General features: G+C 37.1%; 50 protein-coding genes (1 of these 50 running past the window's edge). 18 read left to right on the top strand and 32 right to left on the bottom strand.

Going from position 1 to position 57671, the window contains the following annotated elements; translation table 11 throughout:
• The 3 genes from ACUTSE_RS13870 to ACUTSE_RS13860 form a co-directional block, all read left to right on the top strand.
• Nucleotides 1–534, top strand: the end of a protein-coding gene (locus tag ACUTSE_RS13870; protein WP_445640663.1) for a SulP family inorganic anion transporter. The gene continues 1008 nt to the left of window position 1, outside the view; only the last 534 of its 1542 coding nucleotides appear in the window; its start codon lies beyond the left edge, outside the window; it ends in the stop codon at nucleotides 532–534.
• 2 nt (nucleotides 535–536) lie between these two features.
• Entirely contained in the window at nucleotides 537–1160 is a 624-nt protein-coding gene (locus ACUTSE_RS13865) for a carbonic anhydrase (protein ID WP_445640662.1), read from the top strand.
• A 375-nt stretch (nucleotides 1161–1535) separates the two neighbouring features.
• The gene (locus ACUTSE_RS13860) at nucleotides 1536–2174 is read left to right on the top strand and encodes a helix-turn-helix domain-containing protein (protein WP_002991809.1); all 639 of its coding nucleotides are present in this window, start codon (nucleotides 1536–1538) and stop codon (nucleotides 2172–2174) included.
• A 67-nt stretch (nucleotides 2175–2241) separates the two neighbouring features.
• Here ACUTSE_RS13860 and ACUTSE_RS13855 read toward each other — a convergent pair whose 3' ends face one another.
• Nucleotides 2242–3225 (bottom strand): helix-turn-helix transcriptional regulator, encoded by a 984-nt coding sequence (locus tag ACUTSE_RS13855; protein WP_445640661.1) that lies wholly within the window; start codon nucleotides 3223–3225, stop codon nucleotides 2242–2244.
• Nucleotides 3226–3433: 208 nt separating this feature from the next.
• Here ACUTSE_RS13855 and ACUTSE_RS13850 point away from each other — a divergent pair, with 208 nt between their 5' ends.
• From ACUTSE_RS13850 to ACUTSE_RS13820, 7 genes are all read left to right on the top strand, one after another.
• Nucleotides 3434–4789 carry an MATE family efflux transporter gene (locus tag ACUTSE_RS13850; protein WP_445640660.1) on the top strand — a complete coding sequence of 452 codons (1356 nt, stop codon included), beginning with the start codon at nucleotides 3434–3436 and terminating at the stop codon, nucleotides 4787–4789.
• Between the two features lie 48 nt (nucleotides 4790–4837).
• The gene (locus ACUTSE_RS13845) at nucleotides 4838–5557 is read left to right on the top strand and encodes a DUF6796 family protein (protein WP_445640659.1); all 720 of its coding nucleotides are present in this window, start codon (nucleotides 4838–4840) and stop codon (nucleotides 5555–5557) included.
• A gap of 1471 nt (nucleotides 5558–7028) precedes the next feature.
• Nucleotides 7029–9389, top strand: a complete 2361-nt coding sequence (locus tag ACUTSE_RS13840) for a TonB-dependent receptor domain-containing protein (RefSeq protein ID WP_445640658.1) — start codon at nucleotides 7029–7031, stop codon at nucleotides 9387–9389.
• 12 nt (nucleotides 9390–9401) lie between these two features.
• Entirely contained in the window at nucleotides 9402–10679 is a 1278-nt protein-coding gene (locus tag ACUTSE_RS13835; protein WP_445640657.1) for a hypothetical protein, read from the top strand.
• A 4-nt stretch (nucleotides 10680–10683) separates the two neighbouring features.
• A complete protein-coding gene (locus tag ACUTSE_RS13830; protein WP_445640656.1) occupies nucleotides 10684–11877 on the top strand; it encodes an alpha/beta hydrolase in 1194 nt (397 codons plus the stop codon).
• A 2-nt stretch (nucleotides 11878–11879) separates the two neighbouring features.
• Nucleotides 11880–12905, top strand: coding sequence for a YncE family protein (locus tag ACUTSE_RS13825; RefSeq protein WP_445640655.1), 1026 nt, complete (start codon nucleotides 11880–11882; stop codon nucleotides 12903–12905).
• 199 nt (nucleotides 12906–13104) lie between these two features.
• Entirely contained in the window at nucleotides 13105–14319 is a 1215-nt protein-coding gene (locus ACUTSE_RS13820; protein WP_445640654.1) for a hypothetical protein, read from the top strand.
• Between the two features lie 157 nt (nucleotides 14320–14476).
• On the opposite strand, the gene ACUTSE_RS13815 is transcribed toward ACUTSE_RS13820, so the two are convergent.
• The 5 genes from ACUTSE_RS13815 to ACUTSE_RS13795 form a co-directional block, all read right to left on the bottom strand.
• Entirely contained in the window at nucleotides 14477–16372 is a 1896-nt protein-coding gene (locus ACUTSE_RS13815; RefSeq protein ID WP_445640653.1) for a DUF349 domain-containing protein, read from the bottom strand.
• 137 nt (nucleotides 16373–16509) lie between these two features.
• The gene (locus ACUTSE_RS13810; RefSeq protein WP_445640652.1) at nucleotides 16510–17265 is read right to left on the bottom strand and encodes a shikimate dehydrogenase family protein; all 756 of its coding nucleotides are present in this window, start codon (nucleotides 17263–17265) and stop codon (nucleotides 16510–16512) included.
• A 53-nt stretch (nucleotides 17266–17318) separates the two neighbouring features.
• Nucleotides 17319–18716, bottom strand: coding sequence for a tetratricopeptide repeat protein (locus ACUTSE_RS13805; protein WP_445640651.1), 1398 nt, complete (start codon nucleotides 18714–18716; stop codon nucleotides 17319–17321).
• A gap of 30 nt (nucleotides 18717–18746) precedes the next feature.
• The gene (locus tag ACUTSE_RS13800; protein ID WP_445640650.1) at nucleotides 18747–19940 is read right to left on the bottom strand and encodes an aspartate aminotransferase family protein; all 1194 of its coding nucleotides are present in this window, start codon (nucleotides 19938–19940) and stop codon (nucleotides 18747–18749) included.
• Between the two features lies 1 nt (nucleotide 19941).
• Entirely contained in the window at nucleotides 19942–21591 is a 1650-nt protein-coding gene (locus ACUTSE_RS13795; RefSeq protein ID WP_445640649.1) for an OstA-like protein, read from the bottom strand.
• A gap of 1404 nt (nucleotides 21592–22995) precedes the next feature.
• On the opposite strand from ACUTSE_RS13795, the gene ACUTSE_RS13790 reads away from it, so the two are divergent.
• A complete protein-coding gene (locus tag ACUTSE_RS13790; RefSeq protein ID WP_445640648.1) occupies nucleotides 22996–24306 on the top strand; it encodes a T6SS phospholipase effector Tle1-like catalytic domain-containing protein in 1311 nt (436 codons plus the stop codon).
• An 805-nt stretch (nucleotides 24307–25111) separates the two neighbouring features.
• The gene (locus tag ACUTSE_RS13785; RefSeq protein WP_445640647.1) at nucleotides 25112–26425 is read left to right on the top strand and encodes a phospholipase effector Tle1 domain-containing protein; all 1314 of its coding nucleotides are present in this window, start codon (nucleotides 25112–25114) and stop codon (nucleotides 26423–26425) included.
• A 103-nt stretch (nucleotides 26426–26528) separates the two neighbouring features.
• Here ACUTSE_RS13785 and ACUTSE_RS13780 read toward each other — a convergent pair whose 3' ends face one another.
• From ACUTSE_RS13780 to ACUTSE_RS13730, 11 genes are all read right to left on the bottom strand, one after another.
• Nucleotides 26529–27800, bottom strand: coding sequence for an adenylosuccinate synthase (locus tag ACUTSE_RS13780; RefSeq protein ID WP_002991825.1), 1272 nt, complete (start codon nucleotides 27798–27800; stop codon nucleotides 26529–26531).
• A 34-nt stretch (nucleotides 27801–27834) separates the two neighbouring features.
• The gene (locus ACUTSE_RS13775) at nucleotides 27835–28293 is read right to left on the bottom strand and encodes a Fur family transcriptional regulator (RefSeq protein WP_002991826.1); all 459 of its coding nucleotides are present in this window, start codon (nucleotides 28291–28293) and stop codon (nucleotides 27835–27837) included.
• Nucleotides 28294–28394: 101 nt separating this feature from the next.
• A complete protein-coding gene (locus ACUTSE_RS13770) occupies nucleotides 28395–30611 on the bottom strand; it encodes a RelA/SpoT family protein (RefSeq protein WP_445640646.1) in 2217 nt (738 codons plus the stop codon).
• A gap of 135 nt (nucleotides 30612–30746) precedes the next feature.
• On the bottom strand, nucleotides 30747–31391 hold the full coding sequence (locus ACUTSE_RS13765) for a hypothetical protein (RefSeq protein ID WP_002991829.1): 645 nt from the start codon (nucleotides 31389–31391) through the stop codon (nucleotides 30747–30749).
• Nucleotides 31392–31595: 204 nt separating this feature from the next.
• Complete coding sequence (locus ACUTSE_RS13760; protein ID WP_445640645.1) at nucleotides 31596–32393, bottom strand: TrmH family RNA methyltransferase; 798 nt, start codon at nucleotides 32391–32393, stop codon at nucleotides 31596–31598.
• Between the two features lie 3 nt (nucleotides 32394–32396).
• Nucleotides 32397–33716: a DUF58 domain-containing protein gene (locus ACUTSE_RS13755; protein ID WP_445640644.1), complete on the bottom strand. Its 1320-nt coding sequence runs from the start codon at nucleotides 33714–33716 to the stop codon at nucleotides 32397–32399.
• A gap of 12 nt (nucleotides 33717–33728) precedes the next feature.
• Nucleotides 33729–34739 (bottom strand): AAA family ATPase, encoded by a 1011-nt coding sequence (locus ACUTSE_RS13750; protein WP_445640643.1) that lies wholly within the window; start codon nucleotides 34737–34739, stop codon nucleotides 33729–33731.
• Nucleotides 34740–34745: 6 nt separating this feature from the next.
• Nucleotides 34746–35969 (bottom strand): DUF4350 domain-containing protein, encoded by a 1224-nt coding sequence (locus ACUTSE_RS13745; RefSeq protein WP_445640642.1) that lies wholly within the window; start codon nucleotides 35967–35969, stop codon nucleotides 34746–34748.
• Between the two features lie 2 nt (nucleotides 35970–35971).
• Complete coding sequence (locus ACUTSE_RS13740; protein WP_445640641.1) at nucleotides 35972–36799, bottom strand: DUF4129 domain-containing protein; 828 nt, start codon at nucleotides 36797–36799, stop codon at nucleotides 35972–35974.
• A complete protein-coding gene (locus ACUTSE_RS13735; protein WP_445640640.1) occupies nucleotides 36792–37745 on the bottom strand; it encodes a hypothetical protein in 954 nt (317 codons plus the stop codon). Before ACUTSE_RS13735 ends, ACUTSE_RS13740 begins: the two co-directional genes overlap by 8 nt.
• Before the next feature lie 9 nt (nucleotides 37746–37754).
• Nucleotides 37755–38720 (bottom strand): stage II sporulation protein M, encoded by a 966-nt coding sequence (locus ACUTSE_RS13730; RefSeq protein ID WP_353102257.1) that lies wholly within the window; start codon nucleotides 38718–38720, stop codon nucleotides 37755–37757.
• Nucleotides 38721–38745: 25 nt separating this feature from the next.
• Here ACUTSE_RS13730 and ACUTSE_RS13725 point away from each other — a divergent pair, with 25 nt between their 5' ends.
• Together ACUTSE_RS13725 and ACUTSE_RS13720 are read left to right on the top strand one after the other, a co-directional pair.
• On the top strand, nucleotides 38746–39489 hold the full coding sequence (locus ACUTSE_RS13725) for an RDD family protein (protein WP_002991842.1): 744 nt from the start codon (nucleotides 38746–38748) through the stop codon (nucleotides 39487–39489).
• Nucleotides 39490–39502: 13 nt separating this feature from the next.
• Entirely contained in the window at nucleotides 39503–40123 is a 621-nt protein-coding gene (locus tag ACUTSE_RS13720) for a trimeric intracellular cation channel family protein (RefSeq protein ID WP_002991844.1), read from the top strand.
• Nucleotides 40124–40234: 111 nt separating this feature from the next.
• Here ACUTSE_RS13720 and ACUTSE_RS13715 read toward each other — a convergent pair whose 3' ends face one another.
• The 4 genes from ACUTSE_RS13715 to ACUTSE_RS13700 are packed head-to-tail and all read right to left on the bottom strand — an operon-like array spanning nucleotide 40235 to nucleotide 42646.
• Nucleotides 40235–40771, bottom strand: coding sequence for a mechanosensitive ion channel domain-containing protein (locus tag ACUTSE_RS13715; RefSeq protein WP_445640639.1), 537 nt, complete (start codon nucleotides 40769–40771; stop codon nucleotides 40235–40237).
• Nucleotides 40772–40774: 3 nt separating this feature from the next.
• Nucleotides 40775–41362 (bottom strand): Maf family nucleotide pyrophosphatase, encoded by a 588-nt coding sequence (locus ACUTSE_RS13710; protein ID WP_445640638.1) that lies wholly within the window; start codon nucleotides 41360–41362, stop codon nucleotides 40775–40777.
• A gap of 10 nt (nucleotides 41363–41372) precedes the next feature.
• Nucleotides 41373–41900 carry a KdsC family phosphatase gene (locus ACUTSE_RS13705; protein WP_002991850.1) on the bottom strand — a complete coding sequence of 176 codons (528 nt, stop codon included), beginning with the start codon at nucleotides 41898–41900 and terminating at the stop codon, nucleotides 41373–41375.
• On the bottom strand, nucleotides 41900–42646 hold the full coding sequence (locus ACUTSE_RS13700; RefSeq protein ID WP_445640637.1) for a Rossmann-like and DUF2520 domain-containing protein: 747 nt from the start codon (nucleotides 42644–42646) through the stop codon (nucleotides 41900–41902). The genes ACUTSE_RS13705 and ACUTSE_RS13700 overlap by 1 nt, the downstream gene beginning before the upstream one ends.
• Before the next feature lie 57 nt (nucleotides 42647–42703).
• Here ACUTSE_RS13700 and ACUTSE_RS13695 point away from each other — a divergent pair, with 57 nt between their 5' ends.
• Nucleotides 42704–43075 carry a group III truncated hemoglobin gene (locus tag ACUTSE_RS13695; RefSeq protein ID WP_002991853.1) on the top strand — a complete coding sequence of 124 codons (372 nt, stop codon included), beginning with the start codon at nucleotides 42704–42706 and terminating at the stop codon, nucleotides 43073–43075.
• Nucleotides 43076–43573: 498 nt separating this feature from the next.
• Here ACUTSE_RS13695 and ACUTSE_RS13690 read toward each other — a convergent pair whose 3' ends face one another.
• The 5 genes from ACUTSE_RS13690 to ACUTSE_RS13670 form a co-directional block, all read right to left on the bottom strand.
• Nucleotides 43574–43996: a DUF1456 family protein gene (locus tag ACUTSE_RS13690; protein WP_445640636.1), complete on the bottom strand. Its 423-nt coding sequence runs from the start codon at nucleotides 43994–43996 to the stop codon at nucleotides 43574–43576.
• 9 nt (nucleotides 43997–44005) lie between these two features.
• Entirely contained in the window at nucleotides 44006–45991 is a 1986-nt protein-coding gene (gene uvrB / locus ACUTSE_RS13685) for an excinuclease ABC subunit UvrB (protein ID WP_002991855.1), read from the bottom strand.
• 88 nt (nucleotides 45992–46079) lie between these two features.
• Nucleotides 46080–47297, bottom strand: coding sequence for an OmpA family protein (locus tag ACUTSE_RS13680; protein WP_445640635.1), 1218 nt, complete (start codon nucleotides 47295–47297; stop codon nucleotides 46080–46082).
• 224 nt (nucleotides 47298–47521) lie between these two features.
• On the bottom strand, nucleotides 47522–47803 hold the full coding sequence (locus ACUTSE_RS13675) for a DUF3817 domain-containing protein (RefSeq protein ID WP_115090105.1): 282 nt from the start codon (nucleotides 47801–47803) through the stop codon (nucleotides 47522–47524).
• Between the two features lie 122 nt (nucleotides 47804–47925).
• Complete coding sequence (locus ACUTSE_RS13670; protein ID WP_445640634.1) at nucleotides 47926–48294, bottom strand: hypothetical protein; 369 nt, start codon at nucleotides 48292–48294, stop codon at nucleotides 47926–47928.
• Between the two features lie 840 nt (nucleotides 48295–49134).
• Between ACUTSE_RS13670 and ACUTSE_RS13665 the strand changes: the two genes are divergently transcribed.
• Complete coding sequence (locus ACUTSE_RS13665) at nucleotides 49135–50160, top strand: helix-turn-helix domain-containing protein (protein ID WP_445640633.1); 1026 nt, start codon at nucleotides 49135–49137, stop codon at nucleotides 50158–50160.
• A gap of 92 nt (nucleotides 50161–50252) precedes the next feature.
• Nucleotides 50253–51287: a helix-turn-helix transcriptional regulator gene (locus ACUTSE_RS13660; protein ID WP_445640632.1), complete on the top strand. Its 1035-nt coding sequence runs from the start codon at nucleotides 50253–50255 to the stop codon at nucleotides 51285–51287.
• 224 nt (nucleotides 51288–51511) lie between these two features.
• On the opposite strand, the gene ACUTSE_RS13655 is transcribed toward ACUTSE_RS13660, so the two are convergent.
• Nucleotides 51512–52390, bottom strand: coding sequence for a PepSY-like domain-containing protein (locus tag ACUTSE_RS13655; protein ID WP_445640631.1), 879 nt, complete (start codon nucleotides 52388–52390; stop codon nucleotides 51512–51514).
• Between the two features lie 14 nt (nucleotides 52391–52404).
• Nucleotides 52405–52854, bottom strand: a complete 450-nt coding sequence (locus tag ACUTSE_RS13650) for a PepSY-like domain-containing protein (RefSeq protein ID WP_445640630.1) — start codon at nucleotides 52852–52854, stop codon at nucleotides 52405–52407.
• A gap of 321 nt (nucleotides 52855–53175) precedes the next feature.
• On the opposite strand from ACUTSE_RS13650, the gene ACUTSE_RS13645 reads away from it, so the two are divergent.
• A complete protein-coding gene (locus ACUTSE_RS13645) occupies nucleotides 53176–53604 on the top strand; it encodes a hypothetical protein (protein ID WP_445640629.1) in 429 nt (142 codons plus the stop codon).
• A gap of 306 nt (nucleotides 53605–53910) precedes the next feature.
• Here the strand turns inward: ACUTSE_RS13645 and ACUTSE_RS13640 are convergent, their stop codons facing one another.
• The 4 genes from ACUTSE_RS13640 to ACUTSE_RS13625 all read right to left on the bottom strand — a co-directional run bounded on the left by ACUTSE_RS13640 (nucleotide 53911) and on the right by ACUTSE_RS13625 (nucleotide 57350).
• Nucleotides 53911–55218, bottom strand: a complete 1308-nt coding sequence (locus ACUTSE_RS13640) for a sensor histidine kinase (RefSeq protein WP_445640628.1) — start codon at nucleotides 55216–55218, stop codon at nucleotides 53911–53913.
• Nucleotides 55187–55864 (bottom strand): response regulator transcription factor, encoded by a 678-nt coding sequence (locus tag ACUTSE_RS13635; protein ID WP_002991865.1) that lies wholly within the window; start codon nucleotides 55862–55864, stop codon nucleotides 55187–55189. The genes ACUTSE_RS13640 and ACUTSE_RS13635 overlap by 32 nt, the downstream gene beginning before the upstream one ends.
• Nucleotides 55865–55994: 130 nt before the next feature.
• A complete protein-coding gene (locus ACUTSE_RS13630) occupies nucleotides 55995–56420 on the bottom strand; it encodes a hypothetical protein (protein WP_445640627.1) in 426 nt (141 codons plus the stop codon).
• Between the two features lie 75 nt (nucleotides 56421–56495).
• Entirely contained in the window at nucleotides 56496–57350 is an 855-nt protein-coding gene (locus tag ACUTSE_RS13625) for an aminoglycoside 6-adenylyltransferase (protein WP_445640626.1), read from the bottom strand.
• Nucleotides 57351–57671: the final 321 nt, after the last annotated feature.

Raw genomic sequence — 57671 nt, 5'->3', positions numbered from 1 at the left:
TTGAATATGATTCCGTTAGCTTCTTTAGCAGCGGTATTAATCTTAGTGGGATATAATTTAGCTAAACCCGCTGTATTGCTTCACTTTTGGCATAAAGGTTATACGCAATTTGCGCCATTTATTGTAACACTTGTTATGGTTGTTGCTACAGATTTACTGATGGGTGTATTAGCGGGAATGGTAGTGAGTATTGCCTTTTTATTATTGGGTAACGTGCGCAAAGCATTTTCAATGCAGCACACCGTGAAAGATGAACAACTTGTGTATACACTTACGTTAGCACAAGAAGTATCCTTCTTTAATAAAACAGCCATTAAAAACAAATTGCATCAACTACCTGATAACTGCCATTTGGCAATTCAAGCCAAACAAATGGGGTATATCCACATGGATGTTCTCGAAATGATTCAATCGTTTATTAACGAAAAAGCCAGAGAAAAGAACATCGCAATTACTACGACGGGTTTTCATAAATCCATTCAAATCAGCCAAGGGCAATCTAATCTTATTTTATCACATCGTAAAACGATATAACTATGAACTCATTTACAAAAGAAATATTAGCAAATACAACACCAGAGCAAAGTTTAAACCTATTATTAGAAGGAAATAATCGCTTTGTCAATAATTTAAAATTCAATAGAAACTTCTTGCATCAGCTTCAAGAAACGAAAGATGGTCAACATCCACATGCAGTGATTTTGAGCTGTATGGATAGCCGCGCTCCATTAGAACACGTGTTAGATCAGGGAATTGGAGATATCTTCAGCTTGAGAATCGCAGGAAATGTATTGACTGATGAGGTGATTGGTAGTATGGAATACGCTTGTCAGGTGGTTGGAAGTAAATTGATTCTCGTTTTGGGACATAGTCGATGTGGTGCGGTAACTGGTGCTTGTAACCATACAAGTTTAGGTAAACTAGATACTATTTTAGAGCGTATTCATCCGATTGTAGAAAAAGTACGTGAGAAAAACCAAGGAAAAGAATTAAGTCAAACGGAATTAGTAGAGTTAGTGACGATGGAAAATGTTCGTTCCATTGTAGAACAACTGCAACGAGTAAGTCCTTCTTTAACCCAATTAATTGAAGAAGGTCAAATCGGTGTCGTAGGCGGATACTACGATGTCGTAAGCGGAAAAGTAGAGCTGATTTGTTAGTATGAGGAATACTTTGTTAACGTTGAGAAGTCCCCAGCTCGGGGACTTTTTTTTACGCCTTATTGCCTTAGAAAGGAACTTGGAATAAGATCTTTCTAACTTAAATAAAAACACAATAATTCACATATTGTCATTTTTAATGTATTTTAAGTGGTTATATGCGAATATTTTGTATTTTTATAGAAAGGAATCAATTGTTAATTTATTGATGGAAGTGTAATTATTTAAAATATTTTCATCTCTTAGGGAATTGTGTGGTGCTTATTTGTGCGTTTTCCTTTATTCTATAAAGGTTTGAGGGACGTAAGGGTGAAAAAGTTAACAGTTGCTTGTGAAAGAGTCATTTTTAATTTTAATTATTAAATAGGTCAAACGATGTTAGACGCAAATGATGTTATCAGAAGATTAAAACAATTGCTGGGATTCAAAACGGATTTGGAACTAGCCAATTTATTGGGAATCAAGCCCAATACATTATCCTCATGGAAGATACGAGAGACGTTGCGTTATGATAAGATTATTGAGGTATGTAAGCAACATAAAATTGACCTGAATGAACTGTTTTTAACCCATCCCAATGCTGTGTATAAAGGAAATTTGGAGGATCGAGTAGTAAAAATGATTTCAGTTGATCATCAGATTGAGTATTTTATCAATCCAGAAAAGTGTTTAGCTACGTCGCCTACTTGTATTTTTCCAACGGAGGATGAAGTTAATATTGGATTTCAAATTGGAGTGGAGAACATGTATCCTACGATAAAAGTAAGTTCTTATGTATTGTCCATGCCCATTGAACCTGCAGAAATGAAACCGTGGCATATCTATGTCTTAGTCGTAGAAAATCGCGGGATTTTATGCTATCGCTTCAAACGCAAGATGGAAAATGGCGAACTTTTATTCGTGAGTGATAATCCCGTTTTTGACAGTATGACCTTGAGGATGGAAGAGATTCGAGCGGTATTTAGTATTCGAGGGATCTTTTTGCCAAGTGTCAAAAATTTGGTTGAGACTTAAAATCAAAATAGGATAATGAAACAAGAAACCTCGTAAGAGGTTTTTTTTATGGCCGAAATGCTGTGGTTTACTTGTAGAGTGCACTAGGGGATACACCGTATTTCTTTTTGAAAGCAGTCGAAAAATGACGTTGATTCTTGTATCCAATTCGATCGGAAATTTCGCTGATGTTAAGTGCCTGATCAGCGAGTAATGTTTTAGCATGTTCCATTTTTTCATGTGCCCAAAAAGAAATGACTGTCGTGCCGAAAAGTTCTTTAAACCCTTTCTTCAATACAAATTCATTTGTCCCTACGCGGTGAGCTAAATCTACCAATGAGTAGGTACTATCTAAATTTTGAAGCATGAAATCGCGCACCGCATATATCTTGTCGATTTCTTGCTTCTTTAAGGATCCTTGGTAGGGAGATTCACCGTAAAACTGTTCCAATTGTAGGAGTAAAAGCTCGATAACCTTGGCTTCTAAAAACAAGCGTTTAAAAATCCCTTGTTTATCGCAGTGAATAATTTGATTTAAAATCTCATACATCTGATGGTTAATGGTGTAGTGTTCCGGATGTAATAAACTCGATTTGCCTTTCTCGAGTGCATTGCGGAAACGGTCAAATAAGTGATGGTCATGAGGGAGAAATCGCTTGAAAAATTCAGGCCTTAAATTGATTTCGCAGAGTTGGAAATCTTCACTTTCCCATTGCATTTGGCCACCCAAGCCATTGGTGTACAAAATATTATGCGAATGAGCCTCAAAGCTGACTGGTTGATCAAATTGAGTGGTACGCGCTGTGCTTTTGCCTTTCATGGTGAAGTGCATCTCAATGGTCTCAAAATCACTCTCAAACCCCAAGAGTACTTTTTGTGCCAGCTTTACATTGCCAATCCCAATATGCACGCCATCAAAGTACAATTCTTTGTAGTAACCGCGTCCCATAAAGGAATCCAAATGGGTAACGCTCTCTTGTACAGTCCCCCCTTTGGGTTCAAAAAAGGTGGTTGGATACTCTTTTTCTACTATTGTATGCTTGTGTTTAATGTCATATAGTCGTAAAGTCATAAGCTAATTCTCCCTGTTTTTTTGGCGGACTTTTTTATCCGTATTTGAGACATGAGGCAAATATTCGCCCGTTATCTTTGCAAATATATCAATTGTTTAGAATGAATCTTAATAAGAAGGTGTTTTTTTCTAAAAAGGAAAAACATCAAGAACGAGAGGAGAAGCTAAGCAAGGGAAGAAAAGATACCTATCATTTAGATCAAAGAAGATGGACAAACAAAAAGAACTTATTTTAGAAGGGAAACTGCCCAAGGTGATGTGGCATTTGGCTTGGCCAGCAGTGGTCGCCATGGTTTTATATGGATTGAACAATTTTTTAGATGGCATTTTTGTAGGGCATCTAATTAGTAATACGGCACTGGCCGCTGTGGGAATTGCTTATCCTTTAGCGCAGTTTGCTCAAGGGTTTGGGACGTTGATTGGCACGGGAATTGGCTCTGCTATTAGTATTTGGATTGGAAGAAAGGATACCGTGAAATTAGAACAATCTATGGGAACGGTTAATTATCTTACGTTGCTTTTTTCTATTGTTTTAACGTTGCCATGTTATGTATTTGCTGAGGAATTGGTGTATATGATGGGAGGAAGAGGAGAGATCTTGACCTTGGGAGTGGAGTATTTCCGTGCGACAATTTTAGGTAGCTTTTTCTGGATTCACGGATTGGCCTTGAATATGATTATACGTGCAGAGGGAAGAATGAAAACCGCAGCTTGGATGATTGCTATAGGGCTCCTTGTCGATTTGGGGCTGAAGCCTATTTTTATTGATACGCTGGGTTGGGGGGTAGCAGGTGCTGCTTGGGCAACCAATATCTCCATGATGATTTATACGTTGCTAGGGGTGTGGTATTATGCTAGCGGAAAGGCTTCTTTTCGAACTAAATTCTGGTCCTTACAGCGCAAGACAGCTATCATCAAGGAAACCCTCTCTTTAGGAATGCCTGGTTTTATTATGATGGTGATGATTGTTATCCAAAACATTGTGGTATTCAATGCTTTGGCTAAGTATGGCAATGAGGCTGATATCACCTTTTTTACGGCAGTGAATCGATTTTATATTCTGTTGAATACTCCTTTATGGGGATTGATGCGTGCTTTACAACCGGTTACAGGTATGAACTATGGTGCCAAACAATACACGCGAAGTATCCAAGCCTATCGCTTGTTTTCGCTCGTCGGACTAGCCATCCTCTTGCCATTTTGGTTATTTGTGATGGTCTATCCTTCAGGGGTACTAGCCGTGATGATTCCACATACGGAATTCCTAGCACATCAGCTTTTCGATTTTCGAATTTATATGAGTGTACTACTCGTCTTGCCTTTTGTATTCCTGGCTATGGTTTGGTTTCCAGCCATTGAAGATGCAAACCCCGCCACGATTATTAGCTTGCTTCGTCAAGTGGTTTTCTATATTCCGATCATGTTACTTGTGCCTGGAATAATGGGAATCAGCAGTATTTACTGGGCTAGTGCAGCTATTGATTGGATCATTTTTGCACTTATTCTCTATGCGGTATCAAAAAGTGTAACGAAACTAAAATTAAAAAATACCTCTTCTAGGTAAGAGGGAATCTAGTATAAGAAGTATAACAAATTAATTATAATAATAAACATGAATTATTCAACTAAAATTAAGTGGTCTTTTGTTTCAGCTCTTCTAGCTTCTTTGCTTTGGGTTATTGGGGATATTCTAATCGTCGGGTTTTATGTCGATCCAGAGAAATACCCTTTATTTACAACTACGTATGCGAATGAGCTGGACTCAACATTGGCACTCTTGATGATTGAGGGCTCTACCCAACGCCTGATGTGGGGAGCGTTAATTGCTTCTATGTCTGCCTTTTTATTTCTTCCTGCCGTTTGGTTGGCTTACCAATTTTTTAAAGATAAATCGAAACCCTATGCGTGGATTACGTATTTTATCTTGGTGATTAGTGTGGTTTTAATGCCTTTAGGACATGCAGATTTTTTCTATAGCGGGGAACTGTTCAAAGCAATTTATCACACCGATGCGGTAGCACATCCGTACCTTATTGAAATGGCGTCTAGTTTTACTACAGTCCTATACATTGCTTGGGGAACGGCTATTGCCGTGTTGCTTTTGGGATGGTTGTTGTTTTCCATTTTTGTATTTGCAGGGAAAACAGTTCTACCTAAATGGGTTGGTTTTATCTCTCCAGTTTTTATGACGCTCTACCAACAACCGATTAAAATGATGCTACCTGATTCACTATTAAAATCGTGGATTAGCGCCGCTGGATTTAATATTGCTTACCTTATTTTCTTTGTTTTACTCTTTGTCTTTTTTAGAAGAACAAAGTTGGAAGAGTAGGTTTTTTTTGGGGGGTGAGGAGGTGTGAAGGTGAGGTTTGTGCTTTGTGAGTTTGTGAAATCGTGGGTTTTATCGATTAAAGAAGGAACTCTATTTTAATCGAAAATACTCTAATCAGTCACTCCGCTCTGTATGTCACCCCGACGCAGGAGGGGTCGCATCCTGCGCTCACGCCATACGGTGAGGAGGTGAGGTTCGTTCCTTGTGAGGTTTGCTCATCGCCTCACCTTCTCATCATCCATCCCTACCCGCAGTATGTCACCCCGACGCAGGAGGGGTCGCATTCCGCGCTCACGCCATACAGTGAGGCGATGTGAGGTTTACTCTTTGTGAGTTTGTGAAATCATAGGATTTATCGATTAAAGAAGGAACTCTATTTTAATCGAAAATACTCTAATCAGTGATTCCGCTCTGTATGTCACCCCGACGTAGGAGGGGTCGCATCCCGCGCTCACGCCATACAGTGAGGGTGGGGTGGTTTGTGCTTTGTAAGTTTGTGAAATCGTGGGTTTGATCGATTAAAGAGGATTGTTGCAAAAAATCCTTTTGCAAAAAAACAAAACCAATTTACTTAAAAGCCAAAACCTCTTTACAAAAGACAATTTACCTCCAACGTAAGTCAAATAAAGAGTGTCAAATGTTTGAAAAGGCTGTAAAAATAAAAGGTGTTTGAGCGTAGCGAGTTCTTTTATTTTCAGCCTTGAAAACTAATTTGACCTTTATTTGGGTTAGTTGAAGGGGTTTTTTGTTTCTTTTTTACCCTTTAAAAAAGAAAGGGGGGCTTTGTGAGGTTTGTGCTTTGTGAAGTTTTTGAAATCGTGGGTTTTATCGATTAAAGAAGGAACTCTATTTTAATCGAAAATACTCTAATCAGTCACTCCGCTCTGTATGTCACCCCGACGCAGGAGGGGTCGCATCTCGCGCTCACGCCATACGGTGAGGCGATGTGAGGTGTGTTTTTTCGTGAGGTTTGTGAAATCGTGGGTTTTATCGATTAAAGAGGATTGTTGCAAAAAGCTTTTTGCAAAAAGACAAAAAAACAAAACCAATTTACTTAAAAGCCAAAAACATCTTTACAAAAGACAATTTACCCCAACGTAAGTCAAATAAAGAGCGTCAAATGTTTGAAAAGGCTGTAAAAATAAAAGGTGTTTGTTCTTTGTGAGGTTTGTGCTTTGTGAAGTTTGTGAAATCGTAGGTTTTATCGATTAAAGAAGGAACTCTATTTTAATCGAAAATACTCTAATCAGTCACTCCGCTTTGTATGTCACCCCGACGTAGGAGGGGTCGCATTCCGCGCTCACGCCATACGGTGAGGCGATGTGAGGTTTACTCATTGCCACATCGTCCTACACCCTCTCACCACCTCACCCTCTCATCACCCCTTCAAATTATTATTTAGAATTATTCTTGTTAATAAACTTTTTTAGCATACTTTTGTCTTTATTTAAACTAAATATAAATAATAATAGTGTTACGCAAACTTTTTCTATACAGTTTATTAGTGCCTAGTAGTGCTTTATTTGCCCAGCATAAGGTGTCTTTGACGATTGAAAATCAAGAGCATCAACCTTTACAAGGTGCTGTATTGTACCTCAATCAAGTGACTTATACTTCGGATGCGTTGGGGCGTATTTTCCTGGAGGTTAAAGAAGAGCAAAAAGGCAATGCGATGGTGTATATAGAGGGATATGAACCCATGCAACAAACCCTAGACTTGTTTAATGGGAGTGCTCATACGTTGCGGCTAAGGAAGGAAGGAACTGTACTAGAGGATATTCAGATTGCGAAAGTAGCGGAACAGGAAGAAGTGAATCGCGACATTATGCGTGCTGTAGTGGTTGATACCAAGAGTCAAGTTTTGCGTTCTGCTTCTTTAAGTGAGTTAATGAATCGAACAACGGGCGTTCGCGTTAGAGAAAGTGGAGGTTTAGGAGGAGAAGCGAGTGTGAATCTTAATGGTTTTCAAGGACAGGCGATTCGCTATTTTAAAGATGGGATTCCCTTAAATTACCTCGGAAATGCTTATTCCCTTTCCAATATACCCCTCGATTTGTTGCAAAAAGTAGAAGTGTATAAAGGGGTAATTCCCGTTTATCTGGCTAGTGATGCATTAGGAGGTGCAATTAATTTGGTCTCTAATAGCAATCAAGCCAATACCTTACGAGCTTCTGTCGAGTACGGTTCTTTTAATACCGTGCGAACGGCAGTACGCGGTCATTACAACCTCAATGATCAATTTTATGTAGGAGGAGAGTTCTTCTCTAACTATTCCGATAACAACTATAAAATCGATACGCCAGATCCCGAATTGGCGAAAGAAACGGCGAAGGTTCGCTTATTTCACAACCGATACAGACAATATTACTCCAATGTATATCTTGGTGCAAAGCATTTAAAAATTGCAGATCTTTTGCAGTTTGATTTGAGTTATTACACCTTAGATAAACAAATTCAACATAGTCCGACAACCATGCTTACGCCTTTTGGAGGGATTGAGGATCGTCAACACAGCTGGGTGCCCACGTTGCGTTACAAGAAGAAATTCGCACAAGAAAAGCTTTCTGTCGATCAGTTTTTAGCCTATAATGTAGTAAAAAGTAGGGTAAATGATACGCTGCAAGGACGTTATACTTGGCTAGGGGAGTTTTCTCCTAGGGGATTTCGAGGGGAAGGAGACCACCCAACACAGGCTGAGATTGATATGACCTTTTTTACCAGTCGAACGTTGATTGGATTTCAATGGAGTAAAACCCAACAGTTGTGGTTTAATAATACCTATACCTATACAAAAAGAGTAGGTACAGATGAATACGGGAAGAAAATCGAAGATACTCAACAACCCATCATCGAAGTTCCTTCTTATTACAAAAAGAATGTTTGGGCTTTGGGCTTGACGAGTCAATGGTTTACCCAGCAATTGGAAACGACGTTTTTGTTGAAAAATTACAACTATACGAGCGAAGGACTCAATACTGCTTATCAAGTGGATTGGCGTACAAAAGATATACACGCTACAAGTAATACGGCTTGGGGATGGGCTATGGCAGCTAAATATCAAGTAAATGAAAAAATGAACGTGCGATTTTCTATTGAAAATGCACGTCGATTACCAGGTTACAGTGAACTTTTTGGTGATAATCTCTTTATTGCTTCAAATTTTGACTTAAAACCAGAACAGAGTTTAAACTTTAATCTAGGTATAGAAAAACAGTTTGGACGTTTGGATGCTAGCATACATGCCTTTTATCGTCAAACCAAAGATATCATCGTACTCACTGCGGGAAGTCCGCCTTTATCCCTTTTCGTGAATAAAGAACGTGCAGAAGGCTATGGATTTGAAGGAGATTTCTCTTTTGCTTTGACACCTGCTACAAAACTCTACAGCAATTTTACTTGGCAAAGTATTCGCTATGGCCGTTTCGATAATATAGCGGATCAATGGCTCAAAGGAAACCGTGTACCTAATATTCCCTATTTCTTTGCCAACCTTGGCGCCGAACATACGTTCAAGCAATTGTTTACCAAACAAGATGCTTTACTGTTGTATGCACACGTAAATTTTGTGCGTGAATTTTATATTCAACCCATAGATAAGTCAATGGAACCCAGTGGTTTTTTAGGTCTTTTCGGAAAGAGTAAAGGCGATGTGAAAAATGTGGTTCCCGATCAAACTTCTTTAACGGCTGGCTTGGTGTATGAATGGCCTGCTCAGGGCTGGTCATTGGGAGTAGAAGGAAGAAATCTATTGAATCAAGACTTATACGATTACTACAAAATCCAAAAAGCAGGTAGAAGTTTCTACCTGAAAATCAATTATAAACTTAATTAATCTATGCAAACAATGAAACGAATAGTATCCTTGGCTTTTATCTTGCCTTTCATTTTGACGGGATGTTCATCAGACGATACTACACCCAATAATCCTGAACCACCAGCAGGAAAAGAGGCACACTATTTCGTCATGACTTTGGCGGAAGGGAAAGGACCAATTAAAAATGGTTTTCTTAAAAGCTATCAAGATCTTCCGACTGGAAGTATCGATAATGCAACAGGCAATACTACCGCAGCTGGTGGAATGGGAGGATATCGCCAGTATGGTGAGCGTGTTTACCGTATGTTTGATGATAACAATGCCAGAAGTTTAGGGCAATTTATGTTTGATGATAAAGGATTTTATACAACAAAATCGATTGCTGTGGAACCTAAAATTGCAGGTTCTGGAAATTTCACTTTAACGAATGACAATCAAACGGGTTATTATTTTGAAGGAGCGAGCCCTACTGCAATTCAGATTTTTGACCCTATCACAATGGCTAAAAAAGGGCAATTGGGTGATTATGCGACTCAAATTCAAAAGCTAGAAACAGATTTACAATTGACAGGGGTGAATTTCCGTGCAATTGGACAACATTTCTTAGCTGTAAATGGCGATAAACTATATGCAGATATCACGTTTGGTAAAAATCAGGGGGCTCAAGGAGGTATGTTTGATGGAGTTGCTCCAGATGTACACCTTGCAGTGATTGATTTAAAATCAGGTGCTTGGATTGCTCATACAGCAGTGAAAAACACCGGTAATATCGCTTTTGTGGATGAAAATCCCCTATACTATTTTGATGAGAATAGAGACTTGTACTTGATTACACAGGGTGTTAAATCAGGTGGTTTAGGTGATCAATCGAAAATAGCGCGTATTAAAAATGGATCCAATCAAGTAGATGCTTCATGGGAATTAGACTTCAATACAATGTTTAACCAAGTAGCCTCAGGGAAATTCTCTACGATTTTTGTTGAAAAAGGGAAAATCATTACGCTAGTGAATGAGGTAACCTTAGCTGATCCTCAGTCTATCAACTTAACACCGATTTGGAAATACGTGGTGATTGACATTCAAACGAAAGCTGTTACACCTATTGCAATTGAAGGAGTAAACTTAGTAGAAACACCAGCTGCGGCATTGGGTGTTTCGAAAATTGACGCGAAACGCTTTATCCGTGTGGTGAGTGAATCCAAATTAGGGTTTTATGAGTTGTCGAGTGATTTCTTGACTGCAAAACCAGCAATTGCCATCGGAAAAGGAGGCAAACCTCAAGGATTATTTAAAGTGAATAGAAAGTAATAGAATGAAGATAAAGGTATTAGTATTAATACTTATAGGAATAATGACCATGAATGTACAGGCTCAAAAGGGATATACCATACAAATCGACCTTCAGGTTGATGTAAAGGCCCTTACCCAGGATGCAATTTATATTACGGGAAATTTCAATCGATGGAATCCCCAAGAAGAACGTTATATACTACAACCCAAACAAGGGAAAACAGGGGAGTATAGCATAACCTTACACGATATTCCAGCAGGTGTATTGGAATATAAATTTACCCGCGGTTCTTGGCAAACGTTGGAATGTTCTTCGCAAGGGCGATTGATTAATTTACACGATTATGTGATTGATCAAGATCAAACGCTTCAAGAAAAAATAGTGGCTTGGCGCGATCAATATCCAGCTTCTACGGCACCAGAGCAGCTCATTGTGTTGGAAAATTTTATTATGCCAGAGCTACACCGAACACGTGCGATTCGCATTTATCTGCCGAAGAATTATAAAACGGCACAACAGGCGTATCCCGTTTGGTATATGCACGACGGTCAAGATTTATTTGATGAAGCTAGTTCAGAAGGGCGATTAGGCCCTGTGGAATGGGGAATAGATGAAACGGTGGAACGTTTAGGAGATCAGTATATTATTGTGGGTATTGATCATGAATATGAGAAAAATAGAAGGGAAAAAGAATATGCTTTTTTCCCTACCATTCAAACGCCTATTGCCGAAGGAAAACAGTATTTGGCTTTTATCGTTCAGACCTTAAAACCTTATATCGATGCGAATTATCGCACCTTAAAAGATAAGGAACATACGGGTATTGCGGGTGGTTCTCTCGGTGGGTTAATCTCGCTTTATGGAGGATTGACCTATCCAACAGTATTCGGTAAAGTCGGTGTTTTTTCACCCTCACTTTGGCAAGATCAACAGCAAATACAAGCGTATATGGATGGCTTTACGGCAGAACATATTCAGCAGTTGCAAGAACAACACTATTTCTTTTATGCTGGTGGAAGAGAAAATCGAAAAATAGGGCAAGGCGAAGTGGTTCACATGGATCAAGATGTTCAAGCTTTTGTTCAACAAGTAGAAGCGCGTTTTCAATTGCGTAAAGAAGTTAAAATAGATCCTATGGGAAAACATGGCGCTTGGTATTGGCAACAAGCTTTCTCGTGGATGATAGAATTAAATAATCAATTAAATATCAAATAATTATGAAATGCAAAAAACAAATTACTTTGGCAGGTGCCTGCTTATTGGCGCTATCAACAACGGCATTTGCACAAACTATAGATAAAAGTCAGGCGGTTGGAAAAGGATTGTATGAATTGACTTACAACAGCGGTGATAACGGTGTTTATGTAGCTTCAGTTGTTGATTTCAAGAATAAAGAAGGAATCATTTACAAGTTGAATGGCAATACATTAGCCGTAGAAAAGGAAATTAATGTACAAGGAAATCCAGTGTTTGGTATCGCTGTGAATGAGAAAACACAAAAATTATACGGAACCAATACCATCACGAATGCAATTACCGTGGTAAACCTAAAAACGGGAGAGGTAAAAGTTATTCCAGGTACAAACGAAAAAGGGCACAACAGAGAAATTGCTATTGACGAAAGTACCAATACCATTTATGCTTCTGATACACAAGAAGAAGGAAAAATATGGGTAATTAACGGAAACAAAGATACCTTAGAAGGGTACATTGAAAATACGGGAATTTTCACTGCAGGTTTGGCTTTTGATCGTCAAACAAATAAGCTATACGTTACCAACATGGGAACGAATGAAGTTGCGATTATCGATCCAAAAACGAAAAAAGTAGTGAAGAAATTTGCTTCCGGAGGAGAGAGTCCAATCAATGTGGCTATTGATGAGGTTGGTCGAAGATTGTTTGTAACGAATTCTTCTACAGGACTTACCATTTTACATGCGGATTCAGGTGAGCTTTTAAAAGTAGTGAAGTTCAAAGGGGGGTCTTTAGGAGTAAAATATGCGCCAACAGCAAATAAGATTGTCCTAGCGAATAGAGAAAGCGGTAAAACAGCTATTGTAGATGGTAAATCATACGAGGTTGTAACAGAATTAGAAACAGGATCACATCCAAATACAGTAGCAGTTAATGTGAAAACAGGAACAGCGTATGTAACGAATAAAGCAAAACGTATGCCTAAAGAGGAAGGAAAAGAACTTCAAGTGGATACGAATGGAGATATTGTGAGTAAAATCCAATTGTAAGTTGAAACGTTAGATTTTAAATTGTAAAAGAGACTGCAGCTGCAGTCTCTTTTTATTTGTATCACAGAGACTGTATAGTACAAGTTTGCTTCGATTCAATAGGAGAAAGAGAAGAAAAGAACCAAGAAAAGAGCCCGAAAACTTTTACTTCCAACAGAAGAATCTTACCTTAGTAGAGGTTACTTTTTATGCCTAATTGATGAAGCCCATCCAGTATCGTATTTTGTTCGTTAATTTCTTAATAGCCGCTTTATTGGGGTTACTATTGAGGGGCGCTTTTGTTTTTCCAATCGAAGGAATGACTTTTTTATACGTCTTACACGGACATTCACACGTTGCGTTATTGGGATGGTTGTATCTCTTGGTTTATGTGCTGTTGGTTGATCAATTTGGCCTACAAAACCCCCGTGAAGAGCGCTTTTATCGCCGCTTATTTTGGGTAACACAGGTTGCTGTGCTGGGTATGGCCGTCACTTTTCCTTTTCAAGGCTATGCTGCGCCATCCATCTTCTTTTCCACCTTGCATATCATTTGCTCGTATTGCTTTGTCTATCGTTTATGGAGGTATCATCGCATAACAAATATACAACAAGCCATTTGGGTCAAAACGGCCTTGTTCTTTATGGTGTTTTCAACACTTGGAGTCTGGTTTTTAGGACCTGCGATTGGCATGATGGGAAAGGCAAGTGCCTTTTTTCAACTGTGCATTCAGTTTTTTCTGCATTTTCAGTTTGATGGCTGGTTCTTTACTGCTTTTATTGCGTTATTGCTTCCTCAATTCTTTCCTAAAGGAATGGAAAAGAAACCATTTCAGCGTTTTTATACGCTGTGGATTACTTCTGTTGTACTGACTTATGCTTTACCTGCCAGTTGGTATATAGCAGCACCTAGTCTGTATTATATCAATGGAGTAGGGGTTCTCTTGCAAACACTAGCGTTTGGCTATGGAATCAAACCGCTATACCAGCATTTGAAACGTGAAAAAATAAAGCAAGTCAAAGGCAATCAAGCGAATTATAACCTTGCTTTGGCTGTGTTTGTAGGAATCTGTCTAGTACTGCGTCTGCTTACGCAATTTGCCGTTTTAAATGAAGCCTTTGCTGGGGAGTTAAAGGGAATACGCAGCTGGATTGTTAGCTTTATTCACCTCAATATGCTTGGCCTTTTTACCGCTCTTGGTTTGCTCTTGCTGATTCAAAAAAGAAAACTAGCCCTTACAACTTGGACGAAGGTAGGAATATGCTGTTTGCTTTTGGGGTTTATTAGCACAGAAGGAATATTGGCTATACAAGGAGCACAGCAGTTCTTTCGATTTATGTGGATTGATGCAGCAACCATTTTTGCACTCTTATTTGGGTTTTCTATTTTCTTACCTGTTAGTGTTGTTTGTTTTTTAGTTCATCGCCCCAAATAGATTGTTTACTGTTCACGGTAAACCATTAACCATTAACTGTAAACTGTCCACCGTTAACCATCAACCATCGACTGTAAACTGTCCACCATAAACTGTCCACCGCCAACTGCAAACCATTAACCATAAAAAAAGCTGGTATAAAACCAGCTCCTTTTTATTATGCATCGAGATTTCTAATTTGTTGTAATTTATCTTGCCAGATTTTCAACTCATCTCTGTACTTCTCAATATTTTTATTTACTTCTTTTACCAGAGGATTGTCTTTCGTTGCATTAGAAACATACGCTAAGTTATTTTCTAATTGCAAGATTCCACTTGTAATTTCTTCAATTTTGCGCTGAATAAAGATAGCCTCTTGTTGTAATTTGCGCTTGTCATTTGATTCTAATAAATCATCCAATTTATTAGAGAATTTCATCGCTTCAGCTTCTCTTTTACTCAAACTCAACTTATCGAATAATACATCGAGGATTTTATTGAATTTCCCTTCAATAAAGCGCTTGTTATGTGGTACATTTCCAAGGCTTTTCCACGTATTAATCTTTTCTTTAATCGCTTCTAAATCTGCTTTGTGTTCACCAATCAAAGTGAAAGATTTCAACTCTTCTAAGAATTCCTTTTTCTTGTTGTAGTTTTCATTTCCTTCTTGGTTTTCGCTATTTCTAACGGTATGCAAACGATCAAAGTAATAATTACAAGCATCTTTGAAGTCTTTCCACAATTGGTCAGAGTATTTTCTTGGTACATGGCCAATTTTCTTCCAATCCTCTTGTATCTGCTTCATGATAGGAGTAACCTTATCGTATTCCTCACTATCCTTGTATTTTAAAGCCTTTTCAATTAGCGCAAGCTTCTCGTTGTAATTTCTCTGTTGAACTTTCTTTAAATCCTTGTAGAATTTATTCTTGTTTGCATTGAAGTTTCTCGTTGCCAATTTGAATAAGTTCCATACCTCTTCATTATTCTCTTGAGGTACTTTACCAATAGAGAAGAAGTGATTGCGAAGCTCTTCTACTTTTTTAATTTCTTTTTGCCATTGGCTATGAGACGTAATCTCTTGTCTGGATAAAAGGTCAATTTGACTAATAACATGAACTTTTAATCCCAAGTTTTCTTTCTCACCCTCGCGTAAGTTTTCGAATAATAGTTCGCGTTTATCGTGTAATTGCTTCGTTAAGTCACTGAATTTTTCCCAGATTTCCTCTCTGATTTCACGATCAACCGGACCAATTTCTTCTCTCCAAATACGGTGTAGGGTTTGAAGCTCTCTAAAAGCCTTGATCACATCATCTTCCTGAAGTAATTCTTCAGCACGTGTGATGATCTTTTGTTTTTGATCTAAATTGTATTTAAAATCTAAATCTCTTGATTCTCTATCTAGGTGTAATTGATCGTAGAAACGCTCAATGTGGAAGTGATAGTTATTCCAAACGTGATTGTATTTATCTTTTGGAATAGCCCCTGCATTTTTCCACTCGTCTCTTAGATCACCTAACAATTTAAGAGCATCGGCTTTATTTTCACTCGTATCAACAAGATCTTTGATTCGATCAATGATGTTGAGACGCTTGTTTAAATTTGTTGTTAAGTTGTTTTGCAATTCCTTATAATACGCATTTTTCTTCGTCTTAAAGTCATTGTAAAACGCATCAAAAGTAGCTTTTAAAGGGAGGTTATATTCAAAATCACTTGCATTTGCATCGGGATTCTTCTCCAAGAAGGCTTCTTTTTTCTCTTCTATTAAATCACTGTATTGTCTGTAGAATTCTTTCTTAATGTCTTCTACTAGATCTTTAATTGTTGTGATTTTATAGCCTTGAGTAAGCTTTTGCAACTCAGCAGTGAGTTGTTCCATATCAAGCTTTTCGTAGTCAAGGACGGTGATGTCATTTTTCTCATGTACATCATTGTCTTCCCCTTCTTCGGCATTTGATGCAGTAATGGAATCTAGAGCTTTCTCTCTTTCAGCAAGATGTGCAGAATTTGGCGTATTTGATTCCGGATTTTGTCCATCTGCTAGCTCGTGCAGGTTTTCATTCTTTTGTTCTAACATAGGTATAAAAATCTTATAATTAACAACAATAATCCTCGTTTAGGATATTTCTAATATTCTCAAATTTAATAAAAAATATCTAATGTAAGAGGAATTATTACGATTAATACGCAATAAATAATCTTGTTTTAGCGAATTTAATCTTGTTCAAATCGCTTAGACCATATTTTATACGCTTTTTCTGCCTGTAGAACTAACATTTCATGCCCATTTTTAGTGGTTGCTTGCTGTTCTGCCGCCAAACGCAAGAAAGTTGTTTGCGCCGGATTGTAAATCAAATCATAAACCAGATGCTGATTGGTCAAGTATTGGTACGGGATATTGGGCTTTGCCTCTACATCAGGGAAGGTCCCCAGTGGAGTTGTATTAATGATAACCGTATATTGCGTCAAGATGGCTTGTGTCAGTTCTTCATAGGTGAATTCCGTATCTTGCTTGGTACGGCTGACAAACTTATACGCAATCCCCAATTTAGCTAAAGCGTATTCGATAGCCTTACTAGCCCCACCTGTTCCTAGAATTAAGGCATGGGTATGTTGTTTTTTTAATAAGGGTTTTAGCGAATGATAAAAACCATACCAATCTGTATTATATCCCTTGAGCTTGTTTTTTCTCGTTATGCGAATCGTATTTACCGCACCAATGGCAGCCGCTTTTTTAGATAAGCTATCTAAATAGGGGATAATAGCCTGTTTATAGGGGATGGTGACATTCAGTCCCTTCAGGTTGTCAAAACGCTCTAAAATGTCGCTAAATTCACTGATTTTAGCAAGGTCAAAGTTGCTGTACTGACTATCTGTGAGCTGAAGTTGTTTGAATTTCTCAGTAAAATATTCTTGAGAAAATGAATAAGCAATGTCTTTCCCAATTAAACCGTATTGTTTCTTAATCATAGCGTATGGTATTAAAATGAAACAGCTATTCACGGAAATGAATAGCTATTTTCTTATGGGGTGTAATCTTTAATGGCTTGTTGTAAGAGGGGATTCTCCCATTGTGCAGGGAATAAAGTCTCAATGATAGATACTTTGTCAAAATCCGCAGTAAACCCTTTCGCTAACCAAGCTAGTGCTTCCTCATTTTGGTGTGTGGCGAAATAATAGACCGCTAAGCGATAGTAAATCTCCACAGCATGGGGATGGGTTTCTTCAATTTGCAACAGTTTATCAATGGCGCTTTCATACTCTTCTAAAAGATAGAGAATATCTGCCCAATCCATCCAGTAATCGAGGATGTATTCTCCAAGTTCAGTAGCCTTGCGGTACCCAACTTCTGCTTCTTTGAATTGCAGTAAATTGCGGTTTAATACCGCATAGCGAATCCAATAGCGCTCGTTTAATTCATCAATATTAATAGCCTTTTGTAAGGTTACCAATGCTTTGTCAAATTGATTCTCTTTGATATAAATATCCGTTAAAGCAATCCATCCTTTGTCTAACATCGGATCTTCATGCACGGTTTTCTTGTAATATTGAATCGCTAAAGGGAAGTTGTTTAAGGCTTCATAACAGATTCCAATACGCAATAATACATAAGACGAAGGAGCGTCTAGCTCTAGCGTAATCATATAGTTATCAATAGCCTCTTGGTATTGCTGTAGCTTTTCGAGCGATTTTCCCTTTTCTAAGTAAGCACCCAAGAATTGCTCGTCAATCAGCGTTGCATAGCTGAAAGCCCAAACGGCTTTGTCGTAATTCTTTTGTGCGTAGTATTGTCTTCCCAGTTGATGCCATGCAATCTCACTGTACGGATTCTTATCAATAAAAGAATTCAAATAGGTGATTGCTGCTTCGTTTTCATTTAAGAAATCAAAACAATAGATGATGTTATATAAGGTTGATTGATCCTCATCGTCATTTTCTAAACAAAGAATAAAACTTTGTTTGGCCTTTTCAATTTCGTCAATAAACAAATACTCCATACCCAAAAGGGAATAGATATCCGCTAAGTCTTCGGTAATGGTTAACGCTTTCTCTAGGGCTTTAATCGCTTCTAGGTGGTTTCCTTTTTTAGAGTATATACTCGCTCTGTGAATGTAAACCTCGTCGTTTTGAGGTTCTACTTGTTCTATTTCATCTAGCAGACGATCGGCTGCTTCTAATTTATTTTGAAAAATTAATATTTCGACTTCAACGAGTTTTAAACCGATTGAAGTAGGGTGTTGGTCCAAAGCTAATTTTAATGCTTTCTTGGCCAAGTTGATTTTACCTGAATCCAGGTAATGAAGTATGATATTCTCAAATTCTTCAGAATCAAAAAACAAAATCTTATTCGTTTTGAGCATTGACTCAAAACGAGCAAGTGATAAGTTGTTTTCTTCTTCTTCGTTTTTATTGAAATCCATTGCTTTTTATTAGTGCGTTAATGAAAAAGGTTATAAGCCTAACTCTTCTTGAACTTCATTTAAAGCCTCTATAATCATTGCACAACCCACTGTAATTTCCTCTTCGCTAACGGTTAACGGAGGGGTGATGCGAATTGCTTTTCCTTCGAATAGAAGCCAAAACAAAATTAAACCTTTTTCTTGACATTTTAAGATAACGCGGTTAGTAATATCACTACTAAGCGTCATAGGAGCAATCATTAATCCTCTTCCTCTGATTTCTGTAATCAAAGGGTGGACAAGTAATTGTCTGAATAGTTTTTCTTTTTCTAAGGCTTGTTCCATTAGATCTGTTTCTACTAGCTCTTTTAGCGTAGCTAAACTTGCAGCAGCAATAACGGGATGTCCTCCAAAGGTTGTAATATGCCCAAATTTTGGGTTGTCATATAATAAATCCATGTGAGCATCACTAGCAGTGAACGCACCACAAGGCATTCCACCTGCCATTCCTTTTCCCATTACGATAACATCTGGTACAACGTCGTAATTTTGGAAGCCAAATAAGGTTCCTGTACGCCCAAATCCAGGTTGAATCTCATCCACGATCATCAAAGCGCCAACTTCATCACAACGTTTTCTTACTTTCGTTAAGAAGCCATCAAAAGGCTCTACAAATCCAGCTCCTCCTTGAATGGTTTCTAAGATAATCCCCGCTGTACGTGTTGTGATTTTTTCTAAATCTTCTACACTGTTAAAGTGGATGAAATCTACATCTGGAAGTAGGGGACGAAAAGCGCGCTTGCGGTCTTCAAATCCCATGACACTCATGGAACCCATTGTATTTCCATGGTAAGCGTTGAAACACGAAATCAACTGACTTCTTCCTGTAACGCGTTTAGCTAATTTCAAAGCTCCTTCTGTTGCTTCAGTTCCTGAGTTTACTAAATAGGTTTTATTCAGCGGTGCAGGAATATTTTCGGCTAAAATCTTACAGAATTCTACAGCTGGATCTTGGATATACTCTCCATATACCATCACATGTGAATACTTGTCTAGCTGATCTTTAATAGCGTTGTTTACCTTCGGGTGTTGATGCCCTAGGGTACAAGCAGAAACTCCTGCTACGAAGTCTAAATATGCCTTTCCGTTTTTATCGTATATATAAGATCCTTTTGCGTGGGAAATCTCCATCGCTAGGGGATTGGGTGAAGTCTGTGCTTGGTATTTAAAAAAATCTTCTTTCATTTTATTTAGAGGTTTTTTTCTCTTTTGTCTGTTGAGGCTCAGCCTCTGGATTTAAAGTTTCCTTTTGAATCTCGATCGGTTCTTCTGCCTCTTTTTGTTTTTGTTCTCGTTCTTCTTTTTTATCGGCTTCCTCCTGAATTTCTTCATCGCTGAAAATCTCCGCTAAGGAATTGATTTTTTCATCTCCCCGCCAGAGGAAATCTTTTAGAAATCGTGCATTTTGGGGTAACATCTCATCGGGATAGAGTTCACTTTCAGGCGAAACAAATAGGGTGACTGTACTAATTTCATTGTCACTAAAGCCTACGTTGATGTGGCTACAAATTCCTTTGTCTATACCGATAAATTCGTTTTTCTCATTGTACGCATAGTAAATCATCTCCGCATTTTTAACCAAGTCTAATTCACTAAGCTTGTTATCTCTAAATTTACCGTAAAGGTTAACTCCTTTGACTTGATTATATCCCGTACCAATGGTGTCCTTTTCAATGATAAACGCATTGTTGAGCACTTTGAGGGAATCCATTTGGTTCGTCTGTAAATCGTTGATTAAATGCATCACATCACCTGTAACTTGGCTATCGCCATTCCACAAAACAGGACGTCCAATTAGTTGGGTTAATCCCAATCGCTCACTTGAATGAATGGAATCAGCTTTTCCACTCATACTATCTCGAAAGATTCGAGCATCGTGATACCCGCGGATAATTCGATCTTTCTCAGGTCCCGTCAATACAATGCGCTTGGCGTGAAACCAAACCGAATCTCCTTCTTCTGTCAGCATACTGACCAACGCTTTTTGCGTCACAAACATCGAGTCCTTTAACTTGTAAAGCTCGGCATAGTGTCCCGTTATTCTCGATTTATTAATGGTATCGGTAATGCGTACGTGATTGGTAGCAGAAGCAAATTCGTTGAGCTTGTTATAGTAGATGGAATCACCTTCTATTTTCCGCTGATCATACCAGATATAGGAGTTCTTGACCATTTTACCCAAGTCGTGCTTGACGTCGTAATAGCCATTTTCAGTATAGATATAATCGTCTTTATTTGTAATGGTTGATGGGCCAAATACATACGCATGCTCAGGAACTTCGTAGAAGTCCAAGTGATTGGATTTGACAATGGTTCCTTGTGTGGTAGTAATGGTAACTGCCGTAAAGAATTGAAATTTCTTTTCGGACATCAAGTATTTTCCTGATTTACTTTTTAAGACATTGCCTTTGTTTACAATAGTTCCTGGTGTATTATAGTAAATCAAGTTCTCATTGCGGTTGAAACGCAATGTATCAGTTTCTAATGTTGAATCAGGAGAACGTACAATTACATTTCCTTCTGCATAAGCAAATCCATTGATTGCATTGTATTCTGCATATTTACTATCCAGAAATAAGGTATCCCCTTGATTCATCCTTACATCACCCAAAAGTTTGATGTAGTTCTCTTTCTCAAAGTAATAAGCTTTGTTGCAATTGAGTATAATTCCGTTGTGTTCTGCCGTGATATTTCCCCTTAGCAAAGTCGCATCAGGCAATTCCGCTTGATTTCGATCTGATAAATCCGCATGGTGAATGATAATCTTGTTTTTATCTTGACTAAAACTAGGAATGCTAATTAACGTGAATAGGATAAAGAAGTATAATGTTCTCAAGTCTATATTTTTTTCAAATTTAAACAAAATATGCGAAGTTCAATTTGACTTAAGAATAAATTATAGGAATATCAATGGGAGAGGGGGTGATAGGCGGTGAGGGGGGGAAGGTGAGATAGTGAGGTTTGCTCTTTGTGAGGTTTGCTCTTTGTGAGGTTTGTGAGTTTGTAGGTTTATCGATTAAAGAGGATTTGCAAAAAAGCAAAAAGACAATACGCTAAGATAGAGGGTGAGGGGGTGAGGTGGTTAGATGGTGAGATGGTGAGATGGTGAGATGGTGAGAAGATGAGGGGGTAGATGGTGAGAAGGTGAAACAAAGAGCAAACCTCACAAAGCACGAACCTCACAAAGCAACCCATAACCCATAACCCATAATCCCTTAACCTTAACTTCTAATCTCGCAGTGCCTTTGTTCGACATTCCTAGGACTTTCCTTGGAGTATACTAGGGAAATAGCCCCTTTTGTCGAAGGAATGTCGAAAGAATGTCCAAGGAATGCCCAAGGAGTCTCGGAGGAAAGTCCAAGGAAAGCCAAAGGAGAACGGAAGAAACCTTGATGCTGGGTGTGGATGGTGAGAGGGTGAGGGGGTGTGGAGGTGAGATGTAAAATCTCGTAGTGGCAAATGGCAATTTGCCAAATAACCGGATGATTTCCGACAAAGGCGGTGAGAGATGGTGAGGAGGGTAGATGGTGAGGGGGTTAGATGGTGAGGAGGGTAGATGGTGAGAAGTGTCAACAAAGAGCAAACCTCACAAAGAGCAAACCTCACAAAGAGCAAACCTCACAAAGCACGAACCTCACAAAGCACGAACCTCACAAAGCAACCCACAACCCTCATTAATCCATGAATATAATATCCTCATATAGTGTTTTTTGGTATAGAATTTGATTTTGTATCAGTCCTATTGTAGATTAAAAGATCTTAATAGTTTTGATTGAACGTGAGAAAGAGAAGTTTAGCTTGCTAGATATTCTTGTTTTCATAGCGTCTAAAGGACCGTATATGGAGCCGTTAGTTCAATTGAATGATAGAACCACCACCTTAGGTTCTATACGCTAAAAAATCAATTATTTTTTCGAAATACAAAGATATACCCTACCAAAAGAGGGAACGTAGGTGTGTTCTACTGTATGTATAAACAACAGTAGAAGTAGAAGCTAAAAGCATGAAACATGGACACTGCAGGTCGGTTTTTGTTTGATTCTATACACCTTGAACCAAGTGTAGTAGGGATGCTAATAAGTAGTGTATTCACAAGCGAAAATAAGATAGAATTGTACTTTGCGCGATGATGTAATTTACAAGAAGTTAATAGCATCATTAGAGGATCCTGAAATACAATCTTGTTTGTTTTTTATGTGGGTAAACTATGCCCATTTATTAATCTAAAATTTTAAATGAAATGAAAGATGACCAAGTAAGAGCGACAGCTAAAGCTGCTGTATTTTTTGATGGTACTGGCAATAACAGAACCAATTCACGTAGGGATCCTGAAAAATTTGGAGGCCTAACTAATATTAACCGATTATTTGAAGCTTGTGCAGTAGCAGATAGAGTTTACATTGAAGGGATTGGTACTCGAGATGGTTCTGATGATTCAGACTGGGCGAAAGGAACAGGAAATAATCCTCCAGGGAAGAGTGGCTTTTCTTATGACGATAAATTAGAAAAAGCACTAGACTTTCTAAAAGCGTATAAAAGATTACATTCAACGGATAATATTGAGTTAGTCATTTATGGATTTAGTAGAGGAGCTACTTTGGCACGAGATTTTGCCAAACAAGCATTAGCTTCTGGGAATGTTCGCATACGCTTTTTGGGAATCTATGACACCGTGATGTCTCTCATACGAGTCATTGATTCCTACCCAAAGATTCATTTTACGGATGGAGAAATGGAGAAAATTGATCAGATTCTGCATCTCACCGCGATTCAAGAAACACGAAAATATTTTCCATTGACCAGTATCCAAGTTAAGAGTAGAGAAACTAATCGAGTTGCTATTGAAAACTACTATACGTCCAAAGTAAAAGAAATTTTTGTGCCAGGTGCACATGCTGATGTTGGTGGAGGATATTTAGAGAAAGAGGAAGGTGTTTATTTAAATAAAAGATCAGAGAGTTTTGAGACTGCAGACCAAGAGTTGACTTTGATGATCAATAGCATGAAGGATAGTGTTAAATGTAATGAGCAACTGATTTGGAAGGAGCTTTTAAAAGATGTTGTTATTTCTAATGGTACTGAAAGTAGGTTGAGTAGCGGTAGAGGAACAATTAAAGTCGATCTTCCTCTAGTTTATTTTGAAGTCATGGCCTCTTATTCAAATTTCTTTATGAATGAAGCAATCTTTGATGATAGTAATATTGCTTATGATCAGGAGTTAAAAATAGTAAAAGATGATATACTGACGTATATTGAAGCAAATCAAGAAGGAAGTAAGTTGTGTTTTAATTATGCGACTTTTGCTAAATTTACACATATCTCTGCTTTTTATGAAAAGATGATAAATAGTGATGGTACAGTAAATGATTGGTTGAATATTTTTGATCCTGAACAATTAGTAGCAGAAATCGAAAGAGTGAAACATGAGCATCCAAACGAAGATTTTTCGTCATTTAATGAGGATGTTATTACAGAGGCCTTCAACTTAGCTCTTATTAATCCCAATGTACCCAATAATAATCAATGGGCTCGTAATGAGATTTTTGGATAACGATGTCTTAGTGATGTAATTTAGTTAAATTGAAAGCAAAATAAAACAGTCCCATCTCTTAAAAGGTGGGACTGTTCAGTTGTAGTGGAATCCTCTCTAGGTCAGTAATTAGTAGATATAGGAGGAGGCAAAAGATAAGGAGTTTATTGTTTTTTGCAATTCAGAAAGAAGAGGTGCTTTATAGCATGGAAAAATGAGGCTAGACCTTGTTGAACCTGTTCTTTGTTAAAATGGTAGATAAATGATTATTATCTCATCATGCAATGGTTTTTGGTATGAAGTTTGTTTTTGTAACAGTATTAGAGGCGATTAAAAATAGATCTTATTAGTTTTGATTGAACGCGAGAAAAGAGAAGTTTAGTTTGCTAGATATTCTTGTCTTCACTGCGTCAAAAGAACTGTATACCGAATCGCTAGTTCGGTTGAATGATAGAACCATTACTTAGGTTCTATTCCCTAAAAAATCAATTATTTTTTCGAAATGCATGCAAGTACCCTTATGAAAAGAGGGGCAGAGATACTATGGCTGTATGTAATGTGCAAACAGCAGTAGCAGTAGGAATAAAAGCATGGAACAGAAATACTGCAGGTTCGTTCTTGTTTTACCCCTATACGCTTTGGCTATTCTTGAATTAGGGAACAGATAAGTAGTGGATTCACAAACAAAAAAGAGATAGGATTGTACTGCGCAATATGAGGTGGTTTGCAAAAAACGAATCGCTTCATCTGGAGGATCTTATTACAATTTTATTCATTTTGTAGGGGATAAACTACGCCTATTCATTAACCCAAAATTTTAAATTAAATGAAAGATGATCAAGTAAGAACGACAGCTAAAGCAGCTGTGTTTTTTGATGGTACGGGAAATAATAAAACAAATGCCCGAAGAGACCCAGATAAATTTGGTGTGATAACGAATATTACTCGTCTATTTGAGGCTTGTGTGGTTTCAGATAAGCTATATGTAGAAGGTGTTGGCACATTGGATAATGAGGATGATTCTCAATGGGCCAAAGCAACGGGAAACAATCCTATTGGTTATTCGGGGTATGGTTATGATGATAAATTGAGCAAGGGACTTGACTTTTTAGATGCTTTTCGACAAACCGTCCCCAATGGAGAGGTTCATCTCTTTGTGTATGGTTTTAGTAGGGGAGCAGCCTTAGCTCGGGATTTTGCTAAAAGAGCCTTAGCTTATCCAAATGTTCGTATTCGATTCTTAGGAATTTATGATACCGTAGTTTCGCTCTTGCGATTAAGTACTCCAACCCTCCATTTCAATGCTCAAGACATGGAAAGAATCGATCAGATTTTACATTTAACGGCCATTAATGAAGCGCGAAATTATTTCCCCTTAACCAGTATTCAACAGCGAAATAGAGCACAGGGATTAATTGTGATTGAAAATTATTACACACCCAAAGTAAAAGAGGTTTTTGTGCCAGGCGCTCATGCAGACGTAGGTGGAGGATATGCAGAACGATCAGAAAATGTGCTCTTGCGCAAGGGAACAGCTTCCTTTGATACCATAGGAGATGAGCTAACGATAATTAGAAGTACAGTAGTGGATTTTTTTAGTTGTTCATCGTCCCAAGCGATTTGGAGTAACCTTTTAAATGAGTCTGTTGTATTTGAACCCGTTTCTGGTGGATATAATTTGGAATCAAAACGAAACAACGTGAAAGTAGACCTAGCTGTGGTGTATTTTGAAGTGATGGCTGCTTATGCTAACTTTTCTTTACAACAAGACGTTTTTGAGGTTAATTCTACTGTTACAATTGCAGATTTGCAACTATTGAAAGAGGAGCTCTCTACTTACTTACAGACGAATACTCCTCCAAAAGGACCTTGTTATGCCTATGCAAATTATGCTGCATTTACCCATATCTCTTCTAATTATGGAGTCCTCAATCAGATAGATGTACAGTTCAATCAAGAGGTGAATACCTTTAGTCCGGCACTTTTATTTCAGGAAGTTGAAACAATAAGAACCGCTTGTTCTACAGCGGATTTAGAACAATTTAATGAGGGGATTGTCTATCAGTCATTTAGTTTAGCGCCATGGGATATCAATGCGCCTAATAACAAAGAATGGCATCGATACGTGATTTATGGGTAACTTGAAGATAGGGAGGTAAGTTGTAATCGAACCAATGGTGAAGGTATTCTTCACTAGTGCTGTATAAGAAAAAAGTCCCACTTCTCAAGAAGTGGGACTTTTATTATTTTATAATCGTTTGTTTTCTATCTGGACCAACAGAAACAACTTTTACTGGAACATCAAGGTAATTTTCAATGAATTGAATATACGCTTTTAATTCAGTAGGAAGTTGATCGTATGATGTCATTCCTGTTAAGTCTGCATTCCAACCTTTGATTTCTTCGTAGATTGGTTCTACGTTTTCAGGTTCGATATTGTACGGAAGATAGTTGATTGTCTCTCCTTTGTACGTGTACTTTGTACAAACTTTCAATGTTTCGAATCCAGATAAAACGTCTGCTTTCATCATGTAAAGTTCAGTAACACCGTTCACTTCAACTGCATATTTTAATGCAACTAAATCCAACCATCCACATCTTCTTGCACGACCTGTAACAGATCCAAACTCTCTACCAACAGAAGCCATTGTAGCACCTACTTCGTCATGAAGCTCTGTAGGGAATGGTCCACTTCCAACACGTGTAGTATACGCTTTGAAAATACCAAACACTTCTTGTACGCGGTTTGGTGCAATTCCTAAACCAGTACAAGCACCTGCTGCTGTAGTATTTGAAGAAGTTACGAAAGGATATGTTCCGAAGTCAATATCTAATAATGACCCTTGAGCTCCTTCTGCTAAGATTGTTTTTCCTTCTTTCAATGCGCGGTTTAAATATTCCTCGCTATCAATGAAAGTTAACTTTTGTAATTCTTTAACTGCTTGGAAGAATTCTTCTTCTAATTCAGGTAAATTATATTGCATATCCACATCGTGGAATTGAATCATAGATTCATGTTTGTCTGCTAATGTGCGATATCTTTGTTCGAAATCCTCTAATTCAATATCACCAACACGAAGACCGTTTCTACCAGTTTTGTCCATATAAGTAGGACCGATTCCTTTTAATGTAGAACCGATTTTTGCTTTTCCTTTTGCAGCTTCAGAAGCAGCATCAAGTAAACGGTGCGTAGGAAGAATTAAATGCGCTTTTCTAGAGATCAATAAACGATTGACAAAGTCAATTTTGAATTGCTCTAAACCTTCAATTTCTTTCATGAAAACAACAGGGTCAATTACTACACCGTTTCCGATGATGTTGATTGAATCTTTATGAAAAATACCAGAAGGAATTGTACGAAGAACGTGTTTAATTCCGTCAAATTCTAAGGTGTGTCCTGCGTTTGGTCCACCTTGAAAGCGTGCAATAATGTCGTATTTTGAAGTAAGGACATCCACAATTTTCCCCTTACCTTCATCACCCCACTGCAAGCCAAGTAGTAAATCTACTGCCATTCTTTTGTGTTGTTAAAGTTTTAAATTAGTTGTGTTAGGATTCAGACTCTTCTTCATTCGTTTTTCTATTGCCATAGAAATACAACGAGTGATTGTGAATCTCAATATTAAAAATATCTTCTATTGTTTTTTTAATGGTTTGAATACGAGGATCGCAGAATTCAATCACTTCTCCTGTATCAGTTAAAATGATGTGATCGTGCTGTTTGTCAAAATATGACTTCTCGTAATGTGCCTGATTTTGTCCAAATTGATGTCTTCGAACTAAACCACACTCTAATAAAATTTCAATAGTATTGTACAGCGTAGCTCTACTTACTCGATAGTTTTTATTTTTCATTTTGATGTACAAAGACTCGATATCAAAATGCTCTTCACTATCGTAAATTTCTTGTAAAATAGCGTATCGTTCAGGTGTTTTTCGATGACCTCTTTCTTCTAAAAATTTCGTAAAAACGTTTTTTACTATTTCTTGATTATTCTCGCTTCCCATAACTAAATACTAAAATGCAAATATAGTTGTATTTTCTCTTGTGAGAAAATTAATTGATTGATTATCTTTTTTTAAATTAAAGACAGGCGTATTGGCTGTGTTTAATTGGTATTCACTCGAGTGACTTTATCCACTCCTTCGATTTTCTTGATATTGGCGATCATTTTCTTCAAAATATCGTTGTTTGGAACGATTACGGTAATCGATCCTTTAAATAACCCTGCATTTTCACTCAAGGCGATACTTCGAATATTTACGGCTTTACTCTCCATAATAATCTTGGTGATCTCGGTGGTTAAACCGGCAGAGTCTAGTCCCGTAATATTAATCGTTGCCTCAAAGTTCAACGAAGTAGAAGAAGCAACCCAATGTGCCTGCATGATACGGTACGCGTAGTTTGAACGCATACTCAGTGCATTAGGACAATCGGTTTTGTGTACTTTTATTCCTTCGTTAATCGTTACAAATCCAAAAACATCATCTCCAGGTATCGGATTACAACACGTGGCTAATTTATAATCTAACTTTTCTTTGTCTTTTCCGAAAACGAGTAAATCTAATGATTTTTTATCTTCTGATTCCTGAATTATTGGAGCAGAAGGAGTTCGTTTGATGCTTTTCTTGAAAAAGTTGAACAACGTATTGTTGCGTTTCGATGCGTATTCCTTCAACTGAGCATTGTCAATTAAACCAGCACCAACGCGATAAAATAAATCTTGACTGGTTTTGAGTTTGAAATGGTTAACCATTTCATTGACTGTTGTTTCGTCCAGATTGATTTTTAAATGTTTCAGTTTACGTTGCAATTGCTCTTTTCCTTCATCAGCAATCTTCTTCGTATTCTCGTTTAATGAGCTCTTGATTTTATTTCGAGCTCTACTGGTCGTAACATAATCTAACCAGTTGACATTCGGTTTTTTATTTTCGGATGTGATAATTTCTACTTGATCCCCACTAGATAAGATGTGATTCAAAGGTACCAATCGACCGTTTACACGAGTACCTCTTGTTTTTAAACCAATCTCCGAGTGAATAGCAAAGGCAAAATCAAGTGCAGTAGCTCCTTTGGGAAGGGATTTAATCTCTCCTTTAGGTGTAAAGACGTAAATCTCTTTGGCGTAAAGACTTAGTTTAAAGTCTTCCACAAAATCTACGGCATTAGTCTCTGCATTTTCAAGCGCTTCCTTCAATTGGTTCAACCAAAGGTCTAAGCTATTTTCTTCCGTAACGCCTTGTTTGTATTTATAATGCGCAGCATATCCTTGCTCGGCAATTTCATCCATGCGCTCGCTTCGGATTTGTATTTCAACCCAACGTCCTTTAGGGCCCATTACAGTAATGTGCAAGGCTTCATATCCCGTAGATTTAGGAGAGGAAATCCAATCTCTTAAACGACTCGGGCTAGGGCGGAAGTGGTCCGTTACAATTGAATAAATCTTCCAAGCGATGAACTTCTCTTCGTGTGGGGTTGATTTATAAATGATGCGCAAGGCAAATTTGTCGTATACTTCGTCAAAGGTTACATTCTGTGCCTTCATCTTGCGTCGAATCGAATAAATCGATTTCGGACGACCTTTCATCGAATATTGGATATGCTCTTCATCTAAGGATTGTTTCAAGATGTCCGAAACGGATTTGATATAAGCTTCTTGCTCTTCTTTCGTTTCTTTCATTTTGTGGACAATGTCTTTATACACTTCGGGTTCTGTGTATTTCAGACCAAGATCCTCTAACTTGGTTTTGATGTTGAACAAGCCTAAGCGATGGGCGAGTGGGGCATAGATATACAAGGTTTCTGAAGCAATTTTAGCTTGCTTGTAATCCACCATGCTTTCCATGGTTTGCATGTTGTGCAAACGGTCGGCAATTTTAATCAGAATTACGCGTACGTCATCATTTAGCGTAAGTAACATTTTGCGGTAGTTCTCCGCTTGCATCGAAATGTGAGAATCCGGCTCTAATAGAGCCATCTTCGTTAATCCTTCAACAATCTGCGCTATTTTAGGATTGAACCACTCTTCAATTTGCTTTACGGTGATATCCGTATCCTCAACGACGTCGTGCATTAAAGCTGCCGCAATGGAGGTTGCACCTAATCCAATTTCAGAAGCGACGATTTTTGCAACGGCAATGGGGTGAAAAATATAAGCTTCTCCCGATTTTCTACGTTGATCTTTATGGGCATCAACGGCCACGTCAAACGCCTTTCTAATTAATTTTTTATCTGCATCAGATAAAGTTTGATAACTGATTTTCAGTAACTCTTTATATTCTTTTGCTATTGCCTTATTTTCTAATTCAATTTCTGCTTCTGTCATACTACTATTGATCGATAAAGATATACTAAATGTAAGAAAAAAAGCCTGTATATGCAAGTAGGGGTGTATCGCAATACACCCCTACTGTTGTTTTTTTTCTGTGGCTACTCAAATCGCCAATTTATCTTTTTTACTTTAGAATACAAAGAATACCCCGCCGTTGATTTGAACGTTACTTCCAGGTCCTCCACTCAAGTTCTTTTTACCTAGAACTTCAAAGTTTAACCCAAAGCGATTGATGAATAAATCACGGTTGTATTGTCCAACGCTAAATAATCCAGTATCTGATAACCAAATATTTAAACCTCCACCGAAGTTAAACATCGCTTTGTCATCTTTGTTGAATTTAGTATAGCCTAATCCTGTTTCAATGTAAGGATCAACAATTGGAATATTAAATAAACCTCCCAAGCTATAGATCATGGTTGCGTCTACTGCAAATACGTTAAATTTATCATGCGCCACTCTACCATTCACTAAATCTTCCGCTTTGACTTCACTAGATAGTACACCTAGTTTAAAACTAACGTTTTTACCTGCATAATATTCTACGGATAACTTAGGTAAAGAGGCCGCTTTTAATTCGTCAAAATTTGTGGGATCATCCCAATCAAAATTATTGTTCAGCATACTCATTTGAAGATTGACTTTCCACGGATAATTATAGTGCAAGCGTTCTTCGTAATTGTATTTCGGCTTAAATTGAGCCATTGCTGCAGTAGTAAAAGAAAGAAGTATAGTAAGGGTGAATAGGTTAAAGAATCTGTTGCTTCTTTTCATAGCGCTTTGTCTGTTTAAGTTTTTTGTTAAGGAAAAATTAATAAAAATCAAATATAAATAAAATAAGCAAGCTGTAACGCGAGATTAACATTTTAATTATTCTAATAAAACGTTCGCTAGTGCGTATTATTGTTGAATATATTGTGATTTTTTTCCTAGTTTATTCGGACTGAAATCATTAGAGTCTATGCGGGTTTATTTGCATTACTTAAAATCGCGTTGTCTTTTTGCTTCAAACAGTAGAATAGAGGCTGCAACAGATACATTCATAGAATCAATGGTACCACTCATAGGTATGATGATATTCTGTGTACTGCTTGCTCGCCACGGTTCTGTTAAGCCAGTTGCTTCAGTTCCAACTACAAAAGCCGTGGGTGTGGTGTAGTCTTGGGTGTGGTAGCTGCACGAGTTTTGTAACGTAGCTGCATACGTGTGAATGCCGCGATCTTTTAAAAAGGCAATGGCTTCTTCTGTGGTCGCTACGGCAATTTGGTTGGTAAATAAACAACCAACACTCGAGCGGATAATATTGGGATTGTATAAATCTGTTCGCGGGTTAGCGATGATGACAGCATCAATATTAGCTGCATCAGCGGTGCGTAGCATCGCGCCAATATTTCCTGGTTTTTCTGTAGCTTCTGCTACGAGGATAATTGGGTTTTCGGGTAATTGCAATTGGTCTAAAGCATGTGTTTTTGGCTGTGCTAAAGCCAATACACCTTCCGTAGAATCGCGATACGCTAATTTTTGATAGACGTCTCTGGAAATTTCAATACACGTTGTCTGGGCTCCAATAAAAGGTTGCACTTGTTCAAAAGGCAAGATGTCTGGGCAAAACAACAAGGTGTTCAATTGATAGGCACCTGCTTGTGCCAGTTCAAGCTCGCGTAAGCCTTCAATGATAAATAAACCTTCTTTTTTGCGCGCTCTTGCTTTATCTTGTAATTGAAGAATCGTCTTTATTAGGGGGTTTTGTGTGCTTTCTATTTTTTTTGTAATCATAGTTTAGAAACCTTTTGCCTTGATTTTGAGGTACATATTAATCGTTTCAATAGATAGGTTTTGAGGAGTTGTCAGAATACTTTGTATTCCGTATTTCGTCAATTCATTGGCGATTAAACGCTTTTCAAAGTTAAATTTTTCTGCAATAATTTTGTCTATTATTTCATCTGTATTTTTAGCCTTCTTTTCCGTTAGGGCTTTAAGCTCTGTATTCTCAAAAAAGATCACGACTACCAGATGGCTTTTCGCTAAGGCACGCAAATAAGGCAATTGGCGATGTAAACTAGACAGTGATTCGAAATTGGTGTAGAGTAACAATAAACTACGGTGCGTAATGGATTGTTTTACTGCACTATACAAATGACCAAAATCACTTTCGCTAAAATTAGTTTCCAAGTTGTATAAATTGGAAATGATTTTTTGTAAGTGCGTTCGCTTGTTGGAAGCGGCAACCCTATTTTCTACCTTTTTAGAAAAAGAAAGCATGCCGACGCGATCATTTTTTTTCAATACTACATTCGCAATAGCAAGGGTAGAGTTGATGGCGTAGTTGAGTAAACTCATTCCTTCAAAGGGCATTTGCATCAAACGTCCTTTATCAATAATCGCATAGACCGTTTCCGTATTCTCATCAAGAAACTGATTGACCATTAGATCGTTTTTCTTCGCTGTTGCTTTCCAGTTAATGGTGCGAATATCATCTCCGGAAACATACTCTTTAATCTGTTCAAATTCAGTGGTATTTCCGATTTTGCGTAGCTTTTTTAACCCAAAGGCATATTTATTCTTGGCAAAAGCAATCAAGTCGTATTTCCTCATCTGAATAAAAGAAGGATAACACGGAAGCATCTGACCTGCTGAAAAGATATAGCGTTTGGATACCAATTGTAGGGGAGAACGCACATATATGTTGAGTCTTCCAAAGTGATATTCCCCTCTAAATTTAGGAGATAAGGTATAGGTTAAACGCTTGGTTTGCTCTGGTTGTAATTCTTCCTCGAGGAGGAAGTTGCGTTCTTGAAACTGGAATGGAATCTCATCAATGATTTCGCAATGAATCGCAAAAGAATAGTGATTCGATACTTGGATATCAATGGGATTGTCGTCTCCATTTGATAATTTTTCTGGTAAAAAACGTTGTGCAACTACTTTGTTTTTCCCTCGAAATAGAACAAAATAGTCAGTAAAAAGAAGAATAAACCCCACGGCTACAAGTCCCCATGTTATGAAATACAAAACAGGGAATAGAAAAGCTAGGATAAACAGTACAAAGATGATACCGAATCCGTAGTAAACACGTGGAAGTAGAAAAAGATGTTTCATTATACGCTTCTTTTATCTTGGAATATCGATGGTTTCTACAATTTGTTGAATAATATCTTTGGCTGTAATTCCTTCCATTTCGCGTTCTGGCGCTACAATAACGCGGTGTGTTAATACAGGATAAGCTGCTTCTTTAATATCTTCTGGTGTAACGAAATCGCGATTATTTAAAGCGGCATAACCTTTTGCTGCATTTAAAATAGCGATAGAAGCACGAGGAGACGCCCCTAAATACAACATCGGATTTGTACGCGTTTGGTGTACAATTTTAGCAATGTATTCCATTACTTTTTCCTCAACAACAATTTGTTTGACCAACTGCTGAAAAGCGATAATTTCTTCTGGTGATACTACCTTTTCAATTTGGGTTACTTTTTGTTGACCTAAAAAGGCGTGTTCTTTCACTAAGATATTGATTTCCTCTTCTAAGCTAGGGTATTCTACATCGATTTTGAATAAGAAACGATCCAACTGCGCCTCTGGCAAACGGTAGGTACCTTCTTGTTCAATTGGGTTTTGTGTTGCAATAACCAAGAAAGGCTGATCCATTTGAAACTGTAAGTTATCAATGGTAATTTGTCTTTCTTCCATTACTTCAAATAAAGCTGCTTGTGTTTTAGCTGGTGCGCGATTGATTTCGTCAATCAACACCAAATTAGCAAATATAGGTCCCTTCTTGAAGTCAAAAGCAGACGTTTGCATATTGAATACAGAAGTTCCCAAAATATCAGAAGGCATTAAATCCGGAGTGAATTGAATACGGCTATATGTGGTATCAATCGTTTGGGATAAAACCTTTGCAGTTAATGTTTTGGCTACACCAGGTACTCCCTCTAAAAGAATATGCCCATTAGCCAGTAACGCGACAAGCAACCGGTCAATCGTTTTGTGTTGTCCAACGATAACCTTGCTTATTTCGCGTTTAATTGCTGTGACTTTTTCTGTCAATGGCCCTAAATCTAAACGCGATTCAAACGCTAGATTGTCCGGTTGTGCTGTGGTAGGTTCTGTTGTATGTTCCATAGTATTTTAGTCTAATATTTTTTTGGTTACTTGATGTAATCGAACCAGATCTTCTTGTGTTGCCAAAAAGCTAGTCTTTTTGAATTCATTGACTAGGTTGACAAAAGCAAGAATATCGGCTTTGTTTTTGTTGGTTTTCAATTGGTAATGATGTACAAATTTTTCATCTAATACCGCTGTATCAATATAGTACACTCGCCTGATTTTCTCTAAGGAATAAATGATGCTTTTGTGTATTAAATCATTGTAATCTTTGGATTGAATATACAAATTCGAAACGGTTTTGGTAAATTCTATCGTTGTGTTTTTCACTGGCGGAATAATCGGAATAATACGTTGTCTTCGTTTGGCTGTAAATAAAGTAAAGACTAGTAATCCCAACAAGAAGAAATACCATGCCCATTTTAAGGCGACATTACCAAAGATAAAACGCAGCAAAGAGCTGCTCTCTTCGGGTGTGTCGAGTGTGCCTAAGGACTTGACATAAAGATAATGGTTTTGACTCTCCGGTAAATATGAGAATACACTTTCAACATATAAGTGGTTGTTGCTTTCTACTAAATAGAAATTGGTAAAGATAATAGGAGAGGTGCCTAAAATTAATTGACCTTTTCCTTGTTTTACCCGTACTAAATCCACTTGTTTAGTTGCTCCATTGACTGTTTTATATCCCAAAACTTCAACATTGCTCTTTGTGCTGTCTAGGATTTGTAAATTGACATTATAGTAGTCATTTTTGATTCGAAACCTTTGCTTCGTTAGGTGTTCGTTGGTAAGTTCTAAAACAGTATTCGGTTCCGTGTCGTTTATGTCATTGTATGCTGTTTCTTCTTTAGAAAGTCCAAAGGCTTCTAAAAAGGCGATATTAGGGTTGGAATAGAGAACAAGTGCTGTATTTCCTGCTTCTATATACGCTTTGAGATAATCAGCCGTATATTGATCTAAATCAATCCCAGCGGAGCCAATTACAATTAATGTACTAGGGGAAAGCGTGTCATAGTCTTCATATTCTAAAAATTCGTAAATAGAAGAGTTAAAACGCGTCAAAGAATCGGTTTTTAGTAAGGCATCAATTTCTTGGTCAAGAATATATAAACCATAGGGATTCTTGTCCCTATTGTTAAAGGATTCATTCCAATTAATTGGCTTCTGCTTTCCACTTTCATAAATGAAAACAAAGGTGACTAAAACCAATAGGGCAATGCCAAACTTTTTTAAAGAGCTGCTCATCGTTACTTGGTTTTAAGTTTGATATCGAAAGAGTTTTTCGCTTTGATGAAATCTTCCGACGTTAATTCATATTCTCCATACCAGATGTTGTTATAGAGATAGGAGAGGTAAGTGAATTCTTCTCTTTCGCTTACTTCTTTTAATTCATAACTATAATCCGCATTGGTCTTTTCAGGGGCCCAAGTGATTTTTCCTTGTTCTTGAAGGCGTTGTAATAGCCACAGATAGTATAGGCGAATGGCTAGACGATAATGCTGTTGTTCCAGGGCATCTGCAACCAAAAGCTCAAAATTTGTCGTTTTGAAGTCTTCGGTGGTAATATGCTCCAAGGCACTGATTTTTTTCCCTTTCTTTTTTATGATCCAGTAGATATCCTTTTGGATAAACGCTTTCACCAAGTAATAGACTACAAGTCCAAAAATAAGAAAGCCTAGCACACGCAAAATAACCACGTAATAGTAATTGTTGAGTTCCGTTCCAACCTTTTGAACGAAGTTGCGGTAATACCACTCTCGAATCGCTTGTTTGATTCGCTTAAATAAACCTTCTTTTTTCTCTACTTTTACATAGGTGAATTCTTGTTTTCCCTTGTATTTATCTTTGTATTTCGCACTGAATTTCTTGTTGTAGACTTCGCTGCTCTTATCTTGTAAAAGATAAAGCGAATCCGTTGCCACTACCTTTTTAGGTATAGTGGCAGGTGAGATTACTGCTACTTCCGTTGGACAGTCTTCACAGTCCTCTTCTTCTGTAGTTTGCGCTTGAATAGGGGCAATACAACAGAAAAGCAGTAAAATCGTTACAAGAAAAGTCGTCGAGTGTTTATTCATTGTTTGAACCAATACTGTCAATTTTACTTTTGGTAAAGAAATTTTCTTCTTTTTCTCTTTCACTATAGTAGATAATTCCCTGGTTGATAAACATAATGTTTTGCGCCAAGGTAGCCAATAAAATGTAGATAAAATAGACCAATACAATCCCCCAAGTAAGGACTGCACTAAAAGATTGGTCTTCTATGTTTAGTGTGTCAAAAAATGCACTACCACCAAGAGTAAATAGTTGAATAATTAGCGATGGAATAAAGGTTATCAACGAGGTAATGATGTAAAACACGAAGGTATTACCAATAATGGACCAGTAGTTGTTGCGTACGTATTTGAAGGCATTACCATAAGCTGTGAAGAATCCGGTATTTTTAATTAGGTACTCATAGATTGCAAGCGTAAAAACAGCGTAAAAAGTAGGAATCATTAAGAGTAAGATCGGAATTCCAATTAACAAAAATATCAAAAGAACAGAAATGGAGAATAGAATCATGGCTAAAGGCATCATGATAAAGGTAGTTCCTAAAAAGAAGACGATAATTGCGCCTAATTTCCCTTTGATTTGTTTGCCAATTTGATTTTGATCTGCGGGTTGTGCTTCCGTAGCATCTCCTAAGTTTTTTAAGTAGAATACGGGATATGTATAGCAGACGATTCCCATGATTAGTCCCACAACGAATACACCGACAATAGCAAGGATACTTACCCCTAAATGGTCGTCAAAAACCGCTCTAAAAAAAGCTTCATCATTCAAGCCTGCTGGGCGTAATGCTGTTGTTGCAGAAGAAATGCCTATATCAGCCAGTAAATAGATGAATACAAGGGCTAAAAACAGGGGAATTCCGCAGAGTTTTAAAAAGTGTTTGAAATAGTTTTTTCCTTCTAAGCGAAAGAAGGTGAAGGTGTCACTGACAAGCGCGCTAAAGTCGCGTTTTTGAAATAATAAAAACATAGCAATTGTTTATATGTGGTTTAGTTTTTTTACTAATCGTTTAGGATAAAGGAAGAAATAGAAAAAGATAAGGCTAAACGTACTCAAGATGATGGCATAATTGAGCACATCCGGCATTGTTTTCGCATAACGGGTAATATATCCTTCAATGAATCCTGCTAAAATGGTAAAAGGGATGGTGGCAATAAAGATGGTTAAAGCATCTTTGAATCCCAGTTTAAGTGAATTGACACGCGATAAGGTTTTAGGGAAGAGTAAACTTGCTCCTAAGACAAACCCTGCAAAAGCCTCAATGATCATAGCGGTTATTTCTATCGCTCCGTGTAACCAAATACCGCGTACACTCTCCATAAATGCATTTTCATTGACGAAGAGGTATTGGAAGGTTCCCAACATGATGCCGTTATAGAAAAGAAAGAGTAGGGTACCCAATCCTGCACTTAATCCAAAGAGAAAGAAACGCAAACCAACGTAGAGGTTATTGGCTGTAATGCCTATAAAACTACCCCAATTACTTCCCGATTGATAAACCGCCATAGCATCATCGTTTTTAATATTGGTGATGGTGGAGTTGACATAGTAATCACCGAGTACATTTCGCGTAAAACTAGGGTCGTAATGGGTTGAAATAACGCCAATTGCAACGAATACCACAAAGACAATTAAAGTGAAGTTTAATTTGCGTCGGTGTTTATATACTGCTAAGGGAACATCGTATAAAAAGAAGCGTTTAATTCTATTTTCTTCAATTCGTTTTGTTTTGTATATTTTTTGGTAAGTTTGTATCGCCAAACTGTTTAAATATTGTGTAATTTTACTATTGGGATAAAAAGTTTTGGCATATGCTAAATCGTTCATGATCTGCATATACATGGATGCAAGATAGTCTGGTTTTTGCGTTTGCAAGGAATAGAGGGCCTTTTCATAGGAAAGCCAGTGTTCTTTATTTTTTTTAATAAACGCGACTTCTCTCATGCTGTGATTGATTAAAAGTATATTTATGGCTAAATTAACAATAAATACAACACAAAACATAGAAATTGATTTTAAAGCGGCTTCGATAGGGGAGCGTATTTTGGCATTCATACTGGATATGATCTTTAAAATCCTCTATTTTATTGTATTCTATTATCTTGATACCATCTTTCATTTTTCGAACCTCTTTTCAAATGATGTTTGGTCGATCAATGCTTATTTTATCCTCATTAGTATTCCTGTTATCTTTTACACTGTTTTCTTTGAGATCTTAATGCAAGGATATACACCAGGGAAGAAAATACTGGGTATCAAAGTAATTAAGATTGACGGATATCAAGCAACGATTGTCGATTATTTTGTGCGATGGATATTTAGAGTCATCGATCTTTTTGTAGGAAATGGAATTGTTGCAGTAGTCAGCATTTTATGTACATCAAAAAGCCAACGGTTGGGCGATTTCTTTGCGGGAACCACGGTCATTAGTACAAAAACAAGGATGAGTTTATCCACTACGATTTTTCAAGAAGTAGAGCAGGAGTATAGTCCTTTACTCCCTCAAGTTATTCGCCTATCAGATGCGGATATTGGCGTAGTAAAAGAGATTTATTTGAGATTCATTCAAAGCAGAGATTATTCCTTAATCAAAGCATTGGCCAATAAGCTCGAGTCTGAATTAAGTATAGACAAGAGGCAATTGGAGTTAAATAACCAACAATTTGTAGAATTAGTCTTGAAAGACTATAGTCATTTTACAGGTAAAGAGTAATATATTTTTTTTAATGTTTAGTTTTTTTGAGATTTTAGATTTGCTTGGAACATTGGCATTTGCAATTTCCGGAGCATTGGCGGGGCGTGAGCGTAAGCTAGATTTATTTGGTATGATTATCTTGGCATTTGCCACAGCAGTGGGTGGCGGTACCATACGGGATATGATGATTGGAATTACCCCTGTATTTTGGTTGACCGATTTAAGTTACTTTTATGTAACCTTTTTTGGTGTTTTCCTATCGTTGGTGTTTTATAAACGCTTTACGATTTTGCGTTATTCACTATTTTTATTTGATACTATTGGTATTGCCGTTTTTACTTTAATTGGTATTGCCAAAGGAATGTCTGTAGGATTGCATCCTGTATTTTGTATTGCTTTAGGTACAATTACGGCTTGTTTTGGAGGGGTGATTCGCGATATTTTAGCCAATCAAATTCCGATTATCTTCAAAAAGGAGATTTACGCTACCGCTTGTATATTTGGAGGATGTGTGTTCTATTTATTAGAGCACTATAACGTCAATAAAGAAGTGATATATCTTACAACAGCAGGAAGTATTATTACCCTTCGTTTATTTGCTGTTCGCTATAAATGGAGTTTGCCTTTTGCACAAGAAGTAGGAAAGGAGTGATGTTTTTGTGAAGGCCTAAAGGCATAGACTTTGGACTATTCACTTTTTACTTTTCACAACCCTCACCAGATAACAAAGAATAAAAAAAGATCTTCCTAGGAAGATCTTTTTTTATTCTTGTAATGTATTTTTTTCATGTGTCTCAAAGTGATCAGGACTGAGGATGACAATCCCTTTCTGTAAAAGCAGGTTGTTGGGATAGGAAATCTGCTCTCCATCTTTTGTTACTAACAGAAGATAAAAGGCTTTGATGTCTACAATTCGCCCTTCAGTAGGGAAGTCTTTATCCTGAATGCGGATAATATCTCCAATGCGAAAAGGAAAAGAGAAGAAAAGCAAGATACCCGCTGTGATGTTACTCAATAAAGACCACTGCGCAAACATAGCTACGCCTATTACTGTAAATACAGAGGTTAAGGTCAATAATACATTGTCTTTTTCAACGCCCCATATCGTAAAGATAATAACGAATAATAGGACAAGTAACAGCAAGTTAAACAAGCGAATAACGACAGCTTCCCGGCCTTCTTTCATCTCAGATTTCTTGGAAAAAGAGTGAATGATGCTTGTTGTTATCTTTCTAGAAATTAAAAAGATAAGGATAGCGATTGCGGTAATTATAGCTTTAAATAAATATCCTTCAGGCATGTTTTATGCTTTAATAAACTGTATTAATTCTTCCATAAGTTCAGTGGTCGGTAATCCCACAATATTGGTGTAGGATCCGTTAATGCGTTCGATACCCACTAAGCCAATCCACTCTTGAATACCGTATGCCCCAGCTTTGTCATAGGGTTGGTACTGATCAATGTAATATTCAATTTGCTCAAGACTTAATGCTTTGAAGTGCACGGCTGTAACAACGTGAAAAACGTGCTCTTTTTGCGTTGTTTTCAAGCAGATAGAAGTAATTACTTCATGCATTTTGCCTGATAAACGCTGTAGCATTGCAATAGCCTCTGGTCTATCTGCGGGTTTTCCTAGTGATTGACCTTCACTCCAAACGGTAGTATCACTGGTGATTAGAATCTCTTTGTCATGCGTTAATGCGATGGCATCTGCTTTTAACTTAGCGATAAAATCGGTAATAGCTGCACCTTGTAGTTCAGGTGGATAATTTTCTTCTATATCTGATGCTCGAACCACAAAAGTTAACCCTAAATCGGTTAAAAATTGTTTGCGTCTGGGGGAGTTAGATCCCAGTACAAGGGCATAGTCATTTAGTATTTGATAGGGCATAAAGGATGGATTAATCGTATTTAGCATCAAAGTGTTGGAACCATTTGTGTTGGGTTTTCATCACTTGTTCAATCACTTCACGCACAGCGCCTTCGCCGCCATTTTTATGAGAGATATAACGAGAGATACGCTTGATCTCAGGAGATGCATCTTGAGGAGCCGTAGGAAGGGCTACTAACTGCATCACGTGATAATCTGGAATATCATCTCCCATATATAAAATTTCTTCTGGCTGTAGGTTGTGGTCTGCACAATACTTTTTGAAAATCTCCACTTTGTTGGAAACACCCAAATAGATGTCTTTCACACCTAAATTGCTCAATCTTGTTTTTACACCTTCGTTACTTCCACCAGAGATGATACACACGCGATAGCCATTTTCTAAAGCAGCTTTGACAGCATAACCATCTTTGATGCTCATGATTCTCAATAAATCTCCATTGTTTGTAACGTGAACTTTTCCATCTGTTAGGACTCCATCTACATCAAATATGAATGTAGTGATATCGTTCATGATTTCTTTAAAGTGTTTAGACATTATCTATTTTGTATTGATTTTGTAATAAGTTGATAGATTTCTTTTCTGGTTGGATCCGTCAACATTTCTAAATGTTGATTGATGGTGTTTTGATCTCCTCTCGATGCAGGTCCAGTTTGTGCCTCAAAGGGAGAGAGATGCATAATTTTATTGGCTGTCTCTAGAATCAACGGCTTAAGGATATCAAAAGGGACTTGGTACTCTTTACAGATGTCTTCTCCCATCGTAAACATGTGATTAGAGAAGTTATTGACAAATACCGCAGCCAAGTGAATGGCTTTTCTTTGTTCCGATGAAATTTTGTAAACGCGTTCTGAAAAGCTAACGGCTATTTTTTCAAGCAGTTGAAAATCTTCCTTGTGATTGGCTTCAATGCAGAAAGGAATAGAGGAGAAGTCCAATTCTTTGTCCTTTGAAAACGATTGTAACATATACATCACCCCTTTGCGTTCTTGCTGTATAGCAGACATCGGAATAGTCCCTGACGTATGAACAACGAATTGGTTGGGGATTTGAATTTGCTTTGAAACTTCTTCAATGGAGATGTCACTGACTGCAATAATAAAAATATCAGCGGGTTTTAACGTCTTTATGTCATTGACAACCCTGTTTTCAGGTACTAAATCAGTAACTGAATTCGTATTTCTTGCGTATATTTGTTGTAATGTCAACTGATCACTTTCTAGGATGTTTCCTATCAGGTGGTGCGCAACTTTTCCCGAGCCTAAAATTGTTATTGTAACCATAAGGTAAAGATAAAGATTTTAGCGGTAAAGCGGGGAGGAATTAAAAGAAATAATTGTATGAGTAAAGATATAGAACACCTTAAAGATATTCAATTGTTGGTCAATACGTTTTACGGTAGAGTCCAACAAGATGATTTGATTGGTCCCATATTTAATGAGCGCTTAGCAGGCAAATGGGACTACCATTTGGAGAAAATGTACGCATTTTGGCAGACTGTTTTGCTAGAAGAACATACGTATTCAGGAAGACCTTTTCCGCCACACGCAAAATTACCTGTTCACCAAGAGCATTTTGAACGTTGGAAGGAGATTTTTAACCGTACAGTAGATGAACTATTTGAAGGAAAAATTGCCGATGAAGCCAAATGGCGCGCAGAACGCATGGCAGCAATGTTCTTGAGTAAGATTGAGTATTTTAGGGGGAATTAGTGGATGGTTTTGAAAGGTTATGGGTGGTTGGTTATGGGTTATGGTTATGGTTATGGGTTATGGGGTTATGGGTGAAATTCAGTAGGGGCAAATGGCAATTTGCCAATTAACTTGATGAAAAGGATATTGAAGACGAATGAATAATATGAAATTCAGTAGGGGCAAATGGCAATTTGCCGAATGGCTTGATAAAATAAAAATTACAAACTTTGATGTACAATAATAAAAAAGGGATGAGTTTTATTAAAACTCGTCCCTTTTTTATGATCAATTGGATTGTGGAATTGCTTTTTGTGAGGTTTGCTTTTTGTGAGGTTTGTTCACTTCTCACCATCTAACCCTCTCATCTTCTCACCTTCTATCTCATTGGATTATATTTGTTTTCGTATTCGATGAATATATCTCACCTATTTTATATTGGTTTTTGTGTTCGATGAATCTACACTGCGTTTCGATTTTCACTACGTTCCGATTTCATCTTCTCACCCTTTTCCAATCTTATTTTTTCTTTCCGTTGTTAAACTTAATGTTTCCCAGTGGGTTTTTAGGTTTATCAGATTTAGCGAATGGTTTTTTACCTGCAGGTCCTGCGGCTTTCGGTTTACTTCCAAAAGCTTTTGGTTCAGCTGGTCGGTCCGTTTTTACTTTCTTCCCTATATTCTCTTTGTTCTTTTGTAAAACCTCCATCGGATTCTTCGGTTCTTCTTTTGTACCTCTAAGATAAATCACCAATCCGTTTAGGAAGTTTCTCAAGATTTGATCGCCACATTCCATGTATTTTGGGTGGTCGACATTTCGAAAGAAGTTACCTAGTTCTCCTTTAGAAATTCTAAAATCAACTAGTTCAAGAATTTCTACTATTTGTTCGTCTCTTAATTGTAAAGCAACTCGCAGTTTCTTTAAAATATCGTTATTAGTCATGGGCGATAGTTATAATTTATCTTTTAATATTTGTATTTCATCTCGTAATTGGGCAGCTAGCATAAAATTGAGGTCCATGGCAGCTTTTTCCATTTCCTTTCGCTTGCTGTTGATTAGCTTCTGTATTTCCTCTTTGCTGTGATATTTCACTTGCTCTTCTGCGACTTTCTTCACTTGTTCTGTCATGAGTTCGTCGTAGGTTGGCTTAATGAGGTCGTTGCTAATCTTTTTATTTAATCCTTTCGGTGTAATGTTATGCTGTGTATTATAGGCGATTTGTTTACTACGTCTATAATTGGTTTCGTCAATTGTTTTTTGCATACTGGCGGTAATCTTATCCGCATACATGATTGCCTTTCCATTGACGTTTCTCGCGGCTCTACCTACAGTTTGCGTTAACGAACGGTGGCTGCGTAAGAAACCTTCTTTATCTGCATCTAAAATTGCCACAAGCGATACTTCAGGCAAATCTAAACCTTCTCGAAGTAAATTCACCCCAATTAGTACATCAAAAAGCCCTTTTCTCAAATCTTGCATAATTTCGATGCGCTCTAGGGTATCTACATCCGAATGGACATAGCGACAACGAACACCCATGCGAGTAAAGTACTTGGCTAATTCTTCTGCCATACGCTTGGTTAAAGTGGTTACGAGAGTTCGTTCATCTTTATCTACGCGTTGTTGGATTTCCTCAATTAAGTCGTCAATCTGATTTTCAGTAGGGCGTATTTCAATGATTGGATCCAATAAACCAGTAGGGCGAATCAACTGTTCTACAATTACACCTTCACTTTTCTGAAGCTCATAATCAGCAGGTGTTGCAGAAACGTAGATGACTTGGTTCTGCATGGCCTCAAATTCCTCAAACTTTAATGGTCGGTTATCGAGAGCTGCAGGTAATCGAAAGCCATATTCAACTAAATTTTCTTTTCTTGAGCGGTCTCCACCATACATGGCATGAACTTGAGAGATTGTCACGTGACTCTCATCGACAACCATCAAATAGTCGTCCGGGAAATAATCCAACAAACAGAACGGACGTGTTCCAGGCTCTCTACCATCCAAGTAGCGAGAGTAGTTTTCGATTCCAGAACAATATCCCAGTTCTTTCATCATTTCTAGGTCGAAATTTGTTCGCTCTTCTAGGCGTTTTGCCTCCAGGTGTTTTCCAATTTCTTTGAAATAAGTGACTTGTTTTTCTAAGTCTTGTTGTATTTCCCAAATGGCGTTGTTTAACACATCGGGAGAGGTTACAAACATATTCGCAGGATAGATATTCAAACGCGTAAATTTCTCAATAACTTGAGCCGTTGTTACATCAAATACCTCAATGGCTTCAATTTCATCTCCAAAGAAGTGGATGCGGTACGGATTGTCTGCATAGCTTGGGAAAACTTCAATCGTATCACCTTTGATTCTAAAGTAACCTGGTGTGAAATCAGCTTCAGTACGAGCATATAAGCTTTGCACCAGTCGGTGTAGCAATTGTGTACGGCTAATTTGTTGATCTATTTCGATGGAAATAACGTTCTTTTGGAACTCAATCGGGTTTCCAATACCATAGAGACAAGAAACAGAAGCAACAACTAAAACATCGCGACGACCTGATAGTAGGGTAGAAGTGGTGCTTAAACGGAGCTTTTCTAGTTCTTCATTGATGGATAAATCTTTCTCGATGTATTGTCCCGTAACAGGAATAAATGCTTCCGGTTGATAGTAGTCGTAATAAGAAACGAAATACTCTACAGCGTTGTTTGGGAAGAAACTTTTAAATTCCGAATACAATTGCGCAGCCAGCGTTTTATTGTGTGCTAAAACTAAGGTTGGTTTTTGTACCTCTTGAATTACGTTGGCAACACTAAATGTCTTACCTGATCCCGTAACCCCTACAAGTGTTTGATATTTCTGATTGTCCAAAATACTTTGGGTCAATTGGCTAATCGCTTCCGGTTGATCACCGGTGGGACTATAATCAGATTGTAAATCAAATTTCATAACTACTTATTTAAATGCAAAGGTACGCATTTAAACAAAAAAAGCACAAGCATAACGCTTGTGCTTTTTAGTATAATTAATCTACTAATTAGTTTACTTTGAAAATTGCTCTTCTAGCAACGTTTTTAGCTTGTGTTGAATCGATACCATTACCTTTAGCAGTAATTTTACCTGCAGGAACTCCAGCTTTAACTAAAAGGTTTTTCACAGCGTCTGCACGTCTTTGTGATAATTTTTGGTTATAGTCTTTGTTTCCTGTTGAGTCAGCGTATCCACCAACTTCTAAAGAAGCAGAAGGGTTGTTTTTCATGTAAGAAACGATGAAGTTAACACCTTCTAAAGTAGTAGGCTCAGCTTTATCGAAATCGAAGTTAACAGCTACATAACCTTTGTTGATTAATTCTTTAACCAAAGCAGCGTCATCAGCGTTCATTGTTTCGTTATTTCCGTATTTCTCTTGGAAATAAGCTTCGATGTTATCAGCGATACCATTGTTATTTTTATCAATGTTTCTTCCTCTAGAGTCAACTAAAGCTCCAGCTGGTGTATTAGGCTCTAAGTCTAAGTAATCAGCTACTCCGTCGTTGTCTGAGTCAACTAACATTGATTCGATTTGATCTAATCTGTTAGTTAAAGAATTGATTTCATTTTTAGTTTGAGATTCTTCAGAATACCAGTCAGCGTGTTGACCATGTTTACCTAAATAGATAGAGATACCCATTGAAGCATTAAACATTGTTCCTTGGAATACAGAACGGTGTGTTGCAGAAGCACCATCCCAGTTTCTGTCTTGTTGTGTATTTTGAATTACAGTAAAGTCAGCATTTAAAGCTACTCTAGAGTGTAATTTAACTTGTCCTGTTAAACCAGCCATTAAGTGACCCATTTTGTCAGAACCAGTAAAGTTGTCTCCGTTTAACCAAGAGTAACCTCCACCCGCGTGAACTTGTAATCCTAAAGTGTTTGTCCAGTTTTCAAAGTTTAAAACTCTACCTAAGTTTACAACTCCTTCTAAACTTGTTCTGTAGTAATCACTTTGAGCTTTTAAATTACTGTTTGTCCAGTTATCAATTTTGTCATAACCAAAAGAAGCTTTAACTCCAATTTTGTTGTTGATGCTATATCTAACACCACCGTCTAAATGTAAGTTTTTGAAAGTCTCAGCAGAATAGCCTGAGCTTAATGTTCTTGCTGGTTTTGCAAAACCTGCATTTAAATCAACTGACCACTTATTATATGGCTTGTCTTGCGCATTAGCACAAATACCTACCGTAAGTGCTAACAAAGATAATGTGATTTTTTTCATAATTTAATTTTTACTTTCACTTGTGCGCTATCGTAATAGCTACTATTGTTTCGTTTACTTGGCAAATATACTATAAAGTTTTTAAATATGCATTTTTTACAAGAAAAATACAATTTTTTAAAGAATAACTGAATTATATAAAATCAGTAAGGCTTCCCTTTATTTTGTATAAATGTTGTTTTTAGAACGATGTATTGAAAAAAATATAAGTTTTCTTTCTATTATTAACTAATTTGGTTTTTTATTTTTTTCTCCACTACAAAGGTACCAAATGGGATTATTGAGGCGATACATGCTAAAAACAATGTTTTGTTTGACCATTTTAACTCATTTTTTATCAAAATAGCGAAAACGATATAAGCAATGAATAATACACCATGTGCCATACCTACTTTTTGTACCATATAAGGATTGTCCCATATGTATTTTAATGGCATTGCAATGAACAATAACATAAGGAGAGAAACTCCTTCTAGAAAAGCTATAATCCTAAATAGATTAACCATAATTTTGAGTCTTTAATTTGAATGGGCTAAAATAGGGTTAATGATTAAAAATTCAAATATTTAGAATCGGATTAATGCTAAATAAATCATAAAAAAAGGCCTAGTCAAACTAGGCCTTTTGATTATGCTAAGAACTTAGCATTATATTCTTTCAAATCAACAATGTTGTGTTTGTTTGTTGGATCTTTAAAAAGAGACAAAAGATATTGTAAACTCTCAATGTCATTTACTGTAGGAGCTGCTGCTTCCTCTACAATTTCCCCTTCTTCTTCAATTGGTTCATCGTTTGGAATTGCAATGAAAAAACCATTGTTGTTTTCAATGTGTTCATACGTAAGTCTAATTGCTTTTACTAAAGTTGGAACCTCTTCTAGTAAAGCGTATTCTCTTAATTTCTTAAGGTTTGGAACTATTTGATCCACTACAAGACCGTTAGTAACTAAATCAGATTGTATTAACTTAATTAGTTTAATTGCGTTTGCGTTTTCCACAGTATTAAATTTTGGGTATTATTAATTGTAGCACAAAAATAAGCTTTTTAATAGTTTAGCAAATAAAAAAGTGGATTTAATTTTCAATTGTTTCTTCTTTTTACTTTAATCCCCTTTCTTTCACAAGTATACCTCGTCTCTTTTTTCTTATAAGAGTCCTAAAGGGCAATTGATTTGTCTATTTCTATCTTTTTTAGCGCGGCAAACCAGTACCTAGCATTGGACAAAGGTGTTTTGGAGTGGTAAATCTAGTTGTAGTGAATAGTCTTTCTAAAGAAGATGTTATTTTATTGCGATTAATTTAAAACGACTTTTTCCTCTTTTATTCGTGTTTTTTCCAAGGGTATCGTGCAAAGTGGCTAAGGGTTTTACCTTAAAAATCAAAATAAGGGCTTTCTTTGTTTGTTAGTTAAACTTATTGTTTTTGTTTTATTTGTGTGTAATATTTTTGTTTTTTACTTTTTTTGGTTGTTTGAACTTGTTTTTGTGTTAAATAATAGTATTTATTTTGTTTTTGTTAATACGTAGTTAAAGCGTGTTTCAATAAATTATCTTGACCATGTTAAATGGAATTTGATACAGGAATTAACATACCAAAAGTTAAATTTGTTTAAATGAATTACGCAAAAAAATGAAATGAAATAAGTAAAAAAATGATAATTCATTAGATATTAACAAAATGTAGTTGCTGATTAAAAGAGTGACGAAAAGAAAGAATTAAGTGGATTCATAAATACAAATCAATGGTTCAAAAAGCACTTTTTCTGATGCTTGCACTCTTGCAAAGGGAGGAAATAAATGCTTTAGAAAGACACATTGGTTTTTAAATAAAATTAGATCATGAAGTTGTACGATTGGAATGCAAATGTTCAAATGGAGCGTTTTTTCTTTATGTTTTTTATCTGTTTTTCATTTTTGCTCATGGTGAATTATTACTATGCCATGATTGCCCATAAAACAGTTTATATCGTGAATTTTTTCGCCATTATATTTAGTATCAAACTGTTTTGTATTATGGCTGATGTAGCTGATCGCCCGTTGAAGAAACAAATTGTGCAGTTGATGAGTATGGGAGTCTTTATTTTGATTCTCAGTTTTTTGCCTGTTTCGCTGTGGATTATCGTTACTGTAAATAACTTTTTTGCCTTGGTGTATTTTGTTTTTTTACACCTCCATCGAAAGAAAAGTAAGCAGAAGTATAGGTTTATTAAGTCCTACGTGAGCCTTGTTCACCTATTTTATGTTATTTACCTCATAACGCTTAATTTACAAGTGTTGTTGTTTAATCAAAGCGAAGTACCCGTTATGTTGTTGCTGAGTTATCTTCAGGTAGGGCTTCAGATCATCTTGTTAACGCTATCTTTAACGAGTTATCTTTTTTATAGTAGAATCTTGCGATTGAGAAAAATCAACGCTTTTTTCGGAGCTACTGATCGTACGCTAAAAGCTGGAAAGAAGCAAAAAAACAATCTGATACTTCAAAAGGAAATGGCCGTTTCACATGAGGTCAGCTATAAACATCAAGAGGTGATGGAGCAGATACTGGATTTCTTTGAAACAAATGATGCCTATTTAAAGACCGATTTTACACTAGAAACATTAGGGCAGTGTATTTCAAATTCCAATCTTCATGTCATTAGTTTCGTAATTAACCATCATTTAAATTCTACGTTCTATAAGCTTGTTGCCTATCATAGGATTCTATATGCGTTGAAATTGTTTACGGAGCGAAATGATTGGACTGTATTGGCTATTGCGGAAAGTGTGGGTTTTAAATCAATTAATACATTTAATAAGTATTTCAAGGATTTAACGGGATTAACTCCTGTGGAGTATCGAGTTATTTTGGATAAAAAAAGAGAGTAAGGATGTTTTGGATATTGGTTATTTTTTCAGGTTATTTTTGTTTGTGCTTGGATACGAATGTAAGATATAAAGGGGGGAGAAAAATGCTATGGATGAGTTGTGGCATTTTAGTGTTGAATGTTTTCTTGTACGGATTTGAACTTGTTTATCCCGATAGACCTTGTGTGCACCTGAGTATTGTGTTGTTTTTTCTTCAAGGATTTGGTTTAGTACAACTGATAAAGACAAGTCGATGGAGTCGTTATTTGCATGTGTTGCCTTTCGTGGTGTTTGGTTTTTTATACCTGTTGACGACGTTTTCCGATTGGACCTTGCTAGCATTACCTAAATTAAATCGAGAGGGAATTATTTATATAGGAATACTGTCTTTTGTCTATGCTAATTATGGATATTGGTGTTTAATTAAGGGGAGATTTTATAAAACCTTACGACAGTTTACAGCCTTTTATGTCACGACGTTGTATTGTACGTCTATTGTGTTTTTGATTATTTATTTCTATCAAGAATCCTTTTTTGCGTACATCCGATTTTTATTTCTATTGCTTAGTGGTTGCCTACTCTTTGGCGCTTTCTTTTATGAAGCAAGTTTGTTGTTTTACACAAAGAAGAAAAGGATAAATTCCCATGAAATTGGGACAATGACAAGATTAGATCAACGCTTGTTTGAGAAAATAGCTTTGGATATATCTGGATTAAAGACACAGCAGATTGATTTGGGAAGTCATCATGCTTTCAATCAGATTGCTGTTGCCAATTTTCCTATAGTACAGGAAGTTTTAACTGTTGATACACCAATTAAAGCCGTTGATATTCGAGGGATAATAAGTACACATTTAATTGATACTCGGTTGTTTCTAAATCCAACGCTCACTTTAGATCAGTTGGCTGATACCCTTCAATTGCCCAAAAGTGATTTAACGCGTTTTTTCAAAGAATCACATGCGTTATCCTTTAAGCAATACATCAACCGATTGAAGGTTGAATATGCGATTTTACTAATTCGAGAACGAGAAGAAAGCTATACCGTTGAAGAATTGAGCTTGCTTTGTGGTTTTAATACGCGTTTGTCTTTTTATCGGGCATTCGTCGATGTTTATGGTTTTGCACCATCCGAAATTTTGGCCTAATTATTGTTCAAAAATAGAGGAGTGAGAGTATCTGTTTTTGTGTGTTTACAGGTACATCAAGAGGGAAAAAACAAAAGCAACAAGCAAGTAAGAAAGAAAAAATATTCAAGTAGCCGAATAATTTTTTCACTATCCTGCTGTAGGATATAAAACCAACAGTACTACCTAAAACGAGGGGGTTGCCTTAGCTAAGGCAACCCCCAAATTTTGAAAAGTGGTTTAGGTTATTCATTATCTAGTTGAAGGAAATTTCCTTCGTGATCAAAGAGAAGTTCAATTTCTTGTTTCCCTTTTTTCAGTTCTACTTCAAATCCATTTCTTTTTTTCTCCACTCCAGTGAATTGAAAATCGCTGTAGTTTGTTTGGATGTAAGTAGTTAGTGGAGTAGGAAGTAGGGCAGAAGGAATTGTTTTTCCTTGTTTGCTTTCCATTTCTGTCCAATCTCCTTGTTGGTTGAACTCAATCTTAAATCCATCCTGTGTATACACTTTGTATGTTGTTTCTTTGGCCTCTGTCTCTTGTTTAATCAATACAACTTCAGAAGCTGCAAAATGTATTTTTAGCAAGGATTGAGCAGTAGCAGGTAATGCTGCATAATCAATGAGTTGTTCATCTTCATCTAAATCCGTATCTATACCAATAAAGCCCTGTGCTGCGTTGAAAATCAACTCCAACTCATTATTCAATGTTACTTCATATCCCTTGCGATCACGATCAATTTCAATGATGTGATTGCTTTTATAATGTTCTGCTACATACGCTTGGATAAGTGGAACTTCTTGAGCTAGGAAGTCAGCAGGAATAGCTGAACGATCTTCTGTTTCAATTTCGGTCCAATTACCATTTTGATCGAAATCTATTTCAATCTTATTGTTTAATCTTAGCTTATAATAAGAACCGTAATAATTCGGTTTGTTTACTTTATTGGCCTGTAATACCGCAGCATTTGGAAATATACCTGCTATAAATTCTTGGGTATTAGCAGGTAACTGCTCTAATGTTACTTGTTCTAATTCAACAGCATTGGAATCGTCACTACTACAAGCAGTGAAACTCAAATTCAGTGCTGCAAATAAAGCGATAGCGATTATTTTCTTGTTCATTTTTTTGATTTTAATTAGTTGTCAATTCTTTTAAATGCTCCTGATGTAGAAAACTCTAGTTCAAGCCCATTATCCAGTTTTACCTCATATAATCTTGTTTCCTTTTCAATCTTGATGATGTGAGCCTCAGGATAATTGGTTTTCACATAAGTTACAATCGGTTCTAAGATGAAGCTAGTTGGAAGTGGATTTCTGTTTCCATCTACTTCATCCCATTCGCCTCCTTTGTCAAATTCTATTTCGATGCGATCTGCAAAGGTTACTTTGTAGGATACAGATAGAAAATCAGCATCTTTTTCTACCGTTTGTATTGTTTTACCGTTGAAATGTGTATCCATAAAAGCAAGTGCTTTTTTAGGAAGTTCATTTTTTGTGATAATAACGTCTTTGGCTTGTACAGGTTGGCTCATAACTAAAGCAAATACACTGAAAATGCCTAAAAATAATGTTCTTAATGTTTTCATAGCGGTTTCTGTTTTTAAATTTATAGTACAAACTTACATAGAGAATCTGGAATGAATTGGGAATCCAAAAAGAACGTGTGTTTTGTACTATATTTTTTCAAAAGAATAGTTTTTGTCGAGTATTTGTTTGTTATGTTGCTGGAAAACAGTGGTGTATATTAATTTTTTATTAAGATTAAACCATTGGTTTAGTTGTCCTTAATAATTTTTTGTACCTTGTAAGGTATTAGGAAGAGCCAATTTGAGAAGACAAATTTTTAGATCAATAGTAGAGCGTACAAGTTTTATCAGCTGAAAATTTAAAATCAAAAAATAGAAAAGATGAAGAAAGGAATCGGATTAATTTTAGGATTATTTACTTTGGTTGCTTGTAACAATACACCCAAAAGTACAACTAATAGCGAGGAAGAGCTATCCAAAGAAGTACAACAAGTAGGAGGAGATAAAGATGATCACGGTTGTCTTGTTGGTGCCGGAGAAACCTGGAGTACGTTGAAACAAACTTGTTTGCGTTTGTTTGAAGTTGGTGTACGCTTAGACCCAATATCCACAGAACAAAGTGCAGTTATCAGTGCTTTTGTTGTGTATAATGACGATCAATCAAAATTGGAATTGTTTGTACCAGAGGAAGAGAAGACCAGTTTTATTTTAGATCGAAAAGAAGAAAATCTGTATGAAGACGATACGTACAAGTTTGACGCTAAAGAAGGTGTACTTTACATCCACGGCGAAAAACAGTACGCAAAATAAAAACCAAGTTCGTACTAACGAGCTGTACTCAATTTTATGTAATGTTAAGTAGAACACACCTCAAAAAAACATCGTTTATGGGGTGTGTTTTTTTTGGGTTAGGGGGTAAGAGTTAAGGGTTAAGGGTTAGGAGGTAAGAGTTAAGGGTTAGGAGGTAAGAGTTAAGGGTTAGGAGTTAAGGGTTAGGAGGTAAGAGTTACAAACTACAAACCTCACAAAAAGCAAACCTCACAAAGCACAAACCTCACAAAGCACAAACCTCACAAAGCACAAACCTCACAAAGCACAAACCTCACAAAACACCCTCTACCAACTCACCGTAAAGCAATGCATGCCATTGTATTCGTAGCGAATAGACAAGGCGTCTGTAACCCTAACAATCGTCTGTACGAGGGATAATCCCAATCCAGTAGATTCCTCATTGGTGGTGCTTCTATAAAAGCGGTTGTAAATTAGTTTTTCATCTAAAGGAGTTGTGGATGTACTTGTATTGCTGATTGAGAAGGAATTCGCCTGTAAGTCGATGATAACTTTTCCCTGAGGGATATTATGAGCGATGGCATTTTTTAGTAGGTTTTGCACCAAGGTAATGGCGAGCCCTTTATCCATGGATACTGGATTTGAAGGAGCAAGTTCATTCAATATGACTTCTACGTGTTTATAAGCAAATATATCCTCCCAGTCGTCTACAAGATCTTGGACGATTTGATTGAAGTGAACTTCTTGCACTTGAACAAACTGCTTATTTTCAATTTTTGCGAGCATTAAAAGGGATTTATTCAATTTAATTAATCGCGTTAAACTCTGGTGGATGGATTGAATTTGATTGATTTGATTCTCATTTAATTCTTCCGCTTCTACTAATAATTCAAGCTTGTTGTTGATAATAGCGAGGGGAGTTTGAGATTCATGAGCCGCATTGGAAACAAAGGTTTTTTGTTGCTCAACCATATCCTCAATACGACCAATCATTTTGTTGATTTCACTTTGTAAATCTGCAAACTCTTTAATAGGCGTTTTCGTATCTGCGGTGAGAATCTTTTGTCCTAGTGTATAGGTTTTTAGGTTGTGGAGTAAGCGATAAAACGGACTCCAAACAGCACGGCGTAAAATAACGTGATTAATGAGGTAAATACTCGCTAATAAAGCGAGGTATAAGATAAAGACCGCCAAGCCAAAGTCGCGCAATAAATCATCTGCCTCAATAGTAGAGGTGCGAATCTCCAACTTATAAGGATCCCCTTTTTGATCGACGAAAGTCGTGGTTAACATGCGAACAGGTTCATCATTATCATCCGAATCCATGTAAATCATCTCCGTAGTGAATACATTCTTTCGAGAGTACTCTCCTGGAGCTAAAGGAGTAATGCGAAAACCATTGGTGCTAAAAGGCAAGAAACTCTCCACTTGAGGATTGGTATACGCTTTTTTGATGATTTCAGTCTTGCTATTTTTCAATCCATCATCAATATTATCATATACTTCATCGGTCATGAAGGCATAAAAAATGACAACCCACGCAGTTAAAACCACAATGATTCCCACCGATAAATAGCCCAACATATAATGATGTAACTTCATCTTATTCTTGTACAAGTTTATATCCCATGCCATAAACGGACTGTATATTCACCTCAGCGTGGTGCGTTTTTAATTTTTTTCGAAGATTCTTAACTTGAGAGTACACAAAATCATAGCTGTCTGCCTCATCCATATTGTCGCCCCAAATTTGTTCGACGAGAGAGGATTTAGTAACCAATCGATTGGCATTCACTACGAAATAGTATAATAATTCGAACTCTTTATGGTTTAAGGTAACGGGCGTATTATTGACCAATACGGTGCGTTCATCGGTAAAAATCTCTACATTGTTCCACTTAATGCTCTGGAAGCCTTGCTGATTTTTTCTTCGCAAAACGGATTTAATACGTGCGAGTAGTTCCGATAAATGGAAAGGCTTGGTCAGGTAGTCATCCGCACCCAGCTCCAATCCCGATACTTTGTCGTCAATGGAGTCTTTGGCTGAAATAATAATAACAGAATCATCCTTCCCCATGCGCTTAATTTCTCTTAGTAAATCAATGCCATTGCCATCGGGAAGCATGATATCCAATAAGATACAATCGTAATCATATCCAATGAGTTTTTCTATTCCCGTTTTATAGTTTTCTGCTACTTCAACCACATAAAGCTCTTTTGCTAAAGATTCTTTCATAATGGAACGCAGTTCTTTTTCATCTTCAATAACTAAAATCTTCATGGCTCTTTTTGATTTTTCTACTTGTAAATTTACCTAAAATAATAGACAAAGTAAAATACAAGATAGGGATTATCAAGCAGCAACAAAGAGGGGAATAAAATAACAACTTAGTTTAACTTGTATGCGTGGGTTAAGCTAGAATTTGTGCGCGATGATGTTTAAAATGTTGCACATAATCTTCTATTAAATAGGCGAGTGTCTGATCATTGCACAAGCGATCGCCTAGATTACGGGTGTGTATAGTGTGAAATAAAAATACCAATTGTCTATTTAAGCTTTGCCATAAGGATAGAAGCTGAGTTAACTCCGTTTCCTGATAATTAGCAGCTGCACAATATTCCACTTGCTCATAAAAAAGCTGGGGATTCTCTTGAAACTGAGCTTTAATAAAACGAAGGTAATTAACTGTAGCACTATCGATTAGGTGACCAATGATTTCTTTTTTACTCCATTTTTCTTCCGATAATTTATGTTGGAGATCTACTAAGGGAATCGCCAATACCTCTGTTGGAAATTGTTCGATGAGGTGTTCAAATTCAAGAATCGCGTGTTTCATTTGTTTGTTTTATGTTGTTTGTTTTTTTTGAAAGAGAATGTGCCCATAAGAAGATCACGCAAGTAGGTCTTCTTATTAAGCTTCGTATAGATTTGTAACCAGTTGGTTGGCTTGGTTGGCCTCTTCTAGATTTATTTCATACTGAAGTCCGTCGGCTAGTTTTTGTTGTTGGGCTAAGAAGAACTGCATCATGGTAAATAATGCCTTCCAATTGTGTTCAATATCCGAATCGCTATAGGTTTGTAAGAGCGTATCATAGTCCTCAGCACTAAGGTATCGGTTCATAAATTTTCCTGCTTTACCTACAGCCACTTCAAAATTAGTTTGAAGACCAATATTCCATGATATCATCTCCATAAAAACAGGACGGACAACCGTTTCCATCATGTCTTTCGCGTAGGTTATTTCCCCTCTTTTCAATCCTTTGGCGACATTGACAACGCACCACCAAAACTCATTACTCATCTCAGAGAAATGGCGTTGTGTTGGTCGTTGCACACGGTAATCCTGGTCTGAGGTGGCTGCAATCCCAGTAAATAGGTTGTCTTTATCTAACCAAACCACAGTCAGACTATCCGCTTGGTATGCTTGATGTAGCTTTTCTTTTGGGAACAAGGTCAAGTCAATGCGATACCCCTCTTCAAAATAGGTAAGTATACCAAAAGAAATAGGAGGGTTATTGGGATCGCTACCCAATTCCATCTCATCGGGTCTTTGTTGCAGTATCGGTGTCCCTAAAGCTAAAAACCAATTGTGATCATCTAAGAAAGAAGGCAAATCGTCCACAACAAATACAAGATCAAAATCTTGATATACATCGGGCGTTACGTTAGGATTAGCCCTTGAACCATTTAATAGCACCGCACGTATTCTCGTATCGTTGGATGCTAAGTATAAGACTTGGTTTTGAATGTGCGTTGGGTTAAACATGGCGGTATTGGATTTATTGTGACGTAAAGTTACATGGTTTTTTGGGTGGTTCGTTTTTTTTATGATGAATGGAGGCTGTATGGTTGTTTTTTTGTGAGGTTTGTACTTTGTAGGGCGGTGAGGCGGTGAGAGGATGAGGTGGTGAGAGTGTGATGAGGCGGTGAGAGGGTGAGAGGGTACCTGGTTAGAGTAACAAGTGTTGAGTAACGGATGCGATGCTTCCTTCGTCAGTATGACATACTGGGTGTGTATACATACTAGACGGAGTACTGTGTGGAGCGGCGAGTGGGACGAGTGTTGTATTCACTTCCAGTAACCACA

It is taken from the genome of Myroides sp. TSA_177.3 (genome assembly GCF_052691955.1).
This window is presented reverse-complemented; position numbering and strand designations above follow the sequence as displayed.

Excerpts from the sequence above, each read along its gene's own strand:
- ACUTSE_RS13865 (WP_445640662.1), top strand. The coding sequence starts at position 537 with ATGAACTCATTTACAAAAGAAATATTAGCAAATACAACACCAGAGCAA.
- ACUTSE_RS13860 (WP_002991809.1), top strand. The coding sequence starts at position 1,536 with ATGTTAGACGCAAATGATGTTATCAGAAGATTAAAACAATTGCTGGGA.
- ACUTSE_RS13855 (WP_445640661.1), bottom strand. The coding sequence starts at position 3,225 with ATGACTTTACGACTATATGACATTAAACACAAGCATACAATAGTAGAA.
- ACUTSE_RS13850 (WP_445640660.1), top strand. The coding sequence starts at position 3,434 with ATGGACAAACAAAAAGAACTTATTTTAGAAGGGAAACTGCCCAAGGTG.
- ACUTSE_RS13845 (WP_445640659.1), top strand. The coding sequence starts at position 4,838 with ATGAATTATTCAACTAAAATTAAGTGGTCTTTTGTTTCAGCTCTTCTA.
- ACUTSE_RS13835 (WP_445640657.1), top strand. The coding sequence starts at position 9,402 with ATGAAACGAATAGTATCCTTGGCTTTTATCTTGCCTTTCATTTTGACG.
- ACUTSE_RS13830 (WP_445640656.1), top strand. The coding sequence starts at position 10,684 with ATGAAGATAAAGGTATTAGTATTAATACTTATAGGAATAATGACCATG.
- ACUTSE_RS13825 (WP_445640655.1), top strand. The coding sequence starts at position 11,880 with ATGAAATGCAAAAAACAAATTACTTTGGCAGGTGCCTGCTTATTGGCG.
- ACUTSE_RS13820 (WP_445640654.1), top strand. The coding sequence starts at position 13,105 with ATGAAGCCCATCCAGTATCGTATTTTGTTCGTTAATTTCTTAATAGCC.
- ACUTSE_RS13815 (WP_445640653.1), bottom strand. The coding sequence starts at position 16,372 with ATGTTAGAACAAAAGAATGAAAACCTGCACGAGCTAGCAGATGGACAA.
- ACUTSE_RS13810 (WP_445640652.1), bottom strand. The coding sequence starts at position 17,265 with ATGATTAAGAAACAATACGGTTTAATTGGGAAAGACATTGCTTATTCA.
- ACUTSE_RS13805 (WP_445640651.1), bottom strand. The coding sequence starts at position 18,716 with ATGGATTTCAATAAAAACGAAGAAGAAGAAAACAACTTATCACTTGCT.
- ACUTSE_RS13800 (WP_445640650.1), bottom strand. The coding sequence starts at position 19,940 with ATGAAAGAAGATTTTTTTAAATACCAAGCACAGACTTCACCCAATCCC.
- ACUTSE_RS13790 (WP_445640648.1), top strand. The coding sequence starts at position 22,996 with ATGAAAGATGACCAAGTAAGAGCGACAGCTAAAGCTGCTGTATTTTTT.
- ACUTSE_RS13785 (WP_445640647.1), top strand. The coding sequence starts at position 25,112 with ATGAAAGATGATCAAGTAAGAACGACAGCTAAAGCAGCTGTGTTTTTT.
- ACUTSE_RS13780 (WP_002991825.1), bottom strand. The coding sequence starts at position 27,800 with ATGGCAGTAGATTTACTACTTGGCTTGCAGTGGGGTGATGAAGGTAAG.
- ACUTSE_RS13775 (WP_002991826.1), bottom strand. The coding sequence starts at position 28,293 with ATGGGAAGCGAGAATAATCAAGAAATAGTAAAAAACGTTTTTACGAAA.
- ACUTSE_RS13770 (WP_445640646.1), bottom strand. The coding sequence starts at position 30,611 with ATGACAGAAGCAGAAATTGAATTAGAAAATAAGGCAATAGCAAAAGAA.
- ACUTSE_RS13765 (WP_002991829.1), bottom strand. The coding sequence starts at position 31,391 with ATGAAAAGAAGCAACAGATTCTTTAACCTATTCACCCTTACTATACTT.
- ACUTSE_RS13760 (WP_445640645.1), bottom strand. The coding sequence starts at position 32,393 with ATGATTACAAAAAAAATAGAAAGCACACAAAACCCCCTAATAAAGACG.
- ACUTSE_RS13755 (WP_445640644.1), bottom strand. The coding sequence starts at position 33,716 with ATGAAACATCTTTTTCTACTTCCACGTGTTTACTACGGATTCGGTATC.
- ACUTSE_RS13750 (WP_445640643.1), bottom strand. The coding sequence starts at position 34,739 with ATGGAACATACAACAGAACCTACCACAGCACAACCGGACAATCTAGCG.
- ACUTSE_RS13745 (WP_445640642.1), bottom strand. The coding sequence starts at position 35,969 with ATGAGCAGCTCTTTAAAAAAGTTTGGCATTGCCCTATTGGTTTTAGTC.
- ACUTSE_RS13740 (WP_445640641.1), bottom strand. The coding sequence starts at position 36,799 with ATGAATAAACACTCGACGACTTTTCTTGTAACGATTTTACTGCTTTTC.
- ACUTSE_RS13735 (WP_445640640.1), bottom strand. The coding sequence starts at position 37,745 with ATGTTTTTATTATTTCAAAAACGCGACTTTAGCGCGCTTGTCAGTGAC.
- ACUTSE_RS13730 (WP_353102257.1), bottom strand. The coding sequence starts at position 38,720 with ATGAGAGAAGTCGCGTTTATTAAAAAAAATAAAGAACACTGGCTTTCC.
- ACUTSE_RS13725 (WP_002991842.1), top strand. The coding sequence starts at position 38,746 with ATGGCTAAATTAACAATAAATACAACACAAAACATAGAAATTGATTTT.
- ACUTSE_RS13720 (WP_002991844.1), top strand. The coding sequence starts at position 39,503 with ATGTTTAGTTTTTTTGAGATTTTAGATTTGCTTGGAACATTGGCATTT.
- ACUTSE_RS13715 (WP_445640639.1), bottom strand. The coding sequence starts at position 40,771 with ATGCCTGAAGGATATTTATTTAAAGCTATAATTACCGCAATCGCTATC.
- ACUTSE_RS13710 (WP_445640638.1), bottom strand. The coding sequence starts at position 41,362 with ATGCCCTATCAAATACTAAATGACTATGCCCTTGTACTGGGATCTAAC.
- ACUTSE_RS13705 (WP_002991850.1), bottom strand. The coding sequence starts at position 41,900 with ATGTCTAAACACTTTAAAGAAATCATGAACGATATCACTACATTCATA.
- ACUTSE_RS13700 (WP_445640637.1), bottom strand. The coding sequence starts at position 42,646 with ATGGTTACAATAACAATTTTAGGCTCGGGAAAAGTTGCGCACCACCTG.
- ACUTSE_RS13695 (WP_002991853.1), top strand. The coding sequence starts at position 42,704 with ATGAGTAAAGATATAGAACACCTTAAAGATATTCAATTGTTGGTCAAT.
- ACUTSE_RS13690 (WP_445640636.1), bottom strand. The coding sequence starts at position 43,996 with ATGACTAATAACGATATTTTAAAGAAACTGCGAGTTGCTTTACAATTA.
- uvrB (WP_002991855.1), bottom strand. The coding sequence starts at position 45,991 with ATGAAATTTGATTTACAATCTGATTATAGTCCCACCGGTGATCAACCG.
- ACUTSE_RS13680 (WP_445640635.1), bottom strand. The coding sequence starts at position 47,297 with ATGAAAAAAATCACATTATCTTTGTTAGCACTTACGGTAGGTATTTGT.
- ACUTSE_RS13675 (WP_115090105.1), bottom strand. The coding sequence starts at position 47,803 with ATGGTTAATCTATTTAGGATTATAGCTTTTCTAGAAGGAGTTTCTCTC.
- ACUTSE_RS13665 (WP_445640633.1), top strand. The coding sequence starts at position 49,135 with ATGAAGTTGTACGATTGGAATGCAAATGTTCAAATGGAGCGTTTTTTC.
- ACUTSE_RS13660 (WP_445640632.1), top strand. The coding sequence starts at position 50,253 with ATGAGTTGTGGCATTTTAGTGTTGAATGTTTTCTTGTACGGATTTGAA.
- ACUTSE_RS13655 (WP_445640631.1), bottom strand. The coding sequence starts at position 52,390 with ATGAACAAGAAAATAATCGCTATCGCTTTATTTGCAGCACTGAATTTG.
- ACUTSE_RS13650 (WP_445640630.1), bottom strand. The coding sequence starts at position 52,854 with ATGAAAACATTAAGAACATTATTTTTAGGCATTTTCAGTGTATTTGCT.
- ACUTSE_RS13645 (WP_445640629.1), top strand. The coding sequence starts at position 53,176 with ATGAAGAAAGGAATCGGATTAATTTTAGGATTATTTACTTTGGTTGCT.
- ACUTSE_RS13640 (WP_445640628.1), bottom strand. The coding sequence starts at position 55,218 with ATGGCATGGGATATAAACTTGTACAAGAATAAGATGAAGTTACATCAT.
- ACUTSE_RS13635 (WP_002991865.1), bottom strand. The coding sequence starts at position 55,864 with ATGAAGATTTTAGTTATTGAAGATGAAAAAGAACTGCGTTCCATTATG.
- ACUTSE_RS13630 (WP_445640627.1), bottom strand. The coding sequence starts at position 56,420 with ATGAAACACGCGATTCTTGAATTTGAACACCTCATCGAACAATTTCCA.
- ACUTSE_RS13625 (WP_445640626.1), bottom strand. The coding sequence starts at position 57,350 with ATGTTTAACCCAACGCACATTCAAAACCAAGTCTTATACTTAGCATCC.